This window comes from Pseudomonas azotoformans (genome assembly GCF_900103345.1).
Taxonomy (GTDB): domain Bacteria; phylum Pseudomonadota; class Gammaproteobacteria; order Pseudomonadales; family Pseudomonadaceae; genus Aquipseudomonas; species Aquipseudomonas azotoformans.
This window is the reverse complement of sequence record NZ_LT629702.1, coordinates 4,882,501-4,940,171: the sequence shown is the minus strand read 5'-3', so window position 1 is coordinate 4,940,171 and position 57,671 is coordinate 4,882,501. Positions and strand designations below refer to the sequence as shown.

General features: G+C 60.4%; 42 protein-coding genes, 3 rRNA genes and 1 pseudogene (2 of these 46 only partly in view). 12 read left to right on the top strand and 34 right to left on the bottom strand.

Features of this window, described 5'->3' with window-relative positions; all coding sequences use genetic code 11:
- From BLR69_RS22480 to BLR69_RS22460, 5 genes are all read right to left on the bottom strand, one after another.
- Positions 1-130: the start of an RDD family protein gene (locus BLR69_RS22480; RefSeq protein WP_071493218.1), read on the bottom strand. The gene continues 299 nt to the left of window position 1, outside the view; the window shows 130 of its 429 coding nt (coding positions 1-130); the start codon lies at positions 128-130; its stop codon lies off the left edge, out of view.
- A gap of 7 nt (positions 131-137) precedes the next feature.
- Positions 138-566, bottom strand: coding sequence for an RDD family protein (locus BLR69_RS22475; protein ID WP_269458239.1), 429 nt, complete (start codon positions 564-566; stop codon positions 138-140).
- A gap of 120 nt (positions 567-686) precedes the next feature.
- Positions 687-1,463 carry a tetratricopeptide repeat protein gene (locus tag BLR69_RS22470; RefSeq protein ID WP_071493220.1) on the bottom strand — a complete coding sequence of 259 codons (777 nt, stop codon included), beginning with the start codon at positions 1,461-1,463 and terminating at the stop codon, positions 687-689.
- 163 nt (positions 1,464-1,626) lie between these two features.
- Positions 1,627-2,322, bottom strand: coding sequence for a hypothetical protein (locus BLR69_RS22465; protein ID WP_071493221.1), 696 nt, complete (start codon positions 2,320-2,322; stop codon positions 1,627-1,629).
- A gap of 79 nt (positions 2,323-2,401) precedes the next feature.
- Positions 2,402-2,794, bottom strand: a complete 393-nt coding sequence (locus BLR69_RS22460; RefSeq protein ID WP_170856112.1) for a DUF2846 domain-containing protein — start codon at positions 2,792-2,794, stop codon at positions 2,402-2,404.
- Positions 2,795-3,165: 371 nt separating this feature from the next.
- Between BLR69_RS22460 and BLR69_RS22455 the strand changes: the two genes are divergently transcribed.
- Positions 3,166-4,359, top strand: a complete 1,194-nt coding sequence (locus BLR69_RS22455; protein ID WP_071493223.1) for an IS4 family transposase — start codon at positions 3,166-3,168, stop codon at positions 4,357-4,359.
- 347 nt (positions 4,360-4,706) lie between these two features.
- Here BLR69_RS22455 and BLR69_RS30820 read toward each other — a convergent pair whose 3' ends face one another.
- From BLR69_RS30820 to BLR69_RS22370, 17 genes are all read right to left on the bottom strand, one after another.
- Entirely contained in the window at positions 4,707-5,099 is a 393-nt protein-coding gene (locus BLR69_RS30820) for a hypothetical protein (RefSeq protein ID WP_134434953.1), read from the bottom strand.
- A gap of 28 nt (positions 5,100-5,127) precedes the next feature.
- The gene (locus BLR69_RS22445; protein WP_232000931.1) at positions 5,128-13,233 is read right to left on the bottom strand and encodes a two-partner secretion domain-containing protein; all 8,106 of its coding nucleotides are present in this window, start codon (positions 13,231-13,233) and stop codon (positions 5,128-5,130) included.
- A gap of 30 nt (positions 13,234-13,263) precedes the next feature.
- Positions 13,264-14,985, bottom strand: coding sequence for a ShlB/FhaC/HecB family hemolysin secretion/activation protein (locus tag BLR69_RS22440; RefSeq protein WP_071493225.1), 1,722 nt, complete (start codon positions 14,983-14,985; stop codon positions 13,264-13,266).
- A gap of 367 nt (positions 14,986-15,352) precedes the next feature.
- The gene (gene pgaD, locus BLR69_RS22435) at positions 15,353-15,835 is read right to left on the bottom strand and encodes a poly-beta-1,6-N-acetyl-D-glucosamine biosynthesis protein PgaD (protein ID WP_071493226.1); all 483 of its coding nucleotides are present in this window, start codon (positions 15,833-15,835) and stop codon (positions 15,353-15,355) included.
- A gap of 2 nt (positions 15,836-15,837) precedes the next feature.
- Positions 15,838-17,178, bottom strand: coding sequence for a poly-beta-1,6-N-acetyl-D-glucosamine synthase (gene pgaC, locus BLR69_RS22430; RefSeq protein ID WP_071493227.1), 1,341 nt, complete (start codon positions 17,176-17,178; stop codon positions 15,838-15,840).
- 2 nt (positions 17,179-17,180) lie between these two features.
- A complete protein-coding gene (gene pgaB, locus BLR69_RS22425) occupies positions 17,181-19,178 on the bottom strand; it encodes a poly-beta-1,6-N-acetyl-D-glucosamine N-deacetylase PgaB (RefSeq protein ID WP_071493228.1) in 1,998 nt (665 codons plus the stop codon).
- A 12-nt stretch (positions 19,179-19,190) separates the two neighbouring features.
- Complete coding sequence (gene pgaA, locus BLR69_RS22420) at positions 19,191-21,671, bottom strand: poly-beta-1,6 N-acetyl-D-glucosamine export porin PgaA (protein WP_071493229.1); 2,481 nt, start codon at positions 21,669-21,671, stop codon at positions 19,191-19,193.
- 300 nt (positions 21,672-21,971) lie between these two features.
- Complete coding sequence (locus tag BLR69_RS22415) at positions 21,972-23,468, bottom strand: YdgA family protein (RefSeq protein WP_071493230.1); 1,497 nt, start codon at positions 23,466-23,468, stop codon at positions 21,972-21,974.
- Between the two features lie 146 nt (positions 23,469-23,614).
- On the bottom strand, positions 23,615-24,247 hold the full coding sequence (locus BLR69_RS22410; RefSeq protein WP_058425806.1) for a hypothetical protein: 633 nt from the start codon (positions 24,245-24,247) through the stop codon (positions 23,615-23,617).
- Between the two features lie 81 nt (positions 24,248-24,328).
- Positions 24,329-25,771, bottom strand: coding sequence for an efflux transporter outer membrane subunit (locus tag BLR69_RS22405; RefSeq protein WP_071493231.1), 1,443 nt, complete (start codon positions 25,769-25,771; stop codon positions 24,329-24,331).
- Positions 25,768-26,658, bottom strand: coding sequence for an efflux RND transporter periplasmic adaptor subunit (locus BLR69_RS22400; RefSeq protein WP_071493232.1), 891 nt, complete (start codon positions 26,656-26,658; stop codon positions 25,768-25,770). Before BLR69_RS22400 ends, BLR69_RS22405 begins: the two co-directional genes overlap by 4 nt.
- On the bottom strand, positions 26,655-26,864 hold the full coding sequence (locus tag BLR69_RS22395; protein ID WP_010214247.1) for a DUF1656 domain-containing protein: 210 nt from the start codon (positions 26,862-26,864) through the stop codon (positions 26,655-26,657). Before BLR69_RS22395 ends, BLR69_RS22400 begins: the two co-directional genes overlap by 4 nt.
- Positions 26,861-28,939 carry an FUSC family protein gene (locus BLR69_RS22390; protein WP_071493233.1) on the bottom strand — a complete coding sequence of 693 codons (2,079 nt, stop codon included), beginning with the start codon at positions 28,937-28,939 and terminating at the stop codon, positions 26,861-26,863. Before BLR69_RS22390 ends, BLR69_RS22395 begins: the two co-directional genes overlap by 4 nt.
- On the bottom strand, positions 28,936-29,346 hold the full coding sequence (locus BLR69_RS22385; RefSeq protein WP_058425810.1) for a MarR family winged helix-turn-helix transcriptional regulator: 411 nt from the start codon (positions 29,344-29,346) through the stop codon (positions 28,936-28,938). Before BLR69_RS22385 ends, BLR69_RS22390 begins: the two co-directional genes overlap by 4 nt.
- A gap of 168 nt (positions 29,347-29,514) precedes the next feature.
- Entirely contained in the window at positions 29,515-30,993 is a 1,479-nt protein-coding gene (locus BLR69_RS22380) for a Fic family protein (RefSeq protein WP_071493234.1), read from the bottom strand.
- Between the two features lie 101 nt (positions 30,994-31,094).
- Complete coding sequence (locus tag BLR69_RS22375) at positions 31,095-31,340, bottom strand: DUF2789 domain-containing protein (RefSeq protein ID WP_071493235.1); 246 nt, start codon at positions 31,338-31,340, stop codon at positions 31,095-31,097.
- Between the two features lie 33 nt (positions 31,341-31,373).
- The gene (locus BLR69_RS22370) at positions 31,374-32,978 is read right to left on the bottom strand and encodes a glycosyltransferase family 39 protein (RefSeq protein WP_071493236.1); all 1,605 of its coding nucleotides are present in this window, start codon (positions 32,976-32,978) and stop codon (positions 31,374-31,376) included.
- A gap of 168 nt (positions 32,979-33,146) precedes the next feature.
- Between BLR69_RS22370 and BLR69_RS22365 the strand changes: the two genes are divergently transcribed.
- Both BLR69_RS22365 and BLR69_RS22360 read left to right on the top strand, forming a co-directional pair.
- Positions 33,147-35,315: an outer membrane assembly lipoprotein YfiO gene (locus tag BLR69_RS22365; RefSeq protein WP_071493237.1), complete on the top strand. Its 2,169-nt coding sequence runs from the start codon at positions 33,147-33,149 to the stop codon at positions 35,313-35,315.
- The gene (locus BLR69_RS22360) at positions 35,312-36,016 is read left to right on the top strand and encodes a DUF3142 domain-containing protein (RefSeq protein ID WP_071493238.1); all 705 of its coding nucleotides are present in this window, start codon (positions 35,312-35,314) and stop codon (positions 36,014-36,016) included. Before BLR69_RS22365 ends, BLR69_RS22360 begins: the two co-directional genes overlap by 4 nt.
- On the opposite strand, the gene BLR69_RS22355 is transcribed toward BLR69_RS22360, so the two are convergent.
- The 8 genes from BLR69_RS22355 to BLR69_RS22320 form a co-directional block, all read right to left on the bottom strand.
- The gene (locus BLR69_RS22355; RefSeq protein ID WP_232000930.1) at positions 35,916-37,466 is read right to left on the bottom strand and encodes an efflux transporter outer membrane subunit; all 1,551 of its coding nucleotides are present in this window, start codon (positions 37,464-37,466) and stop codon (positions 35,916-35,918) included. The two genes, BLR69_RS22360 and BLR69_RS22355, sit on opposite strands and share 101 nt — an antisense overlap.
- Complete coding sequence (locus BLR69_RS22350; RefSeq protein WP_071493239.1) at positions 37,463-38,521, bottom strand: HlyD family secretion protein; 1,059 nt, start codon at positions 38,519-38,521, stop codon at positions 37,463-37,465. The genes BLR69_RS22355 and BLR69_RS22350 overlap by 4 nt, the downstream gene beginning before the upstream one ends.
- A gap of 15 nt (positions 38,522-38,536) precedes the next feature.
- Positions 38,537-40,072: an MFS transporter gene (locus BLR69_RS22345; protein ID WP_071493240.1), complete on the bottom strand. Its 1,536-nt coding sequence runs from the start codon at positions 40,070-40,072 to the stop codon at positions 38,537-38,539.
- A 102-nt stretch (positions 40,073-40,174) separates the two neighbouring features.
- Positions 40,175-41,095 (bottom strand): LysR family transcriptional regulator, encoded by a 921-nt coding sequence (locus BLR69_RS22340; protein WP_071493241.1) that lies wholly within the window; start codon positions 41,093-41,095, stop codon positions 40,175-40,177.
- Positions 41,096-41,147: 52 nt separating this feature from the next.
- Positions 41,148-41,774 (bottom strand): TonB family protein, encoded by a 627-nt coding sequence (locus tag BLR69_RS22335; RefSeq protein ID WP_071493242.1) that lies wholly within the window; start codon positions 41,772-41,774, stop codon positions 41,148-41,150.
- 130 nt (positions 41,775-41,904) lie between these two features.
- Entirely contained in the window at positions 41,905-42,753 is an 849-nt protein-coding gene (locus BLR69_RS22330; RefSeq protein ID WP_071493243.1) for an ABC transporter permease, read from the bottom strand.
- 12 nt (positions 42,754-42,765) lie between these two features.
- Complete coding sequence (locus BLR69_RS22325; protein WP_071493244.1) at positions 42,766-43,617, bottom strand: ABC transporter ATP-binding protein; 852 nt, start codon at positions 43,615-43,617, stop codon at positions 42,766-42,768.
- A gap of 26 nt (positions 43,618-43,643) precedes the next feature.
- Positions 43,644-44,537 (bottom strand): TauD/TfdA dioxygenase family protein, encoded by an 894-nt coding sequence (locus BLR69_RS22320; protein ID WP_071493245.1) that lies wholly within the window; start codon positions 44,535-44,537, stop codon positions 43,644-43,646.
- Between the two features lie 366 nt (positions 44,538-44,903).
- Between BLR69_RS22320 and BLR69_RS22315 the strand changes: the two genes are divergently transcribed.
- The 5 genes from BLR69_RS22315 to BLR69_RS22295 all read left to right on the top strand — a co-directional run bounded on the left by BLR69_RS22315 (position 44,904) and on the right by BLR69_RS22295 (position 51,484).
- Positions 44,904-45,614 carry a GntR family transcriptional regulator gene (locus BLR69_RS22315; RefSeq protein WP_071493246.1) on the top strand — a complete coding sequence of 237 codons (711 nt, stop codon included), beginning with the start codon at positions 44,904-44,906 and terminating at the stop codon, positions 45,612-45,614.
- Positions 45,615-45,930: 316 nt separating this feature from the next.
- Positions 45,931-46,689 (top strand): DUF3050 domain-containing protein, encoded by a 759-nt coding sequence (locus tag BLR69_RS22310; protein ID WP_071493247.1) that lies wholly within the window; start codon positions 45,931-45,933, stop codon positions 46,687-46,689.
- Positions 46,686-47,633: a diiron oxygenase gene (locus tag BLR69_RS22305; protein WP_071493248.1), complete on the top strand. Its 948-nt coding sequence runs from the start codon at positions 46,686-46,688 to the stop codon at positions 47,631-47,633. Before BLR69_RS22310 ends, BLR69_RS22305 begins: the two co-directional genes overlap by 4 nt.
- Positions 47,630-51,007 (top strand): amino acid adenylation domain-containing protein, encoded by a 3,378-nt coding sequence (locus tag BLR69_RS22300; protein WP_071493249.1) that lies wholly within the window; start codon positions 47,630-47,632, stop codon positions 51,005-51,007. Before BLR69_RS22305 ends, BLR69_RS22300 begins: the two co-directional genes overlap by 4 nt.
- Before the next feature lie 18 nt (positions 51,008-51,025).
- Positions 51,026-51,484 (top strand): SRPBCC family protein, encoded by a 459-nt coding sequence (locus BLR69_RS22295; protein ID WP_071493250.1) that lies wholly within the window; start codon positions 51,026-51,028, stop codon positions 51,482-51,484.
- Positions 51,485-51,528: 44 nt separating this feature from the next.
- Here the strand turns inward: BLR69_RS22295 and BLR69_RS22290 are convergent, their stop codons facing one another.
- Entirely contained in the window at positions 51,529-53,409 is a 1,881-nt protein-coding gene (locus BLR69_RS22290; RefSeq protein ID WP_071493251.1) for a methyl-accepting chemotaxis protein, read from the bottom strand.
- Between the two features lie 315 nt (positions 53,410-53,724).
- Between BLR69_RS22290 and tnpA the strand changes: the two genes are divergently transcribed.
- From tnpA to BLR69_RS22270, 4 genes and pseudogenes are all read left to right on the top strand, one after another.
- Positions 53,725-54,042, top strand: a complete 318-nt coding sequence (tnpA, locus tag BLR69_RS22285) for an IS66-like element accessory protein TnpA (RefSeq protein ID WP_071492947.1) — start codon at positions 53,725-53,727, stop codon at positions 54,040-54,042.
- A gap of 32 nt (positions 54,043-54,074) precedes the next feature.
- Positions 54,075-54,374, top strand: a pseudogene (tnpB, locus tag BLR69_RS31235) (IS66 family insertion sequence element accessory protein TnpB); the annotation flags it as partial.
- Positions 54,375-54,424: 50 nt separating this feature from the next.
- Positions 54,425-55,960: an IS66 family transposase gene (gene tnpC, locus BLR69_RS22275; protein ID WP_071492946.1), complete on the top strand. Its 1,536-nt coding sequence runs from the start codon at positions 54,425-54,427 to the stop codon at positions 55,958-55,960.
- A 22-nt stretch (positions 55,961-55,982) separates the two neighbouring features.
- Positions 55,983-56,489 (top strand): AAA family ATPase, encoded by a 507-nt coding sequence (locus BLR69_RS22270; RefSeq protein WP_071492945.1) that lies wholly within the window; start codon positions 55,983-55,985, stop codon positions 56,487-56,489.
- 124 nt (positions 56,490-56,613) lie between these two features.
- Here the strand turns inward: BLR69_RS22270 and rrf (BLR69_RS22265) are convergent.
- The 3 genes from rrf (BLR69_RS22265) to BLR69_RS22255 form a co-directional block, all read right to left on the bottom strand.
- Positions 56,614-56,729, bottom strand: a 5S ribosomal RNA gene (rrf, locus tag BLR69_RS22265).
- Between the two features lie 109 nt (positions 56,730-56,838).
- Positions 56,839-56,954: ribosomal RNA gene (gene rrf, locus BLR69_RS22260) — 5S ribosomal RNA — on the bottom strand.
- A gap of 155 nt (positions 56,955-57,109) precedes the next feature.
- Positions 57,110-57,671: ribosomal RNA gene (locus BLR69_RS22255) — 23S ribosomal RNA — on the bottom strand (it continues 2,330 nt past the right edge of the window).

Sequence of the window (57,671 nt, the reverse complement as noted above, 5' to 3'; positions counted from 1 at the left end):
AGACAGAGCCCAGGCTTCTGTTCAAAAACAACAGGAACAACACCACGGCCATATCGATGAAATAGCCGAGTAACCGTCTGAACGGGCTGGCGAGGTCCCAGGTTTCTTTAGTCGCTACTGAATCGTTCATAACGTCCTTACCCTCTGCCATTGTCATAAATATCCGCGAGGCTGCGAACGCTCGTCAGGTTGCCGGTCTGGATCACGATGGTCTTGGCGAACATATCGCCCAGGCGCGTGCGCGACTCCATGAAAATCCACACCCAATCGATGACCACCAGCGCGCCGGAGTTGCGCGTGAACGACTGCGAAACGCTGCAACCTTTACGGGTCTTGCGGTCGACGGTGGCAATGCTCAACAGGCGCTTGCCCAGGCTCTGGCCGTTTGGCAGCGCGTCGGCCAGCAAAAAGTAGGCAAAGGCCGCAAAAAAGGCCGAGAGGAAACCGGCCTTGGGGGTGACCGCAGGCACGTGGGCTGACAGCAGACCGGCGCTGAACTTCACGATGAAAAAGATCAGCACTGCGATGGCGCAGTCGACGATACGTGCAGCCAGGCGACGACCGATGCTGGCCAGGACGGTCGGGCGTTTAGGGGGGGGCTTGCATCCATGTGGTGTTGCTCCGGCTTCAAGGTGATTGGGTCTGTGTTGAGTTCGAACGGGCTATGGCATCAGGGCTCCAGCCCTTCAATTCAAACCGACCTTGAGAGACCGCTCGGACGACCAGGAGTCCTGGCCTGCCGGCAATAGCGGCTCGGCAGGAATGCGGTATTGACCGAATGCGGTGACCACGGCCTGGTCTACCTCGGCGTTGCCCGAGCTTTCGATCAATAGGATTTTCGGCACATTCGAACCCGACAGGCCTTGCACTTGCAGCGTCACCGGCTTGCTCGCGCTGCCGCGTTTGATTTGCTTGTTCAAGGCAATCTCGATGTCCAGTGCCGTACGATTGAGGCTCTTGCGACTGGTGTCACCCCAGGCCTCGTTGTAGCGCTGTACCTGTTCAGCCGTCAGCACCGGACGTTGCGCGCGAATGCGCTGAAGGCCCTTCCAGGCGACATCGCCGGCATGCTGGCTGGCCTCCACGTAATACATCATGGCCCCGAACAAATCCTGCGGGCCACCGCGCCCCTCTTCCATCAATCGGGCCAAGGCGAGTTTGCTTTTATCGCTGTCGCTGTTGGTCAGCGCCAACTGATAAAGCCGTCGCGCCTCCACATCGTTGCGCACTTGCCCGTGGCCCTCCTCGGCCATGCGCGCCAGCCTCTCGTAACCGACGCCATCCACGGCGGCGACGGACTCATAAAGCGATCTGGCCTTGGGAAAATCTTGTGGCACGCCACCACGACCGGATTCGTACAAACCACCGAGCGCAGTCTTACAGCGCACGTTGCCGTTATCGCTGGCTTGACGAATGAACTGAACCTGATCGGCTGTGGGGCTTTTCTCGCCCTCGGACAGCATGCATTGAACGTTGGCCAGACTCTGCTCAAAGGAGCTTGGCGGCCTGGAAGCTTGACACCCGGTGACGAGGCCGGTGATTGCCAGTAGAACAATTGCCTTTTTCATGTGATGCGTCCGTGGAATCGGGAAACAGGGGCGGTCCAGCATTAATGCACGGGCTGGCTTATTTGAGCTCTTTCACCAAATACCCACTGGAGATCTGCGTAATCCCCGTGAGCGCGCGGCGCAACGCCTCGGGGTCGGTGCGATAGGTGAGCGGCGTGTAGCCGTAGACGTTCTGGCCATTGAACGGCGTGACCGCCTCGCTGGTGCGCCAGACCATTTCATCGCCGCGATTCATCTGCGCCAGCACATTGAGGGTGGGGTACACCACACTGCTGAACCCTTGGGTCAGGCGAAAGCCCCACTCGGCCACGGTCAGTTGGATCTGCGCATCGGCGGGTTCGTCGTCACCCACCACTTTGAGGGTTGAGGTCTTGCCCAACGCATCGATAAAGCTTTGTTTGAGCAACACGCCCAAATCGATTTTTTCAGCGTCCATCACCGTAAGGATCGCTACCGGCGTCGGCATCTCGGCCAACTGCCCAAGTTTCATACCACCTGCAAACCCTGCGCCGCTCAACGCCGCCGTGCCCAGCCTGGATGCACCGCTGGCCATGCCAACGCCCGCGCCAAGCCCGGCCCCCAATGCTGCGCCCCAGGCTTGCTCACGGCCCATGTAGACCATCTGTTGCGACTCCCACTTTACCGGCAACACCTTGACCGTCTTGATCTGGGCGCGGTGTTCGGGTGTAAGGGGATGGCTGACACAGCCGCCGAGGATAAGGGTGGTAAAGAGGATGAAGAGGAGGTTTTTCACATCAGTCCTTGAACGTTTGCGCAGGGTGAAAAATGACGGCCTGCCGGACCTGGAGCCTGGCAGGCTTCAACGGTTCAACTCACTTGCTTTCTTTCGCTACGGTGCCCAGGGACGCATCCTTGACCAGGTAACGGCCTTCGAGGTCGCTCAGCACTTTGAGGCTGTTGCGTGCGATGGCGAAGCCCATGTCGACTTCCTGCTTGAGGTAAACCACCTGACCCGCCTTGACATCAATCGGCATGTCCGCCCAGTTTTCAGCCTTGGAGCTGATCACGTGCTTGCCCGGTGTCACGAAAAAATAGATGTACTGGTTACCGCGGTTGTAACCCATCTCCGAGTCGGCTTCCTTGTCATCCAGGAACACGTTGAAGCGAACCATCATCCCCACGTTGCTCGGACGCACCACATACACCAAGCCTTTATCGGCGACAGCAGCCTTAGGCAACGAATAGTTCGCCACATCGGCCTGCATCTTCTCCACCGACGGCGTCGAGGAGCAGCCAAACAGCGTGGCCAGCGACAGAGCAACAGCGGCTTTGCAGAACAACTTGATCATGTATTTCTTCCTTGTGGGTAGCGGTGGGGCGGTTTCGAAAACGCCGACGACGGCCGGTTCACCTTTTCCTGATGCGTCTGGTCATCGCCAGTGTGTCGGCAGTGGGTGGCGTTACATGAGGCATTGTGCCATCACTGTGATCCCGTGTGCGGGTTTGTACAAAATGCGGTCTGGCCCTGAGGGATCCCCGATTTTTCTTACCGAAAATCAAGAAGTTGGAATATTGAAGACGCCTGCATGAGTCGGCAACTTGGTTTGCACCACACAAAAACAAGACCCCCGAACTCATGCAGGCCATCCGATTTTTACACAGAGCACTCGCTCAAGCACTGCCTTCAATCCATTCTCGCCGTCTGACAACGCTGGTGAGTTGTGTCAGTTCGTTACTACGAGGTCGTCGCCTGACGCTGACTGCGCTCGGACGTTTTATGCCAGGTCAAGCGTATCCAAAACATGCAATCAAGCGAGTGGACCGATTGTTGGGTAATCAACACCTGAGAGCGGAGCGGCCATTGTTCTACTGGGCGATGCTGCGGGCATTGCTGGGCTCCTTGAAGCACCCTTTAATCTTGGTCGACTGGTCGAGAATTGATGCGCCTGGCGACGCTTTTTTGTTAAGAGCTGCGGTCCCGTTTGCGGGACGTTCATTTTCTATTTATGAAAGCGTTCATGAACGCGAAAGTTGCCCCAGATATCAAAGCCGTCTGCTCAAAACGTTGGCTGAGTTACTGCCTGATGGGTGCGTTCCAGTCCTGGTCACTGATGCAGGTTTCCGGCGCCCCTGGATGAAGGCTGTAGCAGCGCAGGGCTGGTATTACGTGGCCCGTATACGAAATCGTGAGCTTTATCGTCGCGAAGACAATGACTGGCAACCAGTGAAGAATTTGTACGCTCTGGCCACCTCATCGGCCAAATCGTTAGGCCGTGTCGAGATGACAAGTAGCGCCCCTCACTTCATCGATTTGTACTGTGTCCGTCATTCAGCAAAGGGCCGCAAACACCAGCGTGTTACAGGCTCAGTCGCTAGAAGCAAACTAAGCCGGCAGTCCGCTAGACGTGAACGCGAGCCGTGGTTGCTTGCCAGTAACTTGTCGCAAAGCGAGTGGAATCCAGCAAAAATCGTCGCGATTTATAAGCGGCGTATGCAGATCGAAGAAGGCTTTCGGGATGTCAAAAGTGAGCATCTGGGATGGGGCTTGAACCTGCATCGAAGCCACTGTCCAAAGCGCATTGAAGTGTTGTTGCTGATTGCCGCTTTGGCCAACTACCTGATCTTCTTAACAGGGTTGCAGGCACGAGAGAACCAATTGGAGCGGCGTTATCAAAGCAACAGCCTCAAGGAGCGGCGAGTACTTTCTCTGTGGCGTTTAGGCCTGGAGTATTGGCGCAGTTGCACAGGTCTCGGAGACCGAAAGCAATTAGAAATATTGGAGCATGCTCTGCGTGATGAGGTGCATCATCAGGCGCAGAGCTTGGAGTAAATTTGTGGGGATCCCTCAGGGTCAGACCACCAATATACATTGGTGCACTAATCGTGGTCTGACCCCTATTTCCCATGCCCCCTATTTCCCAACCTCAAAACTAATTATGAATAATCACGTCAATCTTGTTCAATTCCAGCAGTCTCGAAAGATTTTCTGCGGGGGGGGGGGGCGCTTCTAAAAATATCCATCTGGGTTGATAACCCTTCACCGTATCTCGAAGATAAAGATCTTTCTCAATTTGCTCGGAAAAATAGGGGGAAGACCACCCTTAATGTAACCGTGGCCTCCCTATATTTCTTCTTTGGACATCAAATTTATTTGCTGCAATTCCCTTTTTTACCCGTTCAGACGACGATGACGTCACCGGAATTCAAATAAATCGAGTAGGACTCATAACCATTTGTAGCATCCGATTCGATGATGATTTTCGCTCCCTTGCAAAATGTTATCTGTAGTGTATTAGTCTCGATTTCCTCAACAGACTTAACATCCATTAATAAAAAATCTAACAAAGGCGCACTGGTAGATGAGTCATTAAATTCTCGTTCGCCCATAAGGTCTTCAATTTGATATTTCAACCCACATTCTACGCAGAACGAAACTTTATAGGGCGATACACCTGCGAATGTCTGCGGCCTTGAGAAGTCAAACCTTGTAACACGTACTCCAAAACACACCATTTCTAGATAACAACCAGAAAGCAGCGAAAAATCAAAATCATCTGGCAAAGTGCTCATACATACCTCTAAGTTAATCTATAAGCCTTCAGCGACGAACGGGCGGTAGAGAATCAGGAGGAAGCGGGATATGCGTGTCCCCCTGACCGATCCCCGGCTTCCCAGTCGCAGGATTCATCGGTTGCTTCCCTGAATTTTGCCAGCGCCAGTAGCCATTCTCATAACCTGAAACAGATGATGATCCAGGCGGCATAACCCGTATATGCTCCCCTTTTGCGGGGTCAGTCCCTGGCGGATAGTAGATTTCACCACCGTTTTTCCCCGGTCGACTCACCCATCCAGACGGAATTATCGGAGCCTGTGGTGAATTTGATATTTCCTCTACGTTTTTTGGAATCTTCGCTTTACCTTTTGGGTCGCCCCCCTGAGCTCCTGCTCCTCCCTTACCCTTCCCAACAATCGAAGCAATAGACGTTTTATCACGCCCTATCGAACCGCCAGAAGCTGTCAGCACCTCCTTCCCAATTAAAACCGCTTTCTCCCAGGCCGGCAGCGAGTTGTACAACAACCCCATATCGTTCTGGTTTTCTTCGGTGACAAACTCCTTCAACCGTGATGCGTCTGCCTCAGAAAGGCCGAAGTACCAGCGCAAGCTACTGACACTATCTGCCGTCTGTATCCCCCCCTCATATTCAGACTGATAACCGACGCTGCAAAGCCCTACCTTACCCGCACAGCCTGCCAACATCTCTGCCCGCTTCTCAGCGCTCAGCTTTTTGTATTTTTCCCAAATGGCGTCTGTTGGCTCGCCTTTCTTATTGGCGTTTGCGAGTTCCTTCTGTAAATCAACGACATCTTTCGCGCTCAGTTGGTTATTTTCAACCGCGTTCTTCCCAACCTGCGCCGCTGCCACCGCATTCAGCGCGTCCTTGCCAACCAACGATCCAGAGAGCCCAGCCGCCAAGGTCGAGAGACTGGAAATTGTCTGCTTTTGCGCTTCGGACAGGTTTTCGTTACTGACTCCGCCATACAAACTTTCTTTGATCAGCTGTGCAGTTTTCTCCGCCGCCACGGCCCCGGCTGCCCCTGCCAGGGCCGAGTTCCCACCGGCCCGGGCCAGCACTGCACCCAACACTGCGTGAGCCATCAGATTGGCGTTCGGGTCATCCTCGGTCTTCTGCTTGATCATCTGCGCCATGTACGGCGCCGCAGCACCCGCCATCGCCCCGCCGATGCTGCCACCCATCGCCGCTTGCACTACGGCAGTCACTGCCTGGCTGGCCTTCTGGAAGCTGCTGCCAACGCCATAATCCTGCTGGGCACGCTGGCTGACTTGTTCCGGTGTCGGGTTGGAGATACCGTCCTCAATCAGCTTCTGCCGCGTAGCTTTACTGACGTCACTGTTTGGGTCGTTGGCGGCCCTGATCCTGGCCGCAGCAATCGCATCGCCAATCCCCTTGGTCAACTCCATCGAGCTTTTGATCAGGTCCATGCGCTCTTGCATGGCCTTTTCATCAGGCTTGTCGAGGCGATGGTTGGCATTAGCCGTGTCGCGGTTCAAACCAACTAGGTCGTTGGCGCCTTCGGGGTTGCGCACTACGATCGTGCCTTCGCTGACAGCACTGCGCGTATAGCTGTGGTCCGAATCGTTCAGCGACATTCCATACAAGGCACCCGGCGTGAGGGTACTCGCGCCGCCACTGTACGAGCCGGAGACGCTGACGCCGGCCGATTGGCTCTTGATCTCGCTCTTATTCTTGATGTCGCTGACCAGCAGTCGGTCGGTGAGCAGCAGGTTTTTGTCGGCCGTGGCTTCACTAGCAATCACCGCACCTTGCAGGGTGGTGTTTTTGGCCACATCGATGGTGTAGCCACCCTTGCCAGCAAAGAAGCCGCTCTGGTCGGTAACCGCCTGGTAGTCGCTGTTCATCTTCGACGCCGCCAGGTTCGCGGACGCGGTTACTGGGGAGCCATAACAGATCGGCGGAATGCAGATGCTCGCACCGAAGCCCGCGCTGTTCTGCTTGCTCTTGGACGTTTCGGTGTCCTGGCGCGACAGAATGTTGAGGTTGCCGCCGATGTTGGCATCGATACGGTCTGCGCGTACCTGCGCGCCGATCAGGCTGGTGTCCTGGCCGCTGCGCAGCACCAGCGAGCCGGTGTCCAACGTGGTGTTGACCTGGGTAACCGAGCCACCCAAGCCAAGGTTCTTGGCCGTTTGGGCACCGAGGTCGATAGTGAAACCGTTTTGCTCACCGATGTTGAAGCTTGCACCGATAGCGGTCCTGTTGCGTGAGCCGTCGTTTTTGCGGTCGGTGGTGTTCTGTGCGCTCTGCATCAGGATGTTGTTTTTCGCGGACAGCAACGTGCTGTCGGCTTTCAACGTACTGCCGGTAATCGTCAAGTCACCCACAGTGCCCGGTGCATCGCCCGCAGCGATGATCGACAGTTTGCCCCCGGCGTTGAGGTTGCTCTGGTGAGCGGTCTGCGCCGTGTATTCGCTGCTGTTTTTGGTGCGGGTATTGGCCAGTTCGGTGCCGATCTTGATGAACGAACCGTTGCCGACGGAGCCACCGGTTTTGTCCTTGAAGCCGGTGCTTTGCTTAGCGAGTTCGCCGGCCTGGTTATTGAGGTTGTACATCGACAGCGCCGCTTGGGCGATCTTCACCGCCTTGAGACGCGGGTCGTCGGCACTGCGAGCGGCCTCGGCCGCGTCGCGGATGCTACGGGCGGTATCGACAACAGTGCCCGCAACTACACGCCCAACCGCCAAGCTTTTTGAACTGTCCTTACTGGTCTGACTGGCCGTCTCCATCCCCGAAGTAACGGTGACATTCGCCCCACTCAACTCCATGTTCTTGGTGCTCACCAGATCACTGGCCACCACCTTCAACTCACGCCCCGCCGTCAGCGACACATTGCCCGCGCTCGAACCAATGGTGCTGCCGGTCAAGGTCATCTCATTGGCCGTGCCGTTGTGCTTCGAGCTGTTGATGTACAGCTTCTGGTTGCCGGTCATGTCGTCCAGACCGAGCTTGTTGCCGGTCAGCACGCCGGTGAGGTCGCGATTTTTTTCCTTGTGCATGTCGGTGCGGGCGAAGGTGTTTTGCGCCGCGTCGACAGTCAGGTCGCGGCCGGCCTGGACGGCGAGGTCGCCGGTGCTGACCAGGTTGGAACCGGTGACGGTGGCGTCGCGTTTGGCGGCGACGGTGACGGTTTCGCCGGAGACCATGCTGCCCAGGGCGGTGGTGCGTTTTTCGTCGACTTTGTCCTGGACCTTGCTCGACTTGAGCCCACCCCAGCTGCTTTTGCTTTCCTTACGTTCGTGGCGGGCGCTGTCGGCGTTGCTGACGGCGAGGATGTTCACGTCCTGGCCGGCGACCAGTTGCGTGGCGCCTTTTTCAGCGGTAACGGCACTGCCGGCCAGCAGCAGGTCCGCACCAGCGACGACGGTGTTGTTCGTCCCCGCGCTGACCAGGCTGCCAACGTTGTTCACGACGTCGGTTTCATCCAGGCGGAATTTTTTGCCCTGGGAGGTTTTCTTGGTCTTGCTGTAGAAGCTGTAGTCCTGGTCTTGCGCGGCTTTGAGCTCAAGGTTTTTGCCGGATACCAGGTACGCCTCGTTGCCAGCATTGACTTGGCTGGCGACCAGTTGCAGGTTCTGCCCGGCACTCAGGGTGGCGTCGCCGCCGGCCTTGATCACGCTGGACACTTGCTGCACGTGGTCTTCGATGCTTTTGACCTTTTTTGTGTTGCCCGTGGAGTGCTGCTCATTGGCCGCTGCAACGGCGTTGAGGTCGCGGGTGGCAATTAGGTTGACGTCGCGCTTGGCCTCGACCTGGCTGGCCACGGCGCTGATGTCGCGCCCGCCAATCACATGCAAGTCGCGGCCAGCGTCGACCACGGAGCCTTGCTGGGCGATGGTGGTGAAGCTGGAACGGTTGCCGATGGCGCCGCTGTCGAGGGTTTTCGAGGCGGTGATGTTGACGTCGCCCACGGCCTTGACCGTGGTGTCGGCACCGCTCTTGAGCACACCGCCGACGTTGTTGAAATTGCCGCCCGCCTGCATGACCAAATCGTTGGCCGATTCGATGCGCGCGGCGCTGTCGACGAAGTCGCTGCGTTCGGTGCGGTAGCTGCTGGCGCTTGCGTGGGTGGTGACGCTGCGTTCGTTGAGCAGGTCGGCGCCGGCGGCGAGGTTGACGTTGCCCGCGCTGATTACACCGCCTGCGCGGTTGGTCAGGTTGTTGGCGCTGAGCAGGTCGAGGCGGCCACCGGCTTCCATCAACCCACTGTTGGTGAGGTTGCCGCCGGCGTTCGCCAACAGGCTGCCGGTGGCACGCAAGGTGCCGGCGTTGTTGAGGTTACGGCCGGTGATCAGGTTGACGTCAGTGCCGGAAATCAATGCGCCGTTGGGCGCCAGGCGGTTGCCGGCCTGGGCCAGGTACAGCACCGGCACCAGCACTTGTTGGCCGGCGACGGTGGCGTTTTCCAGCCACACGATGTCGTGGGTCAGGGCGGCGACTTGTTCGGCGGTGAGGCTCACGCCTACGGACAAATTCAGCGCGCTTTTGCTGCTGATGGCGTTGTCCATCAGGTGCTTGAACAGGTCGGCATCGCTGGTCTGGCCGTCGATGAAACGCTGGCCGGTGCGAGCGAGCACGGCTTGCTGGATCAGGCGCTGTTCGTAGAAGCCATCGCCGAGGCGTTTTTGCGCGGTGTCGGGGTCATAGCCGAGCTTGCTCAGCATGTAGTCCGAGCTCATGAACTGGCGCATGTCGGTGAGCAGCGGGTTGGTTTCGATCAGGTACTTGTGCGGGTTGGCCGCGAACTGGCTGGTGGGCAGGCCTTTGGCGCCATCGCTGTCGCTGAGGTGGAACAGGCCGTTCTCGCCAGTGGGCAGGTCGAAGCCGGGCAGGCCCAGTGGGTTGACCTGTTGCTGGGCAACGTCCGGCGGCAGTTGCGGGTTGAGGCTGACCAGGGTCGAGTAGCCCGGCGCATGGGTGTTGGCACCGCTGCCGACGTAGGTGTAGCCACCGCGCACGACGCTGTTGTCGATGCCGGCCTGGGCCTTCACATCCACGCTGCCGCCGGCCTGGATGACGGCGGCGTAGCTTTGGTCGGGCACCATCAACTGGGTGGTTTTGCGCAGGTCGGTCTTTTCGGTCTGCATTTTGCCGATGAACGAAGCCAAGCCGGCTTCGACGCCTGTCATGTCCTGGCCTGCCGAATAGCGCTGGGTGAAAGCCGCTGCCTCGCGGTACCAGCCCCCCGGCTTACGCTCGCGTTCAGAGGTAAAGACACGGTCGTATTGGGTGTCGTGGGTTACCAAACCAATGTTGGTCAGTTGGTCGACGCGCACGGTCATACCGCCACCGGCGGCAATGCTACTGCTGCTGTTGAGCAGCTCGCCGCCGGTGAGCAGCATGTTGCCGCCCGAGGTGATGCTGGACGCTGCCGTGGCCTGGGTGACGATAAAGTGATCACGCTGGGTAATCAGGAACGGGCGGTTCTGCTTGGGGCCGTCGCAGTCGCCACCGGTCACGCCAAAGATGCAGGCGGTGGGCGTGATGGAGGCGCTGTAGATGCCGGAATCGGTGGTGAGCACAGTCCGGACGTTCTGGATCGTGCTGGCGGCCAGGATCAGGTTGCGCTCGCTCTCGAGGGTGCCCGAGCTGTTGATGATGCTGGTGGCCAGGCCACCCTGGCCGTCGCGGTCGACGCGCAGGTTGCCCATGGCGTAGATCGTGGCGCCGAGGTTTTTCAGGCGGTCGACCTTGAGGTTCAGGTCGCCGCCGCTGAAGATCAAACCGTGGTCGTTGAGCAGGTTGCCCACCGAAAGATCCAGGCTGCCCTGGCTGGCGACGCTGCCGCCCACAGTCCAGTCCTGGCCGCTGCCGACCAGGGCACGGGTGCCGAGCAGCTTGCCGGTGGCGGTCTGTTGCAGGTTATCCACGTTGACGGTCAGGCGCCCGGCCTGGATCGCGGTGCTGTTGGTCCAGCTTGCTTTATCGAAGGTCAGGTCACCGTTGGTGACCAGGCTGCCACCCACGTCATCGAGGCTGATGCCACTGAGGTCGAGCACGCCGGTGCCCACGTGCAACACCTTGCCGCCGGTGTTCTGGAAGCGGGCGGCGGCGAGGCTCAATTGGTCGTTGGCGGTCTCCAGGCTACCGCTGTTGTCGAGCAGGCCACCGATGGCGTAGCGGGTCTTGCCGCTGCTGCCCAAGGCGCGCATTTGCCCGCTGTTGTTCAGGCTGGCGGTCTCGACATCGAGGGCCGTGGCGCTTTCGATCAGGCCACGGTTGGTCAGTGCGCCATTGAGGCTGACGTCGATGCGGTTGCCGGCAATCTCGCCGCCGTTATCCACATTCATACCGGTCAGGTGTACACGATCGCGGGCGAACAGCGCGCCGTTGCCGTTGTTGAAATCCGTGGCGTCAATCTGCGCATCACCGGCTTTGGCGGCGATGCGGCCACCGTTGTTGTCGAGGGTGCCGGCGGTGATGGTCACGCCAGCGTTTTCACTGTGGATCAGGCCATTGCCGCTGTTCTGCAACAGGCCGCTGGCGGTCAGGACCAGGCCATCGTTGGCGGCCAGGGTGCCGTTGTTCTGGTTGTCGACGCTGTTGGCGAACACGGTCAGCAAACCCTGGCTGGCGAGCTTGCCGCCCTGGTTATTGATGTGCGCAGCGCGCTGGATCAGCAACGGCCCGGCGCTGGCCAGCTTGCCGTTACGGTTGATCAGGTCGCCGATCAGATCCAGGGTGATCGCCCCGCCGCCGGTCAGGCTACCGGCGCTGTTATCCAGGCTATTGCCGTTGAGGGTGAACGCACCGCTGCTGTCGATGATGCCGCCCTGGCTGTTGTCCAGCAGGCCGCTGACGGTGAGGGTCTGTGCGCCGTCGCTGAGCAGGCGACCTTTGTGGCGGTTGTCGACACTGGCGGCGGTGATGTTCAGCGCCTGCTTGGCGCTCAAGGTCGCACCCTGGTTATCCAGGCTTTGCGCCGTGGCGGTGAGGCTGCGATTGGCGATCACGGTGCCGGTGTTGGTGATGCGCTGGCTGTCGAGGCTGACGTCGCCACCGGCATTGCGCGTGTTGTCAGGGTTGACCCCGGCTTCGATGATGCCGCTGTTGGTCAATTGGCCGTTGCTGGCCAGGGTGATGCTGTCGTGTGCAGCGAGGGTCTTGCTGTTTTTCAGGGTGCCCTTGGTCTGTGCCTTGAGGGTGGTGCCGGCGTAGACCGCACCTTTGGTCTCCAGGCTCGCGGCCTTGATGTCCACCGCACCGCTGGCGGCGGCCTGGGCCATGCTCAGGTGGCCGTTGGCATCGAGTTGAATGTCGCCGCCACTGGCGGCCAGCGTACCGTCGAGCTTCACGCCCACACCGGCTTCGGTGCCCACCAGTTTGATCGCGCCGGCGTACATGCCGCCCAAGGCCGACGAGTCAATCGCCAGCTCCGGCTTGGCACTGCCGTCATCGGCACGGGCGGTGGTTGCCAGGCTTTGGGCATCGACGTCATTGCGCCCGGCGATCACCGTGAGTTGTTTTGCGTTGATCTGCGCATTGATCTTGGCCGAACGTGTGATGATCTCGAAACGGTCGACGTTGCTCGCGTTCAGGCCTTTGCCGTCGATGGTCACGGCGCCGCCGTCGACCTGGTAGCTTTTCAGTTGCCCGGCCTGATCGATCACCGGTTTACCGGTGGTCAGGGTGACGTTGGGGGTGTTGATGAAGCCGCAACCGTTGCAGCTGATGCCGTAAGGGTTAGCGACGATCACCTTGGCCGACTGGCCCGCCACTTCGGTGTAGCCGCGCAATTGGCTGGGGCTGCCGCCTTTGACTTCGTTGAGGATGACATTCGCCGCGCCGCCCTTGAGGTTCGGGTTGCCGACAATGATCCCGCCCAGTTGTGTGCTTTGCACAATGCTGTTGGCGTTGTTGAGGATCACGCCGTTGGGGCCGACGTTGTAGTCCTTGAACTGGTTGTGGGACAGGCCGCTGCCATTAGGGGTGGCGATGTTCACCACCGGCACGCCGTTGCCCGCCTGGCCGACCGTGGTACCGGGGCCACTGACCACGATGCCTTCGGCGCTCGCCAGCAATGGCTGCCAGAACAGCGCGTTGGCCAGGATCAAGGCCAGGCCGCGTTGGCTCAGGGTTTTCAGGGCAGTAACAGGGCGAACGTCCATATTCAAAATCTCAAGGCAGCGGGCGTTGAATTACAGGTAGAAATCCAGGCGGAAATAGATCGGCGCTTCGCGCTCGGTCATCACGCCAGGTCGCTCCAGGGAATGGGCAAAGGTCACGCTGGTGCTGACGTTTTTGCCGCGGGCGAACAGCTCGAGGGAGTTACTCGACACCCGGCCGTGCTGGTCATCGTTGTAACGATCGTGGCGAATCACGCCTTGGTCGTAACCGACGCTGGCGCCGTATTCGACAAAGGCCGGGCGCATCCAGTCGAGGGTAACCGGGCGGGCCCAGCGCACTTCGTTGCGCCAGTAGCCGCCGCTGTCGCCGGTCAGTTGCTGGTCCTTGAACCCGCGCACTGAGTACGAGCCGCCGAGGCTCATGCGTTGCGCCGGGTACAACACGTCTTCACTGCGCTGCCCGGTGGCCAGGCTGGAAAAGCTCAACGATTCGCCCCACAGCGTGAAAGGTTGCAGGTAGCTCACCGTGGCGGTGTATTTGCGGTAGCGCGGGGTGGGGGTGAGGTTGCCGCGGATACGTTCCTGGTCATCCTTCTGGGCGTCAAAGGCACCAGTGCCGTTCTGCATGCCGACATCCAGGTTGACGAAGGCGCTGCCGATGCGGCGTCCATGGGTGATGCCCACCTGGAACTCGCTGAGGCGGTTGCTGCTGACGTCCAGGCGCTCGTCGTTGAAGTAGTTGTTGGTGCGCAGATGGGTCAGGCCGACATTGACCGAGGTCTTGCTCACGTCATCGCGATGCACCACGCGCTCGGCACGCAGCTGGTGGTTCTGGCTGTCGCCTGTCTGCTTGTACTTGTAGCCGTCAAGGTCGCCCGGCGTGCGGTAGTCGCTCTCGCTGTAGGTGTAACTGAAGTTCCACCAGCCCCACGGCACGTTGTAATACAGCATGCTGTTTTTCGAGGTTTTCTGGTGGTCGCTGATGGCGTCGTGGCCACCGCGCAGTATCAGTTGATCGGCCAGGCCCAGGGGACTGTCCCATTCCAGGCCTGCGCCCCATTGCTGTTCGCCGGTGCTTTTCTGCCCGTCGTTATTGCGCGACAGGCTGGCGCGCCAGGGCTTTTGAGGGGTGTTCTTGACCAGCACTTCGCTGCCGCCGATCTGGCTGCCGGGGGTCAATTCCATCTGCGCCTGCCTGGACGGCAAGCGGCTCAGTTGATCCACCAGTTGCTCGACCTCCCGCAGGTTCAGCGCCTCGCCGACCTTGCCGGGAAAGGCCATGGCCAGTTCGCGGTCGGTGACGGTGCTGCCTTGGGCGCCTTTCAAGCCTTCGAGCTTGCCTTCCACCACCAACACCTGCAGGTGGCCGCTGGAAAGATCCTGTTGCGGCAGGTAGGCACGGCTGGTGACGCGGCCCTTGGCGATGTAGTAGTCGGTGATCACCTTGAGCAGCTCATTGAGCTGCGCCACGCCCAGGCATTTGCCGATATAGGGCTTGAGCAGACGCGTGCGGTCGGCGCCGGACAGGCTGTCGGCGCCCTTGAGCTCGATGTCTTTGATCGGGAAGCAGCGGGTGTCGACCGGCGTGGCGGGAGCCTGGGGCTTGGCTTCTTTGCCAGGCAGGTCCTGGAGTTCTTCCAGGCGTCGACGCTGCTCTTCCAGAAGTCGGTTCTGGCGGTCGCGGATCAGGTCCTGATCCCCTGGCGTAGGGGCGGCCGTGGCGCTGTTCAGGCTCAAATAAGCGAGCAGGAAAGTGCACAGAAAGTACCGGGTCCGTGGCAATAACAAAGACATGTTCGATCCGTCGAAAATCAAGGGCCGGCAAACTAACATCGAACTTGCACTCACTCAAAACACCGAGCTAGTTGCACATTCGCACTAGTTATTCACACAAGCCATTGATTAATAACAAGTAAATTTAATCAGATAGATGTACGGCGTGTCATCGGAAGTATTATTCCGACCAGCGACAGCACTATTGATCGCGATTCATCGGAGAACTTATTAATTGCCACTAATTGGCCATCAAGTTCTCGTCGAGATAAGTTAGTACCGGAAAAAGCAGAAAAGTTCGCGGGCGTTTTGTGAATTGGATCCCACTTGTCGGGATTAACCGAGGTCGTTCCCACCTTGCATGGGAACGACCTTACAGCGCACTGGCTCAGCTGGCGTCTTTGTTCTGGTCCTTGCCGGGCACCAGGGTCAGCCCCGGCTTTTCTACATCACGCGAGACATGGGACTTCACACCCGCCACACCGCCCTCGTCGTCATTCTGGATGACCAACACCCCAGGTCGGCGCAACTGCTCCAGGTCCCCTTCACCGAGGCTGAAGCTCTCGCTCAGGCGCTTGTCGCTGAGGGCGTTGCCCTCGGCACGGCGCTGGGCAAACTTGCGTCCCTTGCGTTGCTGGTAGCGCGCCCAAGTGACCAGGATCACGGCGTTGAACAATGCAATCCACAGGTACACCTGCAGGGTATTGAGCGCGGCAAAGATCGGCGCCTCGATGCGCGGCCCACCGTGAGTCTCCAGCATCGAGGTGATCCCGCGCGCCAGCAGCCAGATCAACCCTGCCCAAGCGGCCAGGGTCAGTAGCACATCAATGATCCACATCACCAAACGCTGGCGGGTTCTGACCAGTTTCATGATCACGCCTCCTCTTCGGTAGGTTTGATGCCGCGATCAGGGCTGACCCAGCGCGCACGCTTCTGATGCTGGTTGAACAGCACCTTGGGGAAACTGACCAGGGTGGTGAACAGGCTCACCAGCCAGAACACCATCGGGTACCACACGGTCCAGAACAGGGTTTTCCACAGGTCTTTCTCGTAGCGGCGGTCGATCATGATGCTCACCGCGAACTGCACCAGGCACACCATCGCCAGCACCAGCCCGGTAAACGCCGGCGGTACCAGCGAGTCCACGGTAATGGCCGGTGGCAGCACCATGAATTTGCCGAGCACGTAGAAGATCACGGACAACAGGAAGGTAAACGCCCAACCGGTGGACAGGCAGTACTCGAACAACAGCGGCCACAGGTAGCGATGACGCCATTGCCAGATGCCACGGATGTTCTTGAACAGCACTTCGGCACCGCCCTGGGCCCAACGCAGGCGCTGCTTCCACAGGCCGCCGACGGTTTCGGGCATCAGGATCCAGCACAGCGCGCGAGGCTCGTAGAAGATGCTCCAGTGATCGAGCTGCAGCTTCCAACTGACATCGATGTCCTCGGTGATCATGTCAGTGCTCCAGTAGTCGATGCGGTCCAGCGCCTTTTTACGGAACGCTACCACCACACCCGACACCGTGAAGATCCGGCCGAACACCCGTTGCGTACGCTTGATCAAGCCGATGATCGAAGAGAACTCGCCGACTTGCACTCGACCGATCAGCGTCGAGCGCGTGCGGATGCGTGGGTTGCCGGTGACGGCGCCCAGACGCGGGTTGTCGAGCATTGGCGCGACCATGTAGGCCGCGGCGTTTTTGTCGAGCAGCGCATCGCCATCGATGCACACCAGGTATTCGCTGCGCGCCGCCACGGCGCCCATGCGCAGGGCCACGGCCTTGCCCTGGTTCTGCGCCAGGTGCAGCACGCGCAGGCGCGGATTCTCCAATGCCAGGGCATCAAGTACGGCGGCGGTGTTGTCCTTGGAGCCGTCATTCACCGCGATCACTTCGATGTTCGGGTACAGCTGACCCAGCGCCGCATGAATGGTATCGGCGGCGTTATCGCCTTCGTTGTAGCAAGGGATGATGATCGAGATCAGCGGGTTGCCGGCCAGGGTTGGCGCCGGGGTGTCCTCTTCCCAGGGCCAGTGGCGCTCCCAGTGCAGCCAGAAGTACAGGCCGCCGGCGATCCACAACGCCGACATGAACAGCGGGTAGAAAAACACAAAGTCCATCAGGAACTGCCCGGTGACCAGGAAGATCAGGCCCAGGGGCACACCCAATACCAATGCCAGCACGAATAAAGCCAGGATTCTATCGAACATGGTCAAGGGTTCCATTGGTTGGAAAGGGCCGGACGCACAGTCTTCAGGTCCGGGGAGTTTTCCAGGAAGTTGTCCGGGTAGTAGCCAAAACTGGTGACACCCTGGCGCTTGAGCACACCCATCCATTCAGCCATCTGTTGGCTGTCGATGTCCGGTGCGGCCTTGGTGCGCCAGTCTTTGGCTTGCAGTTCGAATACGGTGCGCTCCAGCGCGCCAGGGCGTGCCTTGACCGTCGCCACCAGCTTCTCCAGCCAGGCGTTGGAGGTCTTGTATTCCTGGCCTTCCATCAGTGGCATGGCCATGGGCGCCGTCCAGTCGTAGGTCTGGAGGAAGTCATCGAGGTTCTGCGCGAACCAGGCTTCGCTGCCTGGGTTGAGCATCGGCTCGGCGAAGATATTGCGCGCCGTCAGCAACTGCGGCCCACCGATGGCGCGGACCTTGGCGGTCAGCTCCTTGGTGAAGTCGATCAGGTAGCGGCTCTTGAAGCGCGTCCAGCGTTGCATCACCGCCGGGTCGGCACGCAAGGCCTGGATCGTGCCCGGCAGACCGGCGGCGACATACGCCTTGAGCGCAGCAGGGCTGGCATCTTCAAAATCGTTGAACACCGCATCGTCGTGGTACAGCACACCGTCGATGGCGTTGTTGCGCGCCAGGTCTTCGTAGATCTCACCGATGATCTTGCGCACCTGCGGGTCAAACGGCGACAGGCGTTTGTATTGGTCCGGGTCGAGGCCGACCTGGCCGGTCTTCGGGTCCCAACGCGTCACGCGTGGCAGCTTGGGGTCGAGGGCAAAGCTGAGCACCGGCATCCACGCGTACACCGCAGCATGAGCCCGGGTGTGCAACTGCCAGGAGACGCGGTTGAACAGGTCGGCACGCACCGGCAGGTGGCGGTTGGGGAAGTACAGTTCATGCACCAGGCCGTCACCCTTGGGGTCGGCGAAGGCTTGCAGGAACACGGTGCCCGCGCCCATGTCCACCACGCGTTGCACCAACTGGTCGAGGTTGCGCGCTTGCTGGGCCGGGTCTGGGTCGTAGACGTTATCCAGGTCCACATGCAACACGCGCATCGGTGCCTTGGTTTGCGCCGCGACGATGCTGTTGGCGAAGTGTTCGCCATCCGGGTCGGAAGCCACCAGGAAGCGCGGGCTGTTCATCAAGTCGTTAGAGCTGTCGAGACCATCTTCCAGGGTCAGGGCCATCTGGTAGCCCTGCTCGCCAATGATCGCCAGCGAGGTGCCCTTGGCAGCACCGTACGGCCATACCCACACCCGTGGTTTTTTGCCGGTGACGTTCTGGATCTTGTTCGAGATGGCCACGACGTCGGCCCGCATGCGCGCATCGAACTGCGCCTGGCTTTCATAGCGGCCGGTGGCTGGGTCAAAGCGCAGCGAAGTCGCCGCCGGCTCCAGGTTGCCCTGGGGGTTGGCCAGGATGCCTTTGTGGTTGTTGTCGGTGTGCGCGGCGATTTCCACCAGGCCCGACTGCGACACTTCGCGGATCTGCTGCCAGGTGAGGAACTCGCCACGTGGCCGTGGTTGGCCGGCGAAGTCCACCGGTTGGTTCATCGGCGTGTCAATCCAGTAGCCCACCGGCGCCAGCAGCGCAGGCCAGCGATAGGCGCGCAGCACCGGCATCACCCGGGTGTAGAAACTGGAGTAGCCGTCATCGAAGCTGAGCATGATGGCTTTGGGCGGCAATGCCGGCCCACCGTTGCGGGCCGCCAGGATCTGGTCGACGCTGACCGCCTGGTAGCCGTTCTCGCGCAGCCAGGCCAGCTGCTCGATCAAACGCTCGGTACGCACCGCTACCACCGCCTGATCGGGGTCGCGATCCTCGACGTCGTGGTAGGCAATGCCCAGGAAATGGTTTTTCGGCCACGGCGCTTCATTGACCGGTGTCGGCCGCTCGGCGGGTGGCGTGAAAGGCGCGGGTTGCTGGGCGCAGGCACTGGCCAGCATTACACCCAGGATCAACAGGCAACGGCTGAAGACGGTCATGGTCAGGCTCTTCTAGAAACGGTAAGTGAGGTCGACGAGCAGACGCAGATCGCGTTCGCGATTGCCGTCGTAAGGTCGGCTGATCAGGCTCAGGTTGGCGCCGGCGTCCAGGACATCGTTCCAGCGATAGCGTTGGCCGTAGCCCACCAGACCGATGCCACCGGTGGAATAGTCCCGCTGGCTGTAGGTACCCGCACCGACCTGGAACTGCTGACTCCACTGGGTCTCGTAGCGGTGATAGAGGACATGGTTGATATTGAGGACCGGCAACACGGTGAAGTCCGACTTCGGGTTGAAGTAGATCGTGTCTTCCTTGCTGTTGCGGCTGGCGCCGACTTCCAGGCCCAGGTCCACTTGCACTTTCGGCGAGCTGTAGAGGCCTTCGCGGCCACTGAGCAAGGCTTCGAAGCGGTCGTTGCCGTCGCTGAAATGGGAAGGGCTGAGGGTCAGTTTCCATTCGCGGCTTTCATTGGCGCGCCAGCGGATGAAACCGCTGCCGCCGTTGGCTGTGATCCCGTCATTCAACGCCCGCAATGGGGTGGTGGACAGCAGGTAGCCGAGGCTACCGCCGTATTGCCAGGTGTCGTTGATGTCGCGGGCAATCGACACGGCGGCGCCTTGTTTTGAGCCATCGCCGTAGGAATGGTTGGAGACCTCGGCCTCAATGGTCATGTCGCGGGTCCGCCGCTCGACACCGACCACCTGCCAACGATGCTGCCCGGTGCCCTCTTCGAACGTGGCGCGGGCATAGCCGGCACCGGCGAACAAGCGCCAGTCCTCGTCGATGGGCGGCGTGTAGAGGCGGCTTTCAATACCCCAGTCGCGGCTACCCGAGACAGCTCCGGCATCGCCGTTGCTGCCACCGCCGAAGCTTTTACCGGTGTAGGCCTCGACCCGCAGCTCGGCCATGTCATGCACTTCGCGCAGGCGTTGCAGGCGCTGCACCTGGCGGTTGTCGGGGTTACGGGCGACCACGTCGTCGGTGAGGATGTCGAGTTGGCGCCACTCCTGCAGGTCCAGCGCCGTGTAGGCCTGACTCACTTCCAGGCCAATGTCGCGTGGGGCCTGGGCCTCTGTTTCCTTGAGCGAGCGTTCAGCGCGTCGAGGCCAGTCACGGGCGCGGTACATTTCCGCTTGCGCCAGGCGCAGGCCGATGCTGCCTGGGGCCTTGCTCACCAGGTCGTCCAAGGCTTTTTCGCTGGAGGGCAGGTCGGCGCCGTAGGTGCCGGCCTGCGCGGACAATTGCTGGGCGTCCATCCACTCATCGTTCGGGTTGCCAATCGGCAGCCCCTTGAGTTCAACCCTTGGTTTCTGGGTGTCGGCCAAATGCTTGGCGACCGCACGTGCTTCATCCACCTGGTCGTTTTCGAGCAAGGCGTAGAACAGCGCGGTGGTGTCTTCAACACGGTCGCCCACGTCCGCATCGGGTGCGTCCAGCGCCTCGCGGTACAACGGTGCGGCCTTTTCCGGCAGACGCTGGTCGAGGTACGACGCGGCCACCCAACGCTTGGCGTAGGTGGGCAACCGCACGCCTTCGGCCTGGAGGGTCTCGTATTCGCGGATCACCTCAGCGGTACGCGCCCGTGCCTTGAGCGCGCCCAGGCGGTCGATGCGCCAGATCACCACGTCGTCATGGGCGGTGGCGTCCGGGGTCCAGCGGGCGAGGAGCTTGTCGTAGTCCTGGAGCGCACGGTCGGCGATGACATAGCGTTCTTTTTCGGTACGCGTGGCGAACTCGGCGATGCGCACGCGCTCGGCGGCCAGGTCACCTTCGAGGCGACGCTGGGTCACCGGATCGACCAGCCCCGGACGCTGGGCCGACAGGCGCAACGCCGGCTGCGGCAGACGGGCCTTTTGCAGGGCGACCACGTATTCGCGGGCGACCTCCGGTTTGTCGCCGGCACGGATAAAGGCTTGGTCGAATTCAAACAGGGCGTCGTACTGCAAGCCTGTACGGGTCAGCGCGTAGCCCAGCGCCATACGGCGGTTGGGGTCGTCGGGCTTTGCGGCCACCAGTGCACGGGTGCGTTGCACCGCTTCGCTGGCCTTGCCACCGTCAGCCTCCGTGAGGGCCAGGCCCAGTTGCAGGTCGACATTATTCGGCTCACGCAACAGCGCCTTGCGATACACCGCTTCGGCCTGCGCCCACTGCTTCTGGTTACGATACGTGCGCGCAACCGTGGCCAGCGCCTGGGCAGTCAGGTTCCGATTCTGCCCCTGAGCCTCGTACACCTTCAGCACTTCGGCATCCTGGCCGGCCCAACCGGCGATCACCAGGTGGTCGCTGATCTGGCCTGGCGTCTGGCGCTCGGCTGGCCATTGGCGCAATTGGGTCAGGGCGGGGGTGAAGTTGCCGTTGCGCGCCTGGATGATCAGGGCGTCATAGGCCGGGTCGGCCATGGCGAAGGTGGGCATCAGCAACTGGCTGCACAAGGTTACCCCGATGAGCAGCCGTAGCCGGCCTGAGGCACTGAGTGGGAGGTTTCGCAGCATATCGTGAGCTTCCTTACACACGGAAAGCCTTAACGATAGGTGGTCCTGAGCAATTTGCATCAGGGTGTCGGCGTCTCGTGACCCGACCTAGCTTTCCTGTATGAACTATCCCCGACGCCTATATGAAAAAGGACAATTCAGAACAATTGTTCAGAATTGCCCTACAAGTCTGAAATACGAATGGGGGAGCGAAGTTACCTGCGATAGAGGGTTACCAGCCGACATGAGTGTCGACGGTTTGACCCTTATCGCGGGTAACCCCGCTCCCCCATTTTTTATTTCAGGGCAATGGCAAAATCTTTACTGCGCGCCGCCAACCGCACCGACCTTGGACATCACGAAGCCAATGAACTGCTCCACGGTCATCTTCTGGCCGTTGAAGGTCACTTCATTGTTGGCGTAGTGAAGTTTGGAGACCACGTCGCTGCCCACCAGCGTCGCCAGTTGCGTACCAACGGCCATGCCGCTGACCATCTCGCTGGCCATCTGGGATTGCTGCTCGATGGCTTTAGGGTCGGTCACACCGCCGACCTGCGCCTGCAGCGCAGCAACGTCAGCAATCATCGGCTTGGACAGCGTCAGGTTCGCGTCCAGCAGCGAGACCATTTGCTTGCCCAGTTCAACCGGCGGCAGCTCCATGGAAGTTGGCTTGGCCAAGTCCAGCACCAGGTTGAATTTGCTTTCGCCGTGGGTGGTTTTCAGCGACAGGTTTTCCAGCGCCAGGTGTGGCTTGGCGGCCAGCAACTGGTTGACGTTGGCTTCGGCCAGGGTCTGCTCGGCTTCGGTCAGTTGCAGCTCCGGCACCGGTTGGCCGGCGGCCGCAGCGGCTTGCACCGGCTGCATCTTGTCCTGGTACAGCTTGGTCAACACCAGGCCCGATGGCACATCGATGTTCTTCAGGCTCAGGGCCATGGCGGCAGAGCCGACCGGTTTGCCCTGGTAGCCGATCTCGTCGATCTTGTAATCGACGCGGCCAGCCATGTTGTTGTCTTTGACTTCGCTGGAGTCTTTCTGCTCGAAGCCCTTGAGGGTCAGCACGGCTTTCTGCGGGCCGAAGGTGAGCTTGGTGTCCGTCAGCTCTACGGTGTTCTGCCCGGTGTAGAAGCCGAAGGTGGATTTCTCCAGGTTGCTGGCCACGGTCAGGCCGGCGAATTCGGCGTTGAACGGCGCGCCATTGGCGTCAACGACGGCCAGCTTGAGGCTGTTCATGTAGCCATCCACCTTGACCTTCTTGCCTTCGGCAGTGCTGTCGAAGTCCAGGTTGAGGCCGGAGAAGCTCACAGAAGACGTCTCGTCCTTGAACTCCAGGGGCAGCAGTTCGAGATTACCGTTCACCGAGCGGCTGTAGCCGATATTGGCCACGCCTTTGAGCGGCGACACATCTTTGGCGGCGGCGAACCACTTCTCGGTGGTGGCGTTCTTTTCCAGTGCATAGTGACTGGTGGCCATGACCGGCAGCCATTTCAGCGACACCAGGCGCGAGAATGGAAGCGGGCCGTGTTCGATATGGTCGACAATCAGCAGCTCAGGGTTCGGGTTCTGTTCGCCGAAGACCGAGCCCTGGCCCTTGAGGCGATAGTGCGCGGTGCTGCTGAACAGGCCACGGTCCAGGGACACCAGCTCCAGGGTGGCGCTGCCGTCGACGCCCGCCATGGAGCGTTGCAGTTCCTTGTTGGCGTCCTTCACGGCCGTTTGCAGCACCGGCTCCAACTGCTTGCCGGTGTACCAGGCACCGCCTGCGCTGACGACGCCCACGGCGACAACAAAACCCAAAAGAACGACTGCTGGCTTATTCATGAAGTGACCTGATCAAATCCTGTGAGAAGTGGGCTGTCTTCCTTGAACCCCGAGGGGGTTGGCTCAAGCCCGCCGAAAACGGGGGAAGATTAGCACTGGGGGCCGCGAACGGCCCAGCTTTTCAGAGGGATCAGTTCAGCAGGAGTTCAGGAGTACTCCAACTCAATTTCATCCAACTGGTGGTCGAAACTCTTCAACCGCGCCGTCCAGGTGTACACCAGCACCTCAAACTCGCGGTGTATCACGGCGTTGCCCGGGGTATCGGCCTTGGGGTCGCAGAAGTCCAGCTGGTAGCGCTCGCGAGCCATTTGCGTGGCCACATCGGACAATTCCCGCGCGTTGTTCAGCCAGTGCCGACCGTCAGCCACTTGCCGGTCGAGCGCCACGCACTGTTTTTTCAGGACTTCGAGGCTTTTTTCCAGGGGGGTGCCGGTGAGGTCGCCCATGACTTCCTGGAAGGTACGCCCCGGCTGCCAATAGCTGCCCCAGAAATAGCGGTCGAACACGGTCTCGACCCGGCGCAGCGCGACCTTGGTGTCCCAGATCGCCACACGGGTCTTGCCCTGTTCGAGGAGCTTTCGCTTCACCCGCTGATTTTGGTAGGAGGCCCAGGCCACCACACCGATGGACAGGGTGCCGATCACCAGACAGGCGCTGTCGAGAAACACCATGGCCTTGTCGAGTTGGTGAGCCAACATGACGCCGTAGAAATAAGCAGCCGATAACAGCACCAGTGCGAAGAGCACGCACCAGAAAGCGGGAGCATAAGGGTTTTTCATTATTGGAATCCCCATGAGCAAACGCGAGCAGTGTCAGGTGAAGCGTCACGGCGCCCCACCTGACCAAGCATAGCTTTTAGCTCAGGGTTTGCCGGGCTGTGACGCTTGCGTTCGTCCGCTTTCCCACCCGCCGCCCAGGGCCAGGAACAGATCGATCTGGCTCATGGCAACCTGGGTGTTGGCCGCTGCCAGCTGTGCGCGCACATCGGTATAGGTGCGGGTGGCTTGCAGATCCGCCAGGAACGACGCGCGACCGGCCTGGAAGAAGCGATGGGTCTGCCCCGCCGCTTCCTTCGCCGACTCGCCGGCCTCATTCAGGGCATCACGGCGTTGCAGTTGCGCGGTGTATTGCGCAAGGCCGGTCTGGGTTTCGCGGATGGCATTGAGCACCACGCCGTCGAAGTGCGCCAGGGCGCCCTGGGTCGCGGCTTCGGCTTCGTGGATACGCGCACGGGCGCCGTTGGTCGGCACTGTCCAACTGATCATCGGGCCGAAGCCCCAGCGGTTGGTGGGCGCCGTGCCCAAGTCATCCAGTATGCCGACGGTGCCAACAGTGGCGCCGATGCTGATGTCCGGGTACAGCGCAGCGGTGGCCACACCGATACGCGCGGTGGCGGCGGCCAGTTGGCGTTCGGCCTGGCGTACATCGGGGCGGCGTTTGAGCAATGTCGCGCCATCGCCCACCGGCAGCAATTGCGCGATATGCGGCAGCTCGGCGCAGCTGCTCGTGCCGGCCGGCAATTGGTCCACCGGCTTGGCCAGCAGCATCGACAGGCGGAACAAACCGGCCTGGCGCGCCGCTTCGTAGCGCGGCATGTCGGCGCGCAGGGATTTGTATTGGGTCTGCGAGCGGGTGACCTGGGTTTCATCGCCCCGCCCGGCATCACGCAGGCGCTGCGTCAGCTTAGTACTCTGGGCTTGCAGGTCGAGGGACTCGTTGGCGATGGCCAACTCTTCGTTGGCCGCGCACACCTGGGTGTAGGAGCGCACCACATCCGCCACCAGGGTGATGCGGGCGATGTCGGCAGCGGCCTGAGCCGCATCCGCGTTGGCCTGGGCGCTTTCGATACCGCGCTGCAAGGCGCCGAACAAATCGAACTGATACGAGGTGGTGATGCCCACGCTGCCGATGTTGGCCACCGGGACTTTTTCCGTCAGCAAAAATGCCTCGCCGGATTCCTGCAGACGCTGGGCCTCGGCCTTGGCGCCCGCACTCCAGCCGCCTGCGGATTCAGCTTCCTGGGTCTGGAAACGCGCGCGCTGCAGGTTGGCGGCGGCCACCCGCAAGTCGGTATTGGAGGCCATGGCCTGGCGCACCAGTTCATCCAGGCGCGGGTCCTTGTACAGCTTCCACCAGTCGGCCGGCACCGGGGCCGACACGACATTGCTACCCTCGCCGGCGATCTGCCCTTGCAGGTCGCCCCGATTGATGGCGGACTTTTCCGGCAGCGTGTAATCCGGCCCCACCACTTGGCAGGCCGACAGCAGCAACCCCAGCGCGGCGGTGGCCAGCAGCTGCTTCATGGCTTGTCTCCGTCTTTGACCTTGTCATCGATGATCGAGACGGTGGCGGTACGCCCGGCGATCATGCGGAAGTCCGCCGGCACATCGTCAAACGCGATGCGTACCGGAATCCGCTGGGCCAGACGCACCCAACTGAACGCCGGGTTGACGTTGGGCAGCAGGTTGGAGCCGCTGCTGCGGTCGCGGTCTTCAATGCCGGCGACGATGCTTTGCACGTGACCATGCAGGCGGGCGTTGTCGCCGATCACGCGGATGTCCACGCCCATGCCGACGTGGATACCGTCGAGCTTGGTCTCTTCAAAATAGCCGTCGATGTGAAAGGAATTGCTGTCCACCACTGACAGCACCGGGCGCCCGGCGGTGACGAACTCCTGGGTACGCGGCGCACGGTCGTTGACGTAGCCGTCCACGGGGCTGCGGATCACCGAACGATCAAGGTTCAGTTGCGCGGAATCCACCGTCACTTGGGCTTCGGCCAGGGCCGACTGGGCACGGGCCACGCGGGACTGGCTTTCTTCCAGTTGTTCGCTGGGCACCAGGTTGCCCAGGCCTCGGTTGCGCTTGTACTCGCGCTGGGCCTGGGCCAGGGTTTCCTGGCGGTCGGCCACGGCAGCCTGGGCTTGGCGCAGCGCCAGCTTGAAGCGGTCCTGGTCCACGGCAAACAGCACCTGGCCCTTGGTCACCAACTGGTTGTCGCGCACGTCCACGCGCTGGATCAGCCCCGACACGTCCGGCGCGATCTGCACGATGTCGGCACGGATGTGGCCGTCACGGGTCCAGGGGGCAAACATGTAGTACATGACCATGCGCCACACCACGACGACCGCAAACGTCACGATCAACAACGTGAGGACTACGCGGCCGATGGTCAAAAAAGGTTTTTTCATGTCATCAGGTATCGACTGAGTGAGTCCACCGCGCCCAGCAACAGCGCGTAGAGCCCCACATTGAACAATGCCCGGTGCCAGACCAGGCGATAGAAGTGGAGGCGGGTCAACAACCCGTGCACCACCAGGAACAACACATACGTAATGCCCATCAGCACCAGCAGCGTGGGCAGGAACACCCCGCTGATATCCAGATCACCGATCATAAAGGCGCTCCATCAGGCAGCGGCGCTTCCATCTCAGTGCCGCCAATGAACTCCACACCGGGCAGCAACGCCAGGCGCAAACCGGCCAGCGCATGCAACAAGTGCAGACGGGTGTCGTCTTCGTCTTGCAGGCCCTGGCCGTTGAGGGCGCGGCGCGTGCGGTCCAGGGTCATCAGCAGACCGCTGGGCGCGGGCAAGCGTTCACCGGCCTTGAGACACGCCTTGAAGTAACCGCCGACGCCTTCCACCACTTGGTTGAGCAACACCCGCGGCACGCCGAGGATGCGCGGCGAGTAAGCCAGCAAATCGAGCAGGTTCAGCGCCACGCGCAAATCGCGCAGGGCGGTGCCGGTGTCCTGATTGATCAGGGCCAGGCGCGGCAGGTGCTGCATCAGGCGGTCGAGCATCTGCACGGCCATGTGCCGATGTTCGGCCAGGGTCGCGGGCTCGGTGAGGCTGACGATGTCGCGCCAGCTGAACCGGGTCAGGCGCTTGGCCGCCAGCTCGGCGCCGAAGGGCCGCGCGATCAGCGTCCACACAAAGGCGAACAGCAGGCCCACCGGCCCGGCCAGGTTGACGTTGGCAAAGTTGAGGAAGTCAGCGTCGTAAGCCCCCTGGATGCTGATGAACGACGAGGTGTTCACCAGCGTCAGCAACATGCCCAGGTAGAAACGCGGCTGCACGGTGAGCGTGCCGATGCAGATGAACGGCACCGCAAAGGCCAGCACCAGCATCGGGAAGTCGTGCAGGTTGGGCAGCACCAGGAACAGATAGAGGCTGGCGAACAACACCGACATGGCGGTCCAGAAGAAGAACCGGTAGATCTGCGGCGCCGGGTCGTCCATCGAGGCGAAAAAGCTGCAGGCGACGGCTGCCAGGATCACCGCGCTGCCGCCGTCGGTCCAGCCGAGCAGAATCCACAACACCGACGCGACAATGATCGCGGTGACGGTGGAAAACGCCGAGTAGAACATCAACCCTCGGTCGAGGAACGGCGTGAGCCGGCCCAGGCGCCAGTGACGGTACACGGCGCGCCAGGTGTCCTGGCTTTCACACTGGATCGCGGCTTGCAGGCTGCGGCAGTCTTGCCACAGGTCGATCCACTCGGCCAGACGATACAGCGCGTTGGAGAACAGCAATGTGTGGCGATCGTCGAGTGCTTCGCCGGTCGGTTGCAGGGCGTCGACCTGGTCACGCAGGACACGCCAGCGTTCCATCGGCGCCGCTTCTTGGGTGTCCTCCAGCCACTGGCTGGTCGCTTCCAGCAGCGGCGTGATTTTATCGAGGAACTCCGGCGCGCGATGCTCGATGGCATAAAGCGCGTCGTCGAGGGCGTCCACCACCGGCAGCAGGTGGATCATGCGCCCGCGCAGCTCCTTGGTATTGCGCACCGTCTGCGGCCGTGCGCCTTCGTGAGGCAACTGGCCGATCATCAATTCGAGGGTGTTGAAGGTGGCGACCATGCCGCCGCGCAAGGTACTGATTTCTTCAGGCTGCACATTGCGCGTGATAAAGCGTTGGCTGTAGACCTGGGCATCGGCAAACCACTTGGCCACCGAGCCATCGAACACCGGCATCAGCCGGCGCGGCCAGAACATCGCGCCCACCACCGCTGCTACCACGATACCGAGGAAGATTTCTTCGGTACGCGCTTCGGCGACATCCCACACCGCCAGCGGGTTATCCACCACCGGCAGGGCGATCAGCGGCAAGGTGTAACCAGCGAGCATCAGCGCGTAGTTGTTAGCCGTGCGCAAGTGCATCGACAGGAACAGCAAGGTGCCCGTCCACAAGGCAATCACCACCACCAGCATGTAGGGCGACTGCACGAACATCGGCACGAACAGCACCGCCGCCGCCGCGCCCATGAAGGTGCCGATGGCACGGTACAGCGCCTTGGAACTGGTCGGGCCGACAAACGGGCTGGACACGATGTACACCGTCGCCATCGCCCAGTACGGACGCGGCATTTGCATAAGCATGGCGATGTACAGGGCAATCATCGAGGCCGCGAAGGTACGCACCCCGTAGAACCAATCACGGGCGGGCGGGAAACCGGTAAAAAATCCGTTCAAAGCGACGCCGCCTCGAAAGCACGCAGCACACGCAGCGCGGCTTCCATATCACCTTGGGTCATGTCGGCCAGCACTTCCTTGCGCAGGCGCACCAACTGCACCTCCACCGCTTGCACCAGCTCACGGCCACGCTCGGTGAGGCTGAGGGACTTGGCGCGGCGGTCGTGGATGTCTTCGGTACGGCACACGTAGCCGTCGGTGCACAGCCGGTCGAGCAGGCGCACCAGCGACGGACTTTCCATCCCCGAGGCCTGGGCCACTTTGACCTGATGCACACCGTCGCCCAGACGGCCGATCATCAACAACGGCACGGCGCAGGCTTCGGAGATGCCATAGCTCACCAGCGTGGTCTGGCAGATTTTGCGCCAGTTACGGGCGCCCACCACCATGCTGCTGCTGAGGTTCATCTGGAGTTGTTCGAGGGATTGAGGCACTGGATAGTTCGCATACAGTTAGTTTGCTAACTATCAATATGGTGGATGGATGCTATCGCGTCAAGTTTTGAAACAATTTTGCGGATGGGTGGTGGGACGGTAGGGTAAGTAAAGCGGGTTTGCGCTAAGGCATCGTAGTCTTTAAGACTGATCGCTGATTACCCGCCCCACTTGCGCCTCAATAAACTCAAACACTTCCTCCGGCACGCTGTACTGAAACTGCTTGCGCCGGTGCTTGGAAACCTTGCCCTCGTTGTCCAGGCACATCATCACCAGCTTCGACAGGTCACTGCCACGCACGTCATAACGCTGGTTCACGGCCTTGATCACGCGGTCGTAGCGGTCGAGAAACTCGGTCTCCTCGCGTAGTTCAACTTCCAGGGCGCGGTGGGCCATTTGCAGGGTGAATTCGACGCAGCGGGTGGCGTCCCAGTAGCGGTAGATCGAGGGGTGGCCGATGAAGTCGAAGGCCATTGGGTCGCCGTCCAGCCAGGTGACGTTCCAGAATTCCCGTGTGGGTTGGGAGAAGGCTTTGAGGGCCTCCAGATAGGCTTGTTCTTCATGCTTCATCGCGACGGAAACGGGCAGCAACAAGCCGTTTTCCAGTGCGCCGTAGTGACAGAGCGTCTGATGGATCAGGAAGCGAGACAGGCGCCCGTTACCGTCCATGAACGGATGCAGGAACACAAAGCCGAAAGCAGTGACGGCAGCCGCCACCAATGGATCAACCTCTCTCACAGGCTGATTGGCGAATGCCATCAACTCTTCCATCAGTTCCTGACAGAGCGCCGGCGCAGGCGGCACATAGCTCACGCCCGCCGCGCCACGCAGGCCGTTATGCAGGTGGTTTTGTTCGTGGCGAAAGGCGACGGCTTTATCGAAGGGGTTGGACACGGTGCTGTTTTGCAGCTCGACCAGGTAGTCCTCTGTCAGCAGGCGGCCTTCATGAGCCTGGCGTAAGAGTTGTACGAAGCGGCGGGATTTCTCTTCACTGGGTTGTTCTTTTTCGATGGCGAACGAGTCGCGGGTTTCGTGGAGATAGGCCCACTGGATCGCGCGGTCCATCATTTCGGGTGGGAGCGTGGCCATGAAGGATTTGGCGCGATCCAACACATCTAGCGCCAATAACGCATCCACCCGAGGTGTTCGCTCTACGGTGGCGCAGTAATGCAGAGAACCCAACCCGTTGAAATCCACCCGCCAGCGGCTATTGCGAATACTGGGGCCGGTGACATAGCGTTCGGGATCGAACAAGGCAACGACACGCCCTCGCACCGGAACAGCATGATCCAGAGTCTGTCCGGTAAAACCTTCCCATAGAAAGCAAGCTTTACGAATAAACGCACCATTGGGGGAGGCTGCCAACCCAGCCAGAAATGGCTCGGGACCAAGCTGTTCAAACACCTGCGCAAGTACGGCTAGATTCACGCCTTCGTGCTTGAGGGCAAATAGCACATGTTCAAACCAGGCATGTTGCGCAGGCGCGACGCTGTGTGGAACAGCCAGGCAGTTGCCGATCAAGGTGATTCTGGTCACCGGTTTAATCATCGCGACGCGGTGCAGCGCAATGACTTTTAAATCCAGCGATTCGCAGAGATGGGCATATCCGACTGTTGCCAAGGTGAGCTTCCCCAGAAAAAATTCACTTGGTCGATTAAAGCCCAGTTTTTTTTACCTCTCACCATTTTTTTTTACATTATCGTGTTTCAGCAAAGTTTTTTTTACACCCCTCGCCCACCCCGCAACATCAGATTCAACTCATCCACCACTTCTGCCCAATCCGCATCCTCCAGAATCTCCTCGCGCAAAAACGCCTTCTGGCTGTCCGTCCAGAAAAACGCATCCGCCAGGTTCAGCTCCGGCTTGAGCGGTGAATGCACCGCCACGAATTTCTCGATACTCACCGGGTCATCCGGCAACCCAAGCTGTTTGAACAGTGACGGCAAGCTATGTACGGGCGATTGCATGACGGGCTCCTGATAGAAAAGCATTCACCCAGTCTAGCGGCAGCCCTCCGGTTGCGCCGACGGGACGTTGCACAACACGAACAAGCGCGCCCTTGCGCCTCCGCCATCCTGGCGACTGAGTTCGCGCCAGCCTTCGGGCAGCGGGGCGAATTCGTCCGGCGCTTCGTTGCTGCTGATCAGCCACACGCGGCGGGTTTCGGCGGGCAGTGCCGACAGGCGGTCGAGGTAGATGCGCCCGCCGTCCTGGTCCACCAGGGTGCCGAAACCGTAGGCATTCGGCCGGGTTGAGGTGCCATCTGGCTTGGGTGGGGTGTAGAGCTGCAATTGGGCATCGGTCTGGTCGTAATACACGTAGCTCAGGTACCACAACATGTCGCTGAGGACGATGCGGTCGTCTTCCTGGTAATTGCGGTTGACGAACTCCACCGGCACGTTGAGCTGGTCGTGCTCATCCACGGTGAAATTGTTCTTCAACCCCACCAGCTCGACGCCGACGAACAGCGCAAACAACGCCGCTCCCAGCAGTGCAAACCGCGACGGCAGACGATCAATGGCCATTGCCAGCAGGATCGGCAAGCCCAGGGCGTAGACCGTCAGGTAACGCTCGATAAACACCGGGGAAATAAACGACACACCGTAGACCAGCAGCAGCGGCAACAGAAAGAACAGCACCATCAGGCTGGCCGATCGGTAGCGCTCGCGATCACGCCAGGCCGTGATGACAACCACCGCCACCAGTAGCAGCGGAAACAGCCAGAACAGCGGCGCCCAGAAGCCGACGCCTTCATCCTGCAGCACGAACTGCCAGATCATCGACGGCAGGGAGAACAGGCTGACCGGATCCTCCCAACCGATGTCGCCCCCCACCTTGAGCTGCTCGACATGCTGCACCAGGTCCAACAGGTTCGGCAGCCACGGCAGGTACAACAGCACAATCGCAGCGTTGGCCACCCACCAGGCCGGGCGCGTGATCAGCCGCTGGCCTTGCGGCACCGTGCCACACAACACACCCAGGTAAGCCCAATGCACCAGCACGCACAGCGCGGTGAAGTAATGGGTGTAGAAACCGGCCGTCATCAACACGACATACGCCGCCAGATAGCGCGTGCGCTCGGGTTGGCGCACCCAGTACACCAGCGCCAGCGTGGCGCCCAGCAGCCAAACGCCGAGCAGCGAATACATGCGCACTTCCTGGCTGTAACGCACCGCGGTCGGCAACAGCGCCAGCAGAATCCCCGCCAGCACCGCCGCGCGCCGGGTGGAGAGTTGCCGGGTGAGCCAGGTGCCCAGGCCCACGGCGACCACACCAGGAATGGCGCTCATGCCGCGTATCGACCAGATGCTGTCGCCGAACAGCTCGATCCAGCCGCGCAGCAGGAAAAAATACAGGGGTGGATGCACGTCGTGTGCGGCGTGAAACCACAGGTCGCCCAAGGCGTATTCACTGAGCAGCAGGCTCGAGCCCTCGTCGCCCCAGATCGCCGCCGACGTCAGGTGGTAAAAGCGCAGGGCCAAGGCCAGTGCCAGGATCGGCACCCACCACAGTCGGCTGATCCAGCCGGCACCTTCCCACGTGAGGAGATTGAGTGCCGGTAACGTCCCGACCTTTTCGTTTTGCTCTACCACAGACCGACGCACCTCAATTCCCCTGATTGCCCAAGCGCAAACACCGCCACTCTAGGACAAAAGCCCAAGATCCGCCGCTGGAATCGGACAAATCAGCAATTTGTGCAGGGCTTCTCCGAAGCAACCGCAGGAACAGGCTATTATTGCGCCCCTCCAAGGACTCAGGATCAAGGACACGTCATGCGCATCGGTTTTCTGTCACCCCTGGCACTGGCATTGCTCGCCGGTATTTCCCAACAGGCCCAGGCCAGCTCCGACGACTCGTGCTACCCCGACTGGCGGGTTTCGCGTGACAGCCTCGATTCGTGCAGCAACCTGCCCTTCCTCAGCCCCGGCAACGACAGTCGCGTCAACCTGCGCCTGCTGCTGGCCGACAGAAACTCGGCGCCCCTGGCACCCAACGCCTTGAGCGAAGACGATCTGTCCCAAGGTTTTGGTCCTGTGCCCTTTGCGGTCTATCGCCTGGCGCCGGTTCCGAGCACTAACGAGGAACCGGACAACAAGCCCGACGACTCGCGCACTGCCGAACTGGACACGCTGCTCCAGCCGCTGGGTATCAAGCGCGACGACTACAAAACTGCGGGGCAAGCGTTTCTGAGTGGCGAAGGCAGCCGCTGCCGCAGCAACGACGATGACAGCGCCACCGCGTTCATCAGCCAGGTGGTCAAGGCCGACATGCCGGCAGCCGAGCGCGAGTTGCTGGTAAAGGCGCGTTTGCAGCTGCTGACTGCCTGCTCCTGGGAAGGCCAGGTGGTGGACGCGCAGCAGATCCAGTCCGCCGATGGCCAACTGTTGCGTACCTACCTGCAAGCCGCCGCTGACTTCTACAGCGGCCGTTTCGGTGACGCCGAACGGGGTTTTATCGCTGCCGGCGCCAGTAATCTGCCTTGGCTGAAGGAAGCTGCGTCGTACATGACCGCACGTACGTCCTTGAACCAGGCCCAGGCTGAAGCCTTCGACGAATACGGCATGCCGCAACTCGCGCGTGTGGATAAGTCGGCCTTGAACGATGCCGAGCAGGGTTTCCTCGGCTACCTGAAGGCTTATCCACAGGGCGGATACGTGGCCTCCGCCCGTGGCCTGCTGCGGCGGGTTTATTGGCTGGGGGATGACAACAGCAAACTCGCCGAAGCCTACGCCTGGGCCATGACCCAGGCCACTGACACACAACGCAATGTGTCGGTGGATGAGCTGGTGGAGGAAGCCGACCTCAAGCTGCTGATGGTCAACAGCGAAACCGTCAGTACACCGATGATCCAGTTTGTCAGTGACTTGATGGTGATGCGCGGTGGCAACCAGCCCGCCCTCTCCCGCGCCGATCTGGAAAAACAAAAAGCCGCGTTCGCCAGTGCGCCAGAGCTGTATGACTACCTGCTGGCGGTCAATGCGTTGTACAGCGAGCATCAGCCAGATGCTGCCTTGAAGCTGTTGCCGCAAGGCGTACCGTCGAACCTGACGTATTTCGCCTTCAGCCAACAGACCCTGCGCGCCCTCGCCCTGGAAGAGAAAAAAGACTGGAAAGGCGCCGAAGCCCTTTGGCTGCAACTGCTGCCGCTGGCGAAATTGCCACTGCAACGCGACCAGCTGGAGCTGGCCCTGGCGATGAACTACGAGCGCAGCGGCCAGTTAGCCAAGGTGTTCGCCGCCGACTCGCCGATCAGCGCCAAGCAGGTGCGTTACATCCTGCTGCGCAATGTCGCCGGCCCTGAGCTGCTGCGCCAGCAGATCGCCCAGGCCAGCGACCCGCTGGAACGCCAGACCGCACAGTTCGTGTTGCTCTACAAAGACCTGCTGCGCGGCCAGTTCGCCACCTTCGCCGACGACCTCAAGCAACTGCCGGCCGCTGCCCCGGAAGACAAACTGGGCACCAGCCTGGGCTACGTCTACAGCGCCAGCCAGACCTTGAAGCTGTTCCAGTGGAATGGCGACAAAGCCGAGTCCGGCTATGCCTGCCCGAGCATCGCGCAGATCGCCGCAACCTTGCAGGCCGATGCCAAAAACCCACAGGGCCTCAATTGCCTCGGCGAATTCATCCTGCGCAACGGCCTGGACGGCATGCCGCTGGAACAGGCACGCGCCGCCGGCAGCCTGGGCAGCAGCGCATCGGACTTCAAGGGTGAAACCTTCTCGCGTCTCGACGGCTACAAACAAGTTATCGGCAACGCCAAGGCGCCGAAGAATGACAAGGCCTACGCGCTGTTCCGTGCGATCAACTGCTATGGGCCATCGGGCTACAACAGTTGCGGCGGCGTCGATGTGGAGCCGGCCGTGCGCAAGGCGTGGTTCCGCCAGTTGAAAACCGGCTTCGCCGACACCCAGTGGGGCAAGTCCCTGCAGTACTACTGGTGAGACACCTGTGGCTCGGCTTGCTGCTACTGGCAAGCCCGGCCTTCGGCGCCGTCGACGCCCGCGACTATGACGCCTTCTGGCTGTGGAGTGGCGTCACTCCACAGCCGGTACTCAAGCAGGCCAAGACCCTGTACATCCTCCAGGGCCAGATCAACTCGACTCGCCGCGCGCCCCAGCGCGGCGTGCGGATGATCGCCCAAGGCATCAGCGTGCCGCGCCTGACCCAGGGCGACATCTGGATCGTCTACCGCGCCCACACCCTGCGCTGGCCCGAGCCGGTCTACAGCCAACTGCTCGGCCAGGTGCAACGCTGGCGCGACGCGGGCAACCCGGTGGTCGGCATCCAGATCGACTTCGATGCGCGCACCCAATACCTGCACGAATACGCCGGGTTCCTGCGCGACCTGCGCCAGCGTGTACCGGCCGACCTGCGCCTGAGTATCACCGGCCTGATGGACTGGAGCAGCAACGCCGACCCGGCCGCCATCGCCCAACTCAAAGGCGTGGTGGACGAGGTGGTGGTGCAGACGTACCAGGGGCGCCACAGCATCCCGGATTACGCGGCGTACTTGCCACGCATGAATCGGTTGGGGCTGCCGTTCAAGATTGGCTTGATTCAGGGGGGTGAGTGGGCAGCGCCGGGGTATTTGCAGGGGAGCGAGTGGTTTCGGGGGTACGTGGTGTTTTTGCAGAATCCGTAACCTGACCCGCGCCCACCGTGCGCAATGGATACACCGATTCCCAGCCGCCACCCAACGCTTTATACAAGCCAACCATCGCCAGGGACACGCCGGTCGAGCTTTCCACCCACTGTTCCTGCGTCGCCAGCAGCGCGCTTTGCACGGTGAGCACGTTGACGAAATCCACCACGCCTTCCACGTACTGCTGTTGCGCGGTGCGCAGGGCAATCTGGTTCTGGCGCACGGCTTCGGCCAGGCTGTCGCGGCGCAGTTGGCTGGCGTTGTAGCGGGTCAACTGGTCGTCGATCTCATGCCAGGCACGCAGCACGGTTTGCTGGTAGGCGAGCGCCGCTTCCTGCTGCTGGGCTTCGCGCAGGTTCAACATGCCTTGCAGGCGACCGCCGTTGAACAGCGGCAAGCTGAGCTGTGGGCCGAAGGCAAAGGCACGAGAACCCCAGGAACCGAAGTCCGAGAGCTGCATGGCCTGGGAGCCAAGGCTGCCGGACAAGGTGATGCGCGGGTAGAAGTCGCCCTTGGCTACGCCGATGCTGGCGGTGGCGGCATGCAGGCGCGCCTCGGCCTGGCGGATGTCCGGGCGGCGCTCGGCCAGTTCGGACGGCAGGCCAATCGCGACCTGGCGCTGGGTTTGCGGCACGGCGGCGTCCTTGGACAGTTGCGCGTGCAGCGCTTGCGGCGGCGCGCCCATCAACAGGCTCAGGGCGTTGATCAGCTGGTCCTGGCGCTGTTGCAAGTCTGGCAAGCGCGCCTCGATGGCGGCGACCTGGGCGGCGGCTTCGGCGACATCCAGGTCGGTCGCCACGCCGTCGGCCAAGCGCAATTGCGAGAGCTTGAGGCTGTGGCGCGCGACGTCGAGGTTCTGCTCGGTGACAGCGCGGGTGTTCTGCACGCCGCGCAGTTGGATGTAGTCCTGGGCGGTCTCGGCAAGTACCGATAACAGCACGGCACGGCGGTCGTCTTCGGCGACTTGCAGGGTGGCGTCGGCGGCTTCGGTTTCGCGTTTTACCCGGCCCCAGAAGTCCAGCTCCCAGGAGGCGGAGAAGCCTGCGTCCCACTGGTTGAACGCCGCACGGCCGTTCTCGCCGGACGGGTCGCTCAAGCCTTTGCCGCTGTTGCGTTTGCGCTGGTAAGCCCCCGTCGCATCAACCTCGGGATAGCGCTCGGCGGTCGTCACCTGGCGTACAGCGCGGCTTTGTTGCAGGCGACTGCTCGCCAGTTTCAGGTCGAGGTTATCGGTGAGCGCACGGCGTGTTAGGGCCGAGAGTTGCGCGTCTTGGAACACATCCCACCAACGTTCCTGCAAGGGATCACTGACCGCACGGCTGGCTGCTTGGCGCCCCAGGGGCTCGCTCCATTGCGTCACTTGCGGGCCCTGGGGCTTGTGGAAATCCGGGCCGACCGTGCAGGCACTCAGGCTGATGAGGCTCAACGTGAGCCAGGCAACTCGCTTCATTGCTGGGCCACCTCACGCTGCTGCGCGACCGGCCGGGTGTCGACGCTGGCTTCCACCGACATGCCGACACGCAGGCGTTCGATGTGGGCCTGGTTGGGTTCGAGGACGATCTTCACCGGGATGCGCTGTACCACTTTGGTGAAATTGCCGGTGGCGTTGTCGGGCTTGACCGAGGCGAAGGTCACCCCGGTTGCAGGCGCGAGACTTTCAAGATGACCGTTGAGCAACTCACCATCGAGGCTGTCGACGCGCACCTGCACCGCTTGGCCGGCGTGCATGTGGGAAAGCTGGGTTTCCTGGAAGTTGGCCACCACGTAAGCCTCCTCCAGCGGCACGACCGCAAGGATCTTGCTGCCCGGTGTCACATAGGCGCCCACCCGTACCGCGCGCTCGCCGACCATGCCATCCACCGGCGCGACGATGCGTGTGTACGACAGTTGATAACTGGCCAATTCAAGCGCGGCCTGGGCACGCTTGAGCCCGCCTTCGGCGGCATCGCGCTGGGCGCTGAGAATTACCACTTGCTTGCGTTCGGCCGCCAGCACCGCCGTGGCGTTGGCCAGGCGCGCGGTGGCCTGGTCGATGCGGGTCTTGGCTTGCTGGGCGTTCTGCACCGTGCCGGCGCCCACACCGGCGAGGTGGTTGTAGCGGTTCAGTTCGTGTTCGGCGAAGGCCATTTCGGCGCGGTCCGCGGCGACGGTGGCCTGGGCCTGGGCGATCACGGAGCTTTGGCGCTCCAGGGTCGCGATGGCGTTTTTCAGTTGGGCCTGGGCGACCAAAGCGTCGGCATCGGCGGCCTGGGCGGCGGCGCGGAAGTCTCGGTCGTCGATCAGCGCCAGCAATTGCCCGGCCTTGACGCGCTGGTTGTCTTCCACCAGCACCTCCTTGATGAAGCCGGCCACACGCGGTGCCACCAGGGTGAAGTCAGCGGCGACGAAGGCGTCGTTGGTGGTCTGGCGCTTGCTTCCCAGCACGCCCGGCGCGACCAGGTACACCAGCACGCCGACAGCAAATACAGCGATGACGGTGACGGCGATTTTGTCTTTGCGTTTCATGAACAGTCCTTTCAATCAAGTCGGTGCGCGCGGCGGAAAAATCCGCGTGGGCATCCAGAAAATCAGCAGGATCAACGCCACCGCGACCGCGGCCATGACGTAGTACAAATCCGAAGAGGTCAGTACCACGGCCTGCTCGTGCAGGCGTTGCGCCAGGCCCGGCGCGTCGCCGTCGACCAGGGGCGAATTGCCCAGACGATCGACCAACATGGTCGAATGGAAGTGCAAGCGCTGGGTGGTCAGCGTGTCGAGCACGCCGGTGGCGATCACGGCGGCCAGGCCCTTGATGGTGTTGAACCAGGCCGAAGCGAACGGCCCGTCCATGGGCTGGATGCTGCCGGTGGAAAGCATCAGCAGCGGCAGCACGGCCATCGGTTGCCCAAAGATTTGCAGCAGGTACAGGCCGTAGAAATCGTCGCGAATCCAATCCGACGTCAGGTGCGCACTGCCCACGCAGCACAGCACCAGCATGCCCAGGCCTATCCCCAGCACCCAGCGGCAGTCGACCCAGCGCAGGTTGCACAGCGCCGCCACCAACGGCAGCGCGATCAACTGCGGGATCGCCATCAGCAACATCACCGGCGCGGTTTGCAGTGGGCGGTAACCCTGCACCTGGGCGAGAAAACTCGACGGGATGATGATCACCGAGGTCAGCACCATCAGCACGCCTGCCAGCACAATCAGGGCGAACGCCAGGTTGCGCAGGCCGAGCATCTGCAGCTTGAAGAAGGGTATGGGCTGCGACCATTCGTTGAGCATGAACAGCACCAGCAACACACCGCCGCCACACAGCAGGAAGGTGATCAGGCCCGATTCGAACCAATCCAGGCGGTTGCCTTGCAGAATGCCGATCACCAGCATGCAGATCGCCGGGAAGCCCAGCAGCAGGCCGCGCCAGTTGAACTGTTTGAAGCGCTCCAGGCGCAGTGGATCCTGCGGCAGGCCATAGGCCACGGCGGCCATGGCCAGCAGGCACGGCGCAACGATTTGCCAGAACGCCCACTGCCAACCGACGTATTCGGTCCACAGCGCCGCCAGCGGTGTGCCGAGGCTCGGGCCGAAGGTGGCGGTGAGTGCGTAGCCGGCCAGGCCGTACAGCTTGACGTTGGCCGGCAGGAAACGCAGGGCCACGGTCATCAGCATCGGCGGCAACGCGCCACCGGCCAGGCCTTGCACGGTGCGCAGCACCAGCAGGCTTTCGTAGTTCGGCGCGAACGGGCACAGGATGCCGAGCATGGTGAACAGGCCGATGGCACACAAGGTGAAGCGGCGCAGCGAAAAGGTCACCGAACACCAGGGCGCAAAGGCCATGGCCGCGACGGAGGTGGCGGTATAGGCCGCAACCAGCCAGGTGCCTTCGTCAAACCCGATGTACAGCGCGCCACGGATATCCGCGAGGGCCACTTTGGTGACCATCTCGTTGAGACCGGAGACCAGCACCGCCAGCAACACGCCGACCAGGCCAATGATGATGCGCGGGCCGAATACGGGCGGGGTCATGGCAGTGGGTTTGGCTGCGGCCGCAAGGGTGGGGGCAGCGAGGGACGTCATGGACAGGTAGCTCGGAGTGATCAATACCCGAGCAGTTTAATCAGGCACACACATGACAAAAAGTTACTTGTTGGCAGGGTATAAGTGCGCCAAACGCAATTATCAGACGGGCTGCGCTTCGAGCCACGTGGCGTGGCAACTCTCGCGCATGGTTTCGCGCAGCCATTTGTGGGCGGGGTCCTTGTCGAAGCGCGGGTGCCAGGACTGGGCCAATACCAGTGTCGGCAACAAGATCGGCAAGGCGAAGGCGCGCAGTGGCAGTTTCAGGCGAGTGGCGCTCAGCAGCGCTTCCTTGGGCACCGGCAACAGCAGGTCGGAATCGGGCAGCATGAACATTGCGCCGTGAAAGCCCGGTGCGATCATCGCCACGCGCCGCTCCAGGCCCTGGGCATTCAATGCGGTGTCGATCGGCCCCCGCGCGATGCCGCGCCGGGAGATGCTGATATGGGAATAGCTGGCGAAACGCGCGGCAGTGATTTCTTCGTCGAACAACGGATGGTCTTCCCGCGCCAGGCCGACGAAGGTGGTGGAGAACAGGTTCTGCACTTTCACTTCGGGGCTGGCGGGCATGGTGTTGCTCACCCGCAGATCCAGGCGCCCTTCGCGCAACGCCTCGTCGTCGGTGTCGCCTTCGGGCACGAAGCACAGCTCACACAGGGGGGCCATGCGCTCCATGGTGTCGAACAGGCGCCCGCCATACACACCGATGAAAAAGTCATTGGCGCGCACGCTGAAACGGCGACGCAGGGTGCTCAGGTCTACCTGGTCCGCCGAGCGGAACAGCAGCGCCGCCTGCTCCACCACATTGCGCACCTGGCCTTGCAACTGCAGGGCCTTGGGCGTGGGCACCAGACCCCGGCCGGCGCGCACCAGGATCGGGTCGCCCACCGCTTCGCGGATACGCGTGAGCGTGCGGCTCATGGCCGCCGGGCTGAGGTTCATGCGACGCGCGGCGCCCACTACACTGCCCTCATCGAGCAGGGCGTCGAGGGCGACCAGCAGGTTCATGTCCGGTAGTTGCATGCCAGGCACTCGTGAACAACGGGGCGTGAAGTGAGCGCAATCGTAGCAGGCTTTACAGATAGCGCCTCAGTTTGACGGGCAGGTATTTCGCGAAGGTGGATTTAGGGTGAGCCTGGCACTTGCGCACGATGTCCGGCAGCGCGCTTTCCAGTTCGTCGGCCCGGGTCAGGCCTTCGTCGTAGTCGCTTTTACCGCTCAATGCCGGGAACATCACGGCGACACGGGTGATGGCAAAACTCTTCATCTGGATGAGCGGACGGGAAGGATGATTACGGCGGAACTGACTGACTTCTTCGTTCAACGCGCTGCAGGACTGATAGGTCGTTTCCATAAAGGACAGCTGAGTACTCGTTGCCCTGACCTCTTCAGGCGTGAAGATCATTTCGTTCTGCGCGTCGATCACCGCTGGCTGGTCTGCATTCACCGCCCAGGGTTTGAAATGCCATTGCTGGGCCGCCGCTACGGCGGCTGCGCCGAACTCAGGCTTGGTGGCGCTGAGCGCTTTTACATCGCTGACCGAACCATCACTGTGGATGTTCAAGCTGATGCGCGCATGTCCCGGAAGGGACGTCAGAAACGCCGGGTATTGCGGCTTGGGCATGGACACTGCTTCGGGTACGAACTCTGCCAACACCGAGGTCGATAACAACACAGCCGCTGCCAAGACAAGAAAACGCATAGTCGTAAATCCCTTTACCAGAACGGTTCGACGCCATCGCGGCGCCGAATTCGGGCGGGATTATCGAAGCCAGCCAGGGCAAAGAGCAACCATTCCTATTTAAACGCGAAGATTCTTATCCCTCGTGTGATCAACGCTGCATACCCCAGCGCTTGACCGTCAGACGCTCGAACGTGTCAAACACCAGGTTTTCCACGAGCAGGCCGATCAGGATCACCACCGCCAGCCCGGCGAACACCTTGTCGGTGTACAGCTCGTTGCGGTTCTGGAAGATGTACCAACCCAGGCCGCCCTTGCCGCTGGTGGCACCGAACACCAACTCGGCGGCGATCAGGGTGCGCCAGGCGAACGCCCAGCCGATCTTGAGGCCCGCGAGGATCGACGGCAGCGCCGCCGGGATCAGGATGAACAGCACAAAGCGCATGCCCTTGAGGCCATAGTTGCGACCGGCCATGCGCAAGGTTTCGGACACGCCGAGGAACCCCGAATAGGTATTGAGCGCCAGCGCCCACAGCACCGAATGCACCAGCACGAAGATCAGGCTGTTCTGCCCCAGTCCAAACCACAGTAGCGCCAGCGGCAACAGCGCAATCGCCGGCAGCGGGTTGAACATCGAGGTCAGGGTACTCAGCAAATCGCGGCCCAGTTGGGTCGACACCGCCAAGGTGGTCAGGACGAACGCCAGCACGATGCCGATCAAGTAGCCTTTGATCAGCACGGCCAGCGAGATGCTGACTTTGCTGAGCAATTCACCACTGAGCAGGCCGTCGTACAGCGCGTGAAAGGTCTGCAAAAAACTCGGCAACAGCAGGTCGTTGTCCTGGTAGCGCGCAACAGCTTCCCACAGGATGGCGAGCACAATCAGGATCAGGCCTTTGCGCAACCAGCCTTGTTGCCACAGGCGCTGTCGCAGCGGTAACTCGCGCTCCACGGGGACGCTGAGCAGCGGCTCTAGGGTGATTTCAAATTCCTGGCGCATTGGGTTGACCCTTCAGTAAGCGATGCGGATATCGGCGAAACCCAACTCACGTTCGGCCTCGGGCGCTTCATCGAACAGCAGGCGATGAATGCGCCGCGCCGATGCCTGGAACGCCACGCCCCCGAGGCTGTGCAGGTCGTATTGATGGCTGTGGACTTCCGCACGTACACGCCCGGGATGAGGCGACAGCAACAGGATGCGATTGCCCACTACCAGCGCTTCTTCAATGGAGTGCGTGACGAACAACAGGGTGAAGCGCACCTCCTCCCAGAGCAGCAGCAACTCTTCCTGCATCTTGCGTCGAGTCAGGGCGTCGAGGGCGGCGAAGGGCTCGTCCATCAACAGGATTTTCGGCTGCATGGCCAGGGCACGGGCGATGGCGACGCGGGCTTTCATGCCGCCGGAAAGGGTGTGTGGGTAGGCATCGGCAAAGGCGCCGAGGCCGACTTTGTCGAGGTAGTGCAGCGCGCGCTCCTCGGCTTCGGCGCGCTTCAGGGTTTTCGAGGCCAGCAATGGGAACATCACGTTCTGCTTGACGGTTTTCCACGGCGGCAACTGGTCGAATTCCTGGAACACCACGATGCGATCCGGGCCGGGTTGCTCGACCTTTTGCCCCAACAGGCGGATCTCGCCTTCGCAGGGTTTGATAAACCCGGCGATGGACTTGAGCAAGGTGGATTTGCCACAGCCCGACGGGCCGAGCAGCACGTAGCGGTCGGCCGGGTCGATCTCGAAACTCACTTGGTGGGTGGCCCGCACCACCCGCTCGGGCGTGCGGTATTCCAGGCTGACGTTATCCACCGCCAGCAGCGGCTGCGCCGTGTTCAGAGTGCTGGCCGCGTGGCCTTGCAGGGGCATGTTCATTTCATCTCACTTGGCGCAAATGGGGATCAGAAAGGCGCATCGCCCTGGATGGTGGTGCGAAACAGCTTGCGGCGCAGGTGGCTCGGGCAGCCGGCAGCCAGGTGGATCAGCGAGCGGTTGTCCCAGAAAACCAAGTCGTGGGGCTGCCATTGGTGGCGATAGATGTTGTGTGGCAACACGCTGTGGGCATAGAGCTGGGCCAGCAGGTCGCGGCTCTCGTCTTCCGGCAGGCCGACGATGCGGGTGGTGAACCCTTCACTGACGAAGAGTGCCTTGCGGCCGTTTTCCGGGTGAGTGCGCACGATGGGGTGCACGACTTCCGCGACCTGGGCAAGCTGCTCAGCGGTCAGCGTAGGGCGCCAGTTGCCTTCGAATTTGGTTTCGCTGTAACGCGCGGTGTAGGAATGCGCGGCACTGCGCCCCTCGACAGCTTTACGCAGATGCTCGGGCAACTGGTCCCAGGCTTTGTGCATGTCGGCGAACAGGGTATCGCCGCCTTCAGACGGCAGTTCCTGGGCGTGCAACATTGAGCCCAGGCTGGGCAGCTCTTTGTAAGACAGGTCCGAGTGCCAGAATTTGCCCGCGTCCCCCAGGCCGATGGATTGGCCGTTTTCGATGATGTTGGAGACGATCAGGATTTCCGGGTGGTTGGCCAGCAGGAACTGTTTGAGCACGTGGATCTGCAGCACGCCGAAGCGGCGGCTGAAGGCGATCTGTTGTTCGGGGGTGATGCGTTGGTCGCGGAACACCACGACGTGGTGGTCCAGGTGCGCTTGATGGATGCGGGTGAAATCCTGATCGGTGACCGGACGCGACAGGTCCAGGCCGATGATCTCGGCGCCGACACTGCCGGAAAAAGGAAGAATCTCGAAGGTTTGCGTGGTGGCGGTCGCTGTTGGAACAGTAGAGGTGGCGGACATGAGGTCACTCCCGGTCAGTCAGGAGAGCGACTCTATAGATATAAGAACTTCAATTTAAATACCGTTAATGAATATCTATAGACTGGAAAGTACCGCGAGAACCCATACCCCCTGGCACCTGGGGAATAAACTGCAACGGCAAAGTGTTGAGTCCATAGCCGGTGATCTTGCCATTGGTGGCTGCTGGAGCAGGTTCAATGAACCTGGCGGTGTAAGACGCCATAAATACCGGCTGTGGGTGCTGAGAGCTTGATGTTGAACCGCTTACAAGCCGAAACCGTGCCCGTTTGACAAGCTTATGGGCAGTCTCTAGTGTGCATTGGATCCAATTAGCCACCCAATTTGAATAAGGAGGATAGCGTAACCGTGACGCAGAAGCCGACGCCTTTAAACAGCATCAAGATCAGCGGTCCTATTCCCGCGCATCTTGCTCGTTCCGTGATTGAAGAAACCTTGCGCAACGCCATCCTGGATGGGCGATTGCCCTGCGGTACCGCCATGCGCCAACAGGAACTGGCCAGCCTGTTCGGGGTCAGCCGCATGCCGGTGCGGGAAGCCTTGCGCCAGCTGGAAGCCCAATCACTGCTGCATGTGGTGACGCACAAGGGCGCTGTGGTTGCACCCTTGATCGAGGATAACTCGGCCGAGACCTATGAGCTGCGGATGTTGCTGGAGTCTGAAGCGCTGCGCTTGTCGATCCCTTTACTCACCGAGGCCGATATTGCCGAGGCGGACGCCATTATTTGTGCTCTTGAGCAGGAAAAAGACTACGCCGAAATGGGCCGCCTCAATCGACTGTTTCACATGGCCCTCTATGGCAAAGCCCCGAACCAGCGGCTACTCAAATTGGTGGAGCATGGGTTGAACGAAGAGGAGCGTTTCCTGCGTTATAACCTTGAGGCCATGGGGCTGGGTGAGACGTCCCAGGAAGATCACCGCGAACTGCTGAACCTGGTGGTCCAGAAGAAAACCCAGGAAAGCATCCTGACGCTGCGCAATCACTTGATGCGAGGCATGGAAGTGATCACTGCATACCTCAATGGCCTGGATGCCCACGACAAGAAGGGTACGCAATAAGGCACACGGCTCTCCTGCCTCGACCTTCCCCTGTGCGGGGCGTCCTGACTCACAGTTAGCGCCTCGCCTCGAAGAAACTTCCCACTTACAACAAAGAAGCCAACTTACATAAATATCATTTAGAAAAACTTCTAACATATTTATATGTTCGCCAACTTGTTTAACCCGCTTATTATATTTTATTAACAAACCCGGCATTCGTCATATTTAGCGTCCCTGCACGCCAGCAGCCGTTTGACAGCGACTGTTCCCTTGCCAACCACAAAAAACTCATCGCTGTTCACACAGCAGACGCAACAACTCATAGGCATCAACCATGCATCAACCGTTACTCGAAACAGCAAAATTGAAGTTATGCAGTCATTCATTATTTTCAGAAATAACTTCCTTACGAAAGTTACAACTTTTCATGGAGAGCCATGTATTTGCCGTCTGGGACTTCATGACCCTCGCCAAACGCCTGCAACAGGATTTGACCTGTACTCGCCTGCCTTGGCTGCCACCGAAAGACCCGCAGGCCGCACGCCTGATCAATGAGATCGTATTGGGTGAGGAGTCGGACGAACATCCCGCGCAAGGCTATTGCAGTCACTTCGAACTCTACCTGGAGGCGATGGCCGAAGTGGGCGCCAGCACCGCGCCTATCAACCGCTTTATTACGCTGCAACGCCAAGGCCTGGAAGCAAATGCCGCCTTGCATGAGGTCGAGGTTCTTTCCGGCGTGGCGCGCTTCGTCAGCGACACCTTGAACCTAGCGCAGAACGCTCCCACCCATTGTGTGGCTGCAACGTTCCTGTACGGACGTGAGCATGTCATCCCGATAATGTTCGAGCGCATCCTGCAATCCGATGAACGCCTTCACCGCCAGGCGCCTACCTTGTGCGCCTACCTCAAGCGTCACATCGACATGGACGCACAGGAACATGGGCCGGCCGCCGAGCAGTTGCTTGAACGCCTCACCAGCGCAGACCCGACGTACTCCAAGCAGGCCCACGACGCAGCCCTTGCCGCCATGGAGAGCCGCATGGCGTTCTGGGATCAGGTTCAGGCCTCCTTGCAAGAGGTGCGCCCATGAACACCGGCGACTACACATCCATCGCCGACGACTGGGAGCGCCGTGCAACCATCCGCACACGTCCTCGCCGCTTGCTGGAAAACGACGACAAGCTGTTCTTCCCACTGTGCCGCCAGCCGTTGGTACTCAGCGCGACCTTTCTCGAACACTGCCCGCAGTGGCGCGATTTCGTGCTGGTTCAGAGCTTCTACAAATTCATCAACGACGTGGTGATATTCGAGACCGAGATCGTCGACAAGACTGCGCGCAGCATTGCCAAGAACCGCTTCTCGATTCCCTTCCCGCTGGCCTGCCGCGTTGATGCAATGACGGTCGTCGTGGACGAGGACTACCACGCGCTGGTCGCACTGGATTTCCTGCAGCAAACCGTGGCCATGACCGGCATACAGCCGCTGGAGCTGCCCAGGCAAATCGAATTGAGCCGCGCACTGCCCGCCGCACAGGCCCAAGTGCCAGCCCACCTGCACGATGCAGTAGAACTGATCGGCGTAGCCATCGCCGAAAACACTGTGACCCATGATGTGGCGGCGTTCTCCAAGGACACCAGTGTCAAAGCGTCCATTCGTGGCCTGATGGCTGATCACCTGTTTGATGAAGGCCGCCACGCGCAATTCTGGACGCGACTCGTACGCCTGTATTGGCAAACCGCGAGTGCGGACGATCGCGACAGCATTGCCAAGGTACTGCCAGTGTTCCTGGCTCAGTACCTGACGCACGATCTGCAAAAGGGCTTTGACCTTCACTTGATCGAACACCTCGATATCAACGCCAGCCTGCGCAACGCGTTGCGTAATGAAATCGCCGCGCTCACCTTCCCCATTACCCGCCGACACCCACTGTTGAGCAATATCCTTGGCTTCCTGCAACACAGCGGTGTGCTGCAGACGCCGAGTGTTGTGGACGCGCTGAAAGACTATTTGCCGACGCCCGGGGACGCGACATGAGGCGCCTGACAATCGGATTTTGCGGTGCCAGCAGCGCCTTGGCCGCCATCAGACGAGAGTTGGAACAGTATGGGCATGTCTCGAGTGATGAAGGCGTCGACCTGTGGATAGATGACGGGCATCAGCCACTACGGGACGCGGCAGACCCAACCTCAGCGTTGAGCCTGCGCCTGGGCGTTGGCCCGATGTCCGGCTGCGGACTACCCACGCTGCAGTTGCGCGCCTATGGGGCCAACCGGCGCTTGTCGGGAGTCCTGGACATCGCCGAAGAGCCCACGGGCAACGGGCAACGATTACGCCAGCAAGTGACCCACGCACTGGTGGAATGGGTTGCACTGCACGTCAGTGGTTTCTCACGCGACCCGGGGTATTTCTCCGAGAGTGCGGCTGCCAATGAATGGCCAGAGCAGGGGTTGGACGCGCTTGATGCGCTGGCATTTGTCCATCGATTCAACCACACCGAAGACCCTGCCGTACTGCGCGAAGCCCGAGTGCCCGTGATCGAACGGGTGCAGGCAAGCCTCCATAGGTTCGCTGATCGACCGGCGCTGAGGATCGCCGGCAGCGTAGTGACTTACCGCGAGCTGCACAGCCAGGCCCTCACGATCCAGCAACAGTTACACCCCTTGTTGGGCAAGACGCAAGCACCATCCGTGGTCGGCGTATGCCTTGAAAAATCCATCGAGTTGTACGCCAGTATCCTCGCAGTGCTGGGCTGTGGGGCGGTGTATCTGCCGCTGGGCCCGGACCACCCGCCACAACGCCATCAAGTCATGCTCGAGACCGCTGGGGCGCGCGTGTTACTGGACACAGGCCAACATCCTTTGCGAGCGCGCTTCACTGCACTGGATATCACCCGTCTTGACCTTCGGCATGTCGACTTCACGCTTGCGTTGATGCCAGCCCGTCCCCACCCCGACGCGCCCTGCATGACGCTCTTTACGTCAGGCACCACAGGCCAGCCCAAGGGCGTGCTGCTCAGCCAGGCAAACCTGGCACATTTCACGGCCTGGTTCAGGTCCTGTATGAACCTGGATGACCAGAGCCGTGTCTTGCAGTTTTCGCCATTGAGCTTCGACTCATCGCTGATCGATATATTCCCTGCCCTGATAGCGGGTGCCGAGTTGATCGTCCCCAGTGCCGAGCAACGGCGTGCCCCTGAGCAACTGTTGGATTTGCTCCGCCAGCAGCGCGTCACTCATGCCTTCTTGCCGCCTGCGCTGTTGAGCATTTTGCCGCTGGATCAACCACTGGGCCTGACGCACTTGTTGACCGGCGGCGATGTGTGCGAACCCCATGTCATCGAACGACTGGCAGGGCAGTGCCGGTTTCACAACCTGTACGGGCCCACGGAGACCACAGTGCTGGCCACCCATCGGACACTGCACCCCGGTGACTGTAACAGCAACCTCGGTTACCCCATTGCCAACAGCCAGGTGCTGATCCTCGATGACACTCTGCAACCGGTGGATGAAGAGGTGATGGGTGAGGTATACATCGTCGGCCCCGGAGTCAGCCTGGGGTATGTGGGCACGCCGCAACCGCCTGCCAGTCCTTTCGTGGAACTGGCCATACCAGGAAGTCAGCCATTGCGGGCCTACCGCAGTGGCGACCTGGCACGATGGACCGCCGACGGGATCGTGCTGGGTGGGCGGCGTGATGACCAAGTGAAAGTCCGCGGGTTTCGGGTCGAGCCGCAGGAGATTGAACAATGCCTGCGTAATAGTCGGCTGTATCGCCAGGTGGCAGTGGTGATTGACCGCAACAGCAGGATTCGCTGTTATGTCGCCCAGCCTGAACCAGACGCTAGCGTAGCCGCCCTGCAGTGCCATGCACGGCAATGGCTGCCAGACTACATGCGACCGGGCTTCTGGGAGGTGTTGCCACACCTGCCGTGTTCCGGTAACGGCAAAGTCGACCGGAAGGCATTGCTGGCACTACCAATCCAGTCTGTTTTGCAGGCTGCCGGCAGTGCTGAAAAAACTCCACTTCACGTTCAGTTGACCCACTTGTGGAGCGAGCTGCTGACGTTGCCCGCAGGTGATCTGTCTATTGACCAGAGCTTCTTCGATCTCGGCGGGCATTCGATTTTGCTATCGACCTTGTTGCTGCGTGTTCGCGAGCAGTTCGGCCGTAGCTTCGTGTTGAGTCACTTTATTGAAGTTCCGACGATTCGCACGCTCGCAAGGTTGGTGGAGAACGGTGAACGACCCGATGCCGTGTCCGGCCAGGCGGTTCGTGATGCTCAATGGGAGTGGGAGCTCGATACACTGCCCGAGGACCGCGCTGGTGATCCGCACAAAGTGATCGTGACCGGAGCCAACAGCTTTGTCGGTGTCCATATCGTCGAGGCATTACTGGCCGCTGGGGCAACCGAGGTGGCGTGCCTGGTACGTGAGGAGCCGGGTCAACTGCCGATGGTACGGTTCCTTCAGGCGTTGCATGAGTACCGCCTGGAGCATCTGGACTTGAGCCGGGTGCAGGTATATGCAGCCGATATCAGCCAGCCTCGATTGGGCCTGGTTGAAGTTGTGTATGAGACTCTCGCCAGAGACTTCGGCGTGCTGGTCCACAACGCGGCGCGGGTCAATCATGTGATGGACTATGCGTCACTGAAGCAGGACAACGTTGATCCCATACGCGAATGCCTGCGCCTGTGTGAGACCCACCGCAAGAAGGTCCTCAACTTTGTCTCGACACTGTCGGCCTCGAGCAGTATCGACTCGCAGGGCTATGTCCTCGAAGCGCCCGCCTCTACCACGTTGCCGCTGTACATCAAGAATGGTTACAACCTGTCCAAATGGGTCGCGGAGCGGCAATTGGGGTATGCAGTGGAGCGCGGTGCCTGGGTCAATATCCATCGTCCCGGCAATATCAGCTTCAACAGCCAGAACGGTGTGTGCCAGCCGCAGAAAAATCGTCTGATGCTGATGCTCAAGGGGTCACTGCAGCTGGGCCTGCTGCCCCGGTTGGCACTGAACTTCGACTTGATGCCGGTGGACTTTCTGGCTCGCTTCATTGCATTCCACAGCACCCGCTTTCAAGCCAGCCGGAGTGTGTTCAACCTGCATAACCCACAACCGTTGAGCTGGACGCACTACCTGGATGCGTTCAGTCGAGCGGGCCATCGCTTCAGGCGGGTGGGCATCGCGCAATGGCAGCAGGCGCTGCGAACGGTAAGCCAGGACAACGCACTGTTTGGCGTGCTCGGCTTTTACCTCGACCGCCTCGACGAAGACATCGGTGACACTTCGATGATTCGTTACGACAACGCCCGTGAAGGTGTCCAGCGGATGGGTGAACACTACCCCGCAAAGGACACGGCACTGTTGAGCAAAGGCTTTAATTACCTCAAGGCCATCGACTTTCTTTGAATACCCCAGGACAACCTCATGAAACTGCTGCAACCCGATACGTTAATCCGCAATCCGACTGCCCTGCCGATAGTGGCGTCTGTCGTGGTCAGCTGCTCAGCCTCTCGCCTGTGGGGCATGGTAGGGCAATTTTCCGGCTTCGATGCGTTCATTCCGGAATTGAGCCATATCGAAATGATGGGCTCAGGCGTGGGCGCCTTGCGGACAAAATTCTTCCGCGATGGCAATCGTGTAGTGGAGCAACTCAATAGCCGGGACGAGCAGGCCATGCACATGACTTGGACCACGATCTACAACACCCTGGGCGTGGCCAGACTATGGGCGGCGATCCAAGTGGAAGCACTTGAAGCGAAGCGCTCCAAGGTGATGTGGACAATTATTACAGAGCCCACAGAGAGGGCGAGCGCAGGGTTTGAACAGTTTGTGCAGAGCTTCGCCAACAGCGCCCTGGACAATGTCCGTCGAATGCTCAGCTAAGTGGCAGGAGCGAAGCGATGCGCCCCTGCCGTTGAATCAGCGGGTCAGATCTTGAAGCTATCGACCAGTTGCTTCAAACGATTGGCCTGCTGCGACAGGGCATCGCAATCCTTCAGGGTTTCATTGAGATTGGCTACTCCCTGCTGGTTCAGCAAATTGATCTGGTTGATATCCACATTGAGGGTTTCCACCACAGCCGTCTGTTCTTCGGTAGCGGCTGCGACAGATTGGTTCATGCCGTCGATCTCAACGATTCGCTGGGTCACGCTGACCAGGCGCTCACCTGCCTGGTTCGCGACCTCTACGCTTTCTTCGCTGGAGGCCTGGCTGGCGTTCATGGTGGTCACCGCTTCGCGCGAGCCTACTTGCAGCGAAGTGATCATTTTGTGGATCTCCTCGGCCGACTCCTGAGTGCGGTGAGCCAGGTTACGTACCTCGTCGGCGACCACCGCAAAGCCTCGCCCGGCCTCACCGGCACGGGCCGCCTCGATGGCAGCGTTAAGCGCCAGCAAGTTGGTTTGCTGGGAGATGCCTTTGATCACATCAAGGATGTGACCAATGTTGTCGGTGCTGGCGTTCAGGGTCTCGATCTGGGTGCAGGACAAGCTGATCTTCTGCGACAACTCAGACATGGCAAGGATGGTCTGCTCGACCACTTTGCGGCCATCATCGGCCTGCTCGCTGGCACCACTGGCGTGTTGTGACGCATCGGCGGCGTTACGTGCGATTTCCTGAGTGGCGGCACCCAATTCATTGATCGCTGCGGCGACGCTGTTAGTGCGCGCGCTTTGCTCGTCGGAACCGACGATTGAGGCATTGGACGAAGCCATCACACGTTGGGACAAGTCATGCACCTGGCGGGTAGCCGAGGACACTTCCGAAATCGACGCATGGATGCGCTCTACGAATTGATTGAATGCACTGCCGACTTCACCAAATTCGTCCTTGCTGGTGACCGCCAGACGACGGGTCAGGTCACCCTCGCCCTGGGCGATATCCTGCATCGCCACGCCCATAGTGGTCAGGGGTCGCAGCAAAACTTGAATCAACAAGCTCAGGAGCACGGCAATCGCAACCACAGCGATCAACATGGCAATTAAGGCGGATGTCCGGAAATTGCCCAGTGGTGCGTAGGCTTTGTCTTTATCAATCGACAGGCCGATATACCAATCTGCGCCAGGCAAGCCGCTAATAGGCGTGAATGACAGGATGCGGTCCTGGCCATTGAGAACAACATCCTGGCTGAACTTCTCAATGCGCACTTGGGTGCCGGGGTAGATGTCCTTGAGGTTTTTCATCACCTGGTCCTGATCGGGACTGACGATGACTTGCCCATCGCCGCTGACCAGGAACGCATGGCCAATACCGCCAAAGTCCACCGAGTTGATGATCTTCACCAAGGTCTGCAGGCTCAGGTCACCGCCGACCACACCGAGCAACTCGCCGTTCTTTTTCACCGGCATGGCGATGGTCACGATCTGCCCACCTACCGCTGCCATATAGGGTGGCGTGAGCATGGGCTTATCTGCAGCTACTGCCTGTTTGTACCAGGGACGCTGACGGGGGTCGTAGCCATCGGGCATTTTTGCGTCAGGACGTTGGGTAAACACACCGTTGGTTTGGCCAACATAGGTGAACTGGAAGTTATCAGTGAACGCAGGCTGATCAACCAGGCCAGGAAGGTCGGCACCACTGCCTTGGTGAGCAACGTTTTGCGTAAGGCTTTCGAGTACCAATATTCGGCCACTAAGCCAGTTCTGCACACTGCTGGCAGTGAGTTCACCGGATTGCTGGATGGACGACTCCAGGTTCTGCTTGATCGTGCTGCGCTGCAGGTAGTCGTTGTAGAGGGTGAATAACGCGAAGGCTAGAACCACAACGCCTGACGCGGCCAACAGAATTTTATGACTGAACTTGAGATTCATTTCATCGACTTCTTTTGCCAAAGGGGGGTGAGCGTGCCGAGTGGAACATTCCATGTAACGGTATAGGCAGCTTCTGGGGCCGCTCTATTTCGGTGCACGCATGGCTCGTCAGGCTTTCGGCCAAGCCGCGGCAAAGCTTAGAAAATTGTGGGACGTTTCTGACTTTTAAGCAGGAAACTGACCAGCGGTAGGCTTGTGTGAGGAGACTACAAATTGTAAGGGGCCGGTGAACACACCTTCCGAACCCCAGCATTAAGGGCGATGTTGTCCGTCTATTTTTAAGCGGACGCGATCACCCTTATCGCCAGGATTTCCATGCGCCAACGAAGCTCTTACCCGAAGCCCTTCAAAGCCCAGGTCGTGCAGGAATGCCTGCAACCTGGAGCCTCACTTTCCAGCGTCGCCATCAGCCATGGCATCAACGCCAACGTTATCCGCAAGTGGCTGCCGCTATACCGCGACAAGGCGGTCGCTCCACTTCCGGCATTCGTACCATTGCACCCCATGCCCAAGCGGCCCGCTGATGAGGCGGTGGTTATTGCATTGCCGCTGGGCGGCCAAGCCATCACGGTCAAATGGCCCATCTCCGACCCGGAAGGCTGCGCCCGCTTTATCCGCAGCCTCTCCCAATGATTCGCATCGACGCCATCTAGCTCGCCACTGAGCCTATGGACATGCGCGCTGGCACCGAAACTGCCCTTGCCCGTGTGATCGCGGTGTTCGGTGCGGCGAAGCCGCACTGCGCTTATCTGTTCGCCAACCGCCGCGCCAATCGGATGAAAGTACTCGTGCACGACGGTGTGGGTATCTGGCTGGCCGCACGCCGCCTGAACCAGGGCAAATTCCATTGGCCTGGCACGTATCGAGGCCACGAAGTTGAACTCGACGCAGAGCAACTTCAGGCGCTGGTTGTGGGCCTGCCTTGGCAGCGGGTGGGTGCTAACGGCGTAATTACGTTGCTCTGAATCGGGTCTTTTAGCTGTGTCGGGTGGGCGGCTTTGGTAAAATCCACGGCATGACTTCCACGCCCAATCTCGACCAAATGACGCCCGATCAACTGCGCGCACTCGCTGCGCAGTTGCTGTCGAAGGTCGACACCATGGGCCGAAAGATCCATCGTGACGAGACGATCATCGAGCAGCTCTCTCACGAAATCGCGATCCTTAAACGCCACAAGTTTGCCAAGCGCAGTGAGCAGATCAGTCCGGCGCAAGGCAGCTTGCTGGATGACTTGCTCAACACCGACCTCGAAGCCATCGACGCGGAGTTGAAAGCACTTCGTCCCGCTCCGGCACCGGACGAGCCACGCCAACAACCCAAGCGTGCAGCGTTGCCACCGCAGTTTCCTCGTACCGTCATTCATCATGAGCCGGAGAGCACTGAATGTGCTTGCGGCTGCCAACTTCAGCGCATCGGCGAAGACGTCAGCGAGAAGCTGGATTACACGCCCGGCGTGTTCACGGTTGAGCAACATGTACGTGGCAAGTGGGCCTGCCGTCAGTGCGAAACACTGATCCAGGCACCGGTACCGGCACAGGTGATCGATAAGGGTATCCCCACCGCCGGCTTGTTGGCCCACGTAATGGTGGCCAAGTTCGCCGACCATCTTCCGCTGTACCGGCAGGAAAAAATCTTCGGCCGTGCGGGACTGGCGATCCCGCGTTCGACGCTGGCTCAGTGGGTCGGTCAAACCGGCGTACAACTGCAACCGCTGGTAGATGCACTGCGCGAAGCCGTGCTGGCTCAGCAAGTCGTCCATGCTGACGAAACACCGGTGCAGATGCTGGCACCGGGCGAAAAGAAAACCCATCGAGCATACGTCTGGGCCTACTGCACGACACCGTTCTCGGCACTGAAAGCGGTGGTCTACGACTTCAGCCCCAGCCGTGCCGGCGAACATGCGCGTAGCTTCCTGGGCACTTGGAACGGCAAGCTGGTGTGCGATGACTTCGCAGGCTACAAAGCTGGCTTCGAGCAGGGCATCACCGAAATCGGCTGCATGGCACATGCCCGGCGCAAGTTCTTCGACCTGCATGTGACGAACAAAAGCCAGTTGGCGGAGCAGGCGCTGCACTCCATCGGCGGGCTGTACGAAGTCGAACGGCAGGCCAAGGATATGAGCGATGAAGATCGCTGGCGATTACGCCAAGAAATGGCGGTGCCCATCGCTGAAAAGTTGCATGAGTGGATGCTGGCTCAGCGCGCACTTGTGCCCGAAGGGTCGGCCACGGCCAGGGCACTGGATTACAACCTGAAACGCTGGGTAGCGCTGACGCGCTACCTAGATGATGGGGCTGTGCCCATCGATAACAACCCGGTGGAGAACACGATCCGGCCATGGGCGCTTGGGCGCTCCAATTGGTTGTTCGCCGGGTCTCTGCGCAGTGGCAAACGAGCGGCAGCGATCATGAGTTTGATCCAGTCAGCGCGGTTGAATGGGCATGATCCGTATGCTTTTTTGAAGGACGTTCTCACGCAGCTGCCGACACAGCGGGCGAGTGAAGTGGACCAGTTGCTACCGCATAACTGGCAGCCACCTAGACTGGGTTAACTCACTAACCTAAGGACATAGAATGCTCATTGTTTTCAGCGGTCTTCCAGGTACCGGAAAAACGACTATTGCATGCGACCTTGCCGCCAGAACAAGTGCCTTGTATCTGCGGATCGACACGATTGAGCAGGCTATTCGAGACTCCGGTGCTCTTGCACAAGACGTAGGACGGAGCGGGTACATGGTCGCCAATGAGCTTGCTCTAAGCAATCTTCGTTTTGGGAGCACGGTCATAGTTGACTGTGTTAACCCAGTATTCGAAAGCCGAAAGGCATGGAGCGAAATCGCCACACGCTCTGGTGCTCCATTAGTGAACGTCCAAGTGATCTGCTCTGATAAACATGAACACCAGCGTCGGGTAGAAACCAGAAAGATCGATATTCCTGGGCTGACTCCACCAACCTGGCAGTCAGTACTGGATCATGAATACGAGGCGTGGGAAGACGCTCCGTTTAAGATAGACACAGCTTTGACGTCTCCTGCGCAGGCGGTGGCGATGATCACCGAACGGTTTTTATCCAAGGAGTAGCCCCAGCCTCAGGCCTGAGGTTGCAAGGTGTGATTAGCAGACGCTTACTACAAATTGTGGCGACTTATAGCCCCAAACGACAAAACCCCTGTCTGCGTTAGCAGACAGGGGTTTCGGAATTCAATCTTGACGATGACCTACTCTCACATGGGGAAACCCCACACTACCATCGGCGATGCATCGTTTCACTGCTGAGTTCGGGATGGGATCAGGTGGTTCCAATGCTCTATGGTCGTCAAGAAATTCTGTGTACCGGACCGTTGGGTTAGCAACGTGCCGGTGAAATTCATGGACTTCTACATAAACAAAACCCCTGATTGCGTTAGCAATCAGGGGTTCTGGAATTTAATCTTGACGATGACCTACTCTCACATGGGGAAACCCCACACTACCATCGGCGATGCATCGTTTCACTACTGAGTTCGGGATGGGATCAGGTGGTTCCAATGCTCTATGGTCGTCAAGAAATTCGGGTACCGAGTCGTGGCTTATGCCTCGCTTCAGCAAATTGGGTATGTGACAGCTTTCGGTGCTTTGTGAGCGTCGAACTTTCGGTTCATTTCGTCTTCACACACCGCAATCTGATGCTCGTTAGAGTAGTCAAATTGCTTGGGTGTTATATGGTCAAGCCTCACGGGCAATTAGTATTGGTTAGCTCAACGCCTCACAGCGCTTACACACCCAACCTATCAACGTCGTAGTCTTCGACGGCCCTTCAGGGAACTCAAGGTTCCAGTGAGATCTCATCTTGAGGCTAGTTTCCCGCTTAGATGCTTTCAGCGGTTATCTATTCCGAACATAGCTACCCGGCAATGCCACTGGCGTGACAACCGGAACACCAGAGGTTCGTCCACTCCGGTCCTCTCGTACTAGGAGCAGCCCCTCTCAAATCTCAAACGTCCACGGCAGATAGGGACCGAACTGTCTCACGACGTTCTAAACCCAGCTCGCGTACCACTTTAAATGGCGAACAGCCATACCCTTGGGACCGGCTTCAGCCCCAGGATGTGATGAGCCGACATCGAGGTGCCAAACACCGCCGTCGATATGAACTCTTGGGCGGTATCAGCCTGTTATCCCCGGAGTACCTTTTATCCGTTGAGCGATGGCCCTTCCATACAGAACCACCGGATCACTAAGACCTACTTTCGTACCTGCTCGACGTGTCTGTCTCGCAGTCAA

Excerpts from the sequence above, each read along its gene's own strand:
- BLR69_RS22470 (WP_071493220.1), bottom strand. The coding sequence starts at position 1,463 with ATGCTGTCCGAGGGCGAGAAAAGCCCCACAGCCGATCAGGTTCAGTTC.
- BLR69_RS22460 (WP_170856112.1), bottom strand. The coding sequence starts at position 2,794 with ATGCAGGCCGATGTGGCGAACTATTCGTTGCCTAAGGCTGCTGTCGCC.
- BLR69_RS22455 (WP_071493223.1), top strand. The coding sequence starts at position 3,166 with ATGCAGGCCATCCGATTTTTACACAGAGCACTCGCTCAAGCACTGCCT.
- BLR69_RS30820 (WP_134434953.1), bottom strand. The coding sequence starts at position 5,099 with ATGAGCACTTTGCCAGATGATTTTGATTTTTCGCTGCTTTCTGGTTGT.
- BLR69_RS22445 (WP_232000931.1), bottom strand. The coding sequence starts at position 13,233 with ATGGACGTTCGCCCTGTTACTGCCCTGAAAACCCTGAGCCAACGCGGC.
- BLR69_RS22440 (WP_071493225.1), bottom strand. The coding sequence starts at position 14,985 with ATGTCTTTGTTATTGCCACGGACCCGGTACTTTCTGTGCACTTTCCTG.
- pgaD (WP_071493226.1), bottom strand. The coding sequence starts at position 15,835 with ATGAAACTGGTCAGAACCCGCCAGCGTTTGGTGATGTGGATCATTGAT.
- pgaC (WP_071493227.1), bottom strand. The coding sequence starts at position 17,178 with ATGTTCGATAGAATCCTGGCTTTATTCGTGCTGGCATTGGTATTGGGT.
- pgaB (WP_071493228.1), bottom strand. The coding sequence starts at position 19,178 with ATGACCGTCTTCAGCCGTTGCCTGTTGATCCTGGGTGTAATGCTGGCC.
- pgaA (WP_071493229.1), bottom strand. The coding sequence starts at position 21,671 with ATGCTGCGAAACCTCCCACTCAGTGCCTCAGGCCGGCTACGGCTGCTC.
- BLR69_RS22415 (WP_071493230.1), bottom strand. The coding sequence starts at position 23,468 with ATGAATAAGCCAGCAGTCGTTCTTTTGGGTTTTGTTGTCGCCGTGGGC.
- BLR69_RS22410 (WP_058425806.1), bottom strand. The coding sequence starts at position 24,247 with ATGAAAAACCCTTATGCTCCCGCTTTCTGGTGCGTGCTCTTCGCACTG.
- BLR69_RS22405 (WP_071493231.1), bottom strand. The coding sequence starts at position 25,771 with ATGAAGCAGCTGCTGGCCACCGCCGCGCTGGGGTTGCTGCTGTCGGCC.
- BLR69_RS22400 (WP_071493232.1), bottom strand. The coding sequence starts at position 26,658 with ATGAAAAAACCTTTTTTGACCATCGGCCGCGTAGTCCTCACGTTGTTG.
- BLR69_RS22395 (WP_010214247.1), bottom strand. The coding sequence starts at position 26,864 with ATGATCGGTGATCTGGATATCAGCGGGGTGTTCCTGCCCACGCTGCTG.
- BLR69_RS22385 (WP_058425810.1), bottom strand. The coding sequence starts at position 29,346 with ATGAACCTCAGCAGCAGCATGGTGGTGGGCGCCCGTAACTGGCGCAAA.
- BLR69_RS22375 (WP_071493235.1), bottom strand. The coding sequence starts at position 31,340 with ATGCAATCGCCCGTACATAGCTTGCCGTCACTGTTCAAACAGCTTGGG.
- BLR69_RS22365 (WP_071493237.1), top strand. The coding sequence starts at position 33,147 with ATGCGCATCGGTTTTCTGTCACCCCTGGCACTGGCATTGCTCGCCGGT.
- BLR69_RS22355 (WP_232000930.1), bottom strand. The coding sequence starts at position 37,466 with ATGAAGCGAGTTGCCTGGCTCACGTTGAGCCTCATCAGCCTGAGTGCC.
- BLR69_RS22350 (WP_071493239.1), bottom strand. The coding sequence starts at position 38,521 with ATGAAACGCAAAGACAAAATCGCCGTCACCGTCATCGCTGTATTTGCT.
- BLR69_RS22345 (WP_071493240.1), bottom strand. The coding sequence starts at position 40,072 with ATGACGTCCCTCGCTGCCCCCACCCTTGCGGCCGCAGCCAAACCCACT.
- BLR69_RS22340 (WP_071493241.1), bottom strand. The coding sequence starts at position 41,095 with ATGCAACTACCGGACATGAACCTGCTGGTCGCCCTCGACGCCCTGCTC.
- BLR69_RS22335 (WP_071493242.1), bottom strand. The coding sequence starts at position 41,774 with ATGCGTTTTCTTGTCTTGGCAGCGGCTGTGTTGTTATCGACCTCGGTG.
- BLR69_RS22330 (WP_071493243.1), bottom strand. The coding sequence starts at position 42,753 with ATGCGCCAGGAATTTGAAATCACCCTAGAGCCGCTGCTCAGCGTCCCC.
- BLR69_RS22325 (WP_071493244.1), bottom strand. The coding sequence starts at position 43,617 with ATGAACATGCCCCTGCAAGGCCACGCGGCCAGCACTCTGAACACGGCG.
- BLR69_RS22320 (WP_071493245.1), bottom strand. The coding sequence starts at position 44,537 with ATGTCCGCCACCTCTACTGTTCCAACAGCGACCGCCACCACGCAAACC.
- BLR69_RS22310 (WP_071493247.1), top strand. The coding sequence starts at position 45,931 with ATGCATCAACCGTTACTCGAAACAGCAAAATTGAAGTTATGCAGTCAT.
- BLR69_RS22305 (WP_071493248.1), top strand. The coding sequence starts at position 46,686 with ATGAACACCGGCGACTACACATCCATCGCCGACGACTGGGAGCGCCGT.
- BLR69_RS22300 (WP_071493249.1), top strand. The coding sequence starts at position 47,630 with ATGAGGCGCCTGACAATCGGATTTTGCGGTGCCAGCAGCGCCTTGGCC.
- BLR69_RS22295 (WP_071493250.1), top strand. The coding sequence starts at position 51,026 with ATGAAACTGCTGCAACCCGATACGTTAATCCGCAATCCGACTGCCCTG.
- BLR69_RS22290 (WP_071493251.1), bottom strand. The coding sequence starts at position 53,409 with ATGAATCTCAAGTTCAGTCATAAAATTCTGTTGGCCGCGTCAGGCGTT.
- tnpA (WP_071492947.1), top strand. The coding sequence starts at position 53,725 with ATGCGCCAACGAAGCTCTTACCCGAAGCCCTTCAAAGCCCAGGTCGTG.
- tnpC (WP_071492946.1), top strand. The coding sequence starts at position 54,425 with ATGACTTCCACGCCCAATCTCGACCAAATGACGCCCGATCAACTGCGC.
- BLR69_RS22270 (WP_071492945.1), top strand. The coding sequence starts at position 55,983 with ATGCTCATTGTTTTCAGCGGTCTTCCAGGTACCGGAAAAACGACTATT.